At 68.6% G+C, this 57,522-nt stretch carries 47 protein-coding genes (1 of these 47 only partly in view); 21 read left to right on the top strand and 26 right to left on the bottom strand.

The window, feature by feature from the left end:
- The 9 genes from H162_RS0104385 to H162_RS0104345 form a co-directional block, all read right to left on the bottom strand.
- On the bottom strand, positions 1 to 120 hold the start of the coding sequence (locus H162_RS0104385) for a phytoene desaturase (RefSeq protein ID WP_026354211.1). 1,371 nt of this gene lie to the left of the window's left edge; only the first 120 of its 1,491 coding nucleotides appear in the window; it begins with the start codon at positions 118 to 120; the stop codon falls past the left edge of the window.
- Positions 117 to 1,307, bottom strand: coding sequence for a lycopene beta-cyclase CrtY (crtY, locus tag H162_RS0104380; protein ID WP_020652234.1), 1,191 nt, complete (start codon positions 1,305 to 1,307; stop codon positions 117 to 119). Before crtY ends, H162_RS0104385 begins: the two co-directional genes overlap by 4 nt.
- Positions 1,300 to 2,595, bottom strand: coding sequence for a glycosyltransferase (locus tag H162_RS0104375; protein WP_020652233.1), 1,296 nt, complete (start codon positions 2,593 to 2,595; stop codon positions 1,300 to 1,302). Before H162_RS0104375 ends, crtY begins: the two co-directional genes overlap by 8 nt.
- Positions 2,596 to 2,662: 67 nt before the next feature.
- Positions 2,663 to 3,673, bottom strand: a complete 1,011-nt coding sequence (locus tag H162_RS0104370; RefSeq protein ID WP_020652232.1) for a polyprenyl synthetase family protein — start codon at positions 3,671 to 3,673, stop codon at positions 2,663 to 2,665.
- 215 nt (positions 3,674 to 3,888) lie between these two features.
- Positions 3,889 to 4,296: a hypothetical protein gene (locus H162_RS0104365; protein WP_020652231.1), complete on the bottom strand. Its 408-nt coding sequence runs from the start codon at positions 4,294 to 4,296 to the stop codon at positions 3,889 to 3,891.
- Between the two features lie 90 nt (positions 4,297 to 4,386).
- Positions 4,387 to 4,845 (bottom strand): metallophosphoesterase family protein, encoded by a 459-nt coding sequence (locus H162_RS0104360; RefSeq protein WP_020652230.1) that lies wholly within the window; start codon positions 4,843 to 4,845, stop codon positions 4,387 to 4,389.
- Complete coding sequence (locus H162_RS0104355) at positions 4,845 to 5,135, bottom strand: DUF378 domain-containing protein (RefSeq protein ID WP_156885471.1); 291 nt, start codon at positions 5,133 to 5,135, stop codon at positions 4,845 to 4,847. The genes H162_RS0104360 and H162_RS0104355 overlap by 1 nt, the downstream gene beginning before the upstream one ends.
- 101 nt (positions 5,136 to 5,236) lie before the next feature.
- Complete coding sequence (locus H162_RS0104350; RefSeq protein ID WP_026354209.1) at positions 5,237 to 5,860, bottom strand: YcbK family protein; 624 nt, start codon at positions 5,858 to 5,860, stop codon at positions 5,237 to 5,239.
- Between the two features lie 71 nt (positions 5,861 to 5,931).
- On the bottom strand, positions 5,932 to 6,465 hold the full coding sequence (locus H162_RS0104345; RefSeq protein ID WP_020652227.1) for a GNAT family N-acetyltransferase: 534 nt from the start codon (positions 6,463 to 6,465) through the stop codon (positions 5,932 to 5,934).
- Positions 6,466 to 6,669: 204 nt separating this feature from the next.
- Between H162_RS0104345 and H162_RS0104340 the strand changes: the two genes are divergently transcribed.
- On the top strand, positions 6,670 to 7,683 hold the full coding sequence (locus tag H162_RS0104340) for a sulfate ABC transporter substrate-binding protein (protein ID WP_020652226.1): 1,014 nt from the start codon (positions 6,670 to 6,672) through the stop codon (positions 7,681 to 7,683).
- Between the two features lie 265 nt (positions 7,684 to 7,948).
- Positions 7,949 to 8,893, top strand: a complete 945-nt coding sequence (locus H162_RS0104335; RefSeq protein ID WP_020652225.1) for a serine hydrolase — start codon at positions 7,949 to 7,951, stop codon at positions 8,891 to 8,893.
- A 93-nt stretch (positions 8,894 to 8,986) separates the two neighbouring features.
- On the opposite strand, the gene H162_RS0104330 is transcribed toward H162_RS0104335, so the two are convergent.
- From H162_RS0104330 to recC, 5 genes are all read right to left on the bottom strand, one after another.
- On the bottom strand, positions 8,987 to 9,838 hold the full coding sequence (locus H162_RS0104330; protein WP_020652224.1) for a transposase: 852 nt from the start codon (positions 9,836 to 9,838) through the stop codon (positions 8,987 to 8,989).
- A gap of 142 nt (positions 9,839 to 9,980) precedes the next feature.
- Positions 9,981 to 10,781 carry a lipid II flippase Amj family protein gene (locus H162_RS0104325; protein WP_020652223.1) on the bottom strand — a complete coding sequence of 267 codons (801 nt, stop codon included), beginning with the start codon at positions 10,779 to 10,781 and terminating at the stop codon, positions 9,981 to 9,983.
- A gap of 115 nt (positions 10,782 to 10,896) precedes the next feature.
- Complete coding sequence (recD, locus tag H162_RS0104320; protein ID WP_020652222.1) at positions 10,897 to 12,858, bottom strand: exodeoxyribonuclease V subunit alpha; 1,962 nt, start codon at positions 12,856 to 12,858, stop codon at positions 10,897 to 10,899.
- Positions 12,855 to 16,490 (bottom strand): exodeoxyribonuclease V subunit beta, encoded by a 3,636-nt coding sequence (gene recB / locus H162_RS0104315; protein ID WP_020652221.1) that lies wholly within the window; start codon positions 16,488 to 16,490, stop codon positions 12,855 to 12,857. The genes recD and recB overlap by 4 nt, the downstream gene beginning before the upstream one ends.
- Complete coding sequence (gene recC / locus H162_RS0104310; RefSeq protein ID WP_026354208.1) at positions 16,487 to 19,867, bottom strand: exodeoxyribonuclease V subunit gamma; 3,381 nt, start codon at positions 19,865 to 19,867, stop codon at positions 16,487 to 16,489. Before recC ends, recB begins: the two co-directional genes overlap by 4 nt.
- Positions 19,868 to 20,026: 159 nt before the next feature.
- On the opposite strand from recC, the gene H162_RS0104305 reads away from it, so the two are divergent.
- Positions 20,027 to 22,090 (top strand): prolyl oligopeptidase family serine peptidase, encoded by a 2,064-nt coding sequence (locus H162_RS0104305; protein WP_020652219.1) that lies wholly within the window; start codon positions 20,027 to 20,029, stop codon positions 22,088 to 22,090.
- Between the two features lie 12 nt (positions 22,091 to 22,102).
- On the opposite strand, the gene H162_RS0104300 is transcribed toward H162_RS0104305, so the two are convergent.
- Positions 22,103 to 22,684 carry an acyl-homoserine-lactone synthase gene (locus H162_RS0104300; protein WP_020652218.1) on the bottom strand — a complete coding sequence of 194 codons (582 nt, stop codon included), beginning with the start codon at positions 22,682 to 22,684 and terminating at the stop codon, positions 22,103 to 22,105.
- Between the two features lie 156 nt (positions 22,685 to 22,840).
- On the opposite strand from H162_RS0104300, the gene H162_RS30100 reads away from it, so the two are divergent.
- Positions 22,841 to 23,113, top strand: coding sequence for a helix-turn-helix domain-containing protein (locus tag H162_RS30100; RefSeq protein WP_020652217.1), 273 nt, complete (start codon positions 22,841 to 22,843; stop codon positions 23,111 to 23,113).
- Here H162_RS30100 and H162_RS0104290 read toward each other — a convergent pair.
- On the bottom strand, positions 23,088 to 23,798 hold the full coding sequence (locus tag H162_RS0104290) for a helix-turn-helix transcriptional regulator (RefSeq protein ID WP_026354205.1): 711 nt from the start codon (positions 23,796 to 23,798) through the stop codon (positions 23,088 to 23,090). The two genes, H162_RS30100 and H162_RS0104290, sit on opposite strands and share 26 nt — an antisense overlap.
- Before the next feature lie 389 nt (positions 23,799 to 24,187).
- On the opposite strand from H162_RS0104290, the gene H162_RS0104285 reads away from it, so the two are divergent.
- A complete protein-coding gene (locus H162_RS0104285) occupies positions 24,188 to 29,086 on the top strand; it encodes a response regulator (protein WP_020652215.1) in 4,899 nt (1,632 codons plus the stop codon).
- Complete coding sequence (locus tag H162_RS0104280) at positions 29,074 to 29,925, top strand: CheR family methyltransferase (protein WP_229451933.1); 852 nt, start codon at positions 29,074 to 29,076, stop codon at positions 29,923 to 29,925. Before H162_RS0104285 ends, H162_RS0104280 begins: the two co-directional genes overlap by 13 nt.
- 39 nt (positions 29,926 to 29,964) lie before the next feature.
- Here H162_RS0104280 and H162_RS0104275 read toward each other — a convergent pair whose 3' ends face one another.
- Positions 29,965 to 30,591, bottom strand: coding sequence for a glutathione S-transferase family protein (locus H162_RS0104275; RefSeq protein WP_020652213.1), 627 nt, complete (start codon positions 30,589 to 30,591; stop codon positions 29,965 to 29,967).
- A gap of 140 nt (positions 30,592 to 30,731) precedes the next feature.
- A complete protein-coding gene (glpD, locus tag H162_RS0104270; RefSeq protein ID WP_026354204.1) occupies positions 30,732 to 32,297 on the bottom strand; it encodes a glycerol-3-phosphate dehydrogenase in 1,566 nt (521 codons plus the stop codon).
- A 121-nt stretch (positions 32,298 to 32,418) separates the two neighbouring features.
- Between glpD and H162_RS0104265 the strand changes: the two genes are divergently transcribed.
- Positions 32,419 to 33,078 carry a phosphohydrolase gene (locus tag H162_RS0104265; RefSeq protein WP_156885469.1) on the top strand — a complete coding sequence of 220 codons (660 nt, stop codon included), beginning with the start codon at positions 32,419 to 32,421 and terminating at the stop codon, positions 33,076 to 33,078.
- Positions 33,050 to 33,889, top strand: coding sequence for an SIR2 family NAD-dependent protein deacylase (locus tag H162_RS0104260; protein ID WP_020652210.1), 840 nt, complete (start codon positions 33,050 to 33,052; stop codon positions 33,887 to 33,889). The genes H162_RS0104265 and H162_RS0104260 overlap by 29 nt, the downstream gene beginning before the upstream one ends.
- 264 nt (positions 33,890 to 34,153) lie before the next feature.
- Here the strand turns inward: H162_RS0104260 and H162_RS0104255 are convergent, their stop codons facing one another.
- Together H162_RS0104255 and H162_RS0104250 are read right to left on the bottom strand one after the other, a co-directional pair.
- On the bottom strand, positions 34,154 to 36,238 hold the full coding sequence (locus H162_RS0104255; protein WP_020652209.1) for an ATP-dependent helicase: 2,085 nt from the start codon (positions 36,236 to 36,238) through the stop codon (positions 34,154 to 34,156).
- 394 nt (positions 36,239 to 36,632) lie between these two features.
- Entirely contained in the window at positions 36,633 to 36,848 is a 216-nt protein-coding gene (locus H162_RS0104250; protein ID WP_156885468.1) for a hypothetical protein, read from the bottom strand.
- A 270-nt stretch (positions 36,849 to 37,118) separates the two neighbouring features.
- On the opposite strand from H162_RS0104250, the gene H162_RS34685 reads away from it, so the two are divergent.
- The 8 genes from H162_RS34685 to H162_RS0104210 all read left to right on the top strand — a co-directional run bounded on the left by H162_RS34685 (position 37,119) and on the right by H162_RS0104210 (position 43,396).
- Positions 37,119 to 37,295, top strand: coding sequence for a hypothetical protein (locus H162_RS34685; RefSeq protein ID WP_020652207.1), 177 nt, complete (start codon positions 37,119 to 37,121; stop codon positions 37,293 to 37,295).
- 41 nt (positions 37,296 to 37,336) lie between these two features.
- Positions 37,337 to 37,939, top strand: coding sequence for a chromate transporter (locus tag H162_RS0104240; RefSeq protein WP_040786421.1), 603 nt, complete (start codon positions 37,337 to 37,339; stop codon positions 37,937 to 37,939).
- Positions 37,936 to 38,511: a chromate transporter gene (locus H162_RS0104235; RefSeq protein WP_020652205.1), complete on the top strand. Its 576-nt coding sequence runs from the start codon at positions 37,936 to 37,938 to the stop codon at positions 38,509 to 38,511. The genes H162_RS0104240 and H162_RS0104235 overlap by 4 nt, the downstream gene beginning before the upstream one ends.
- A 33-nt stretch (positions 38,512 to 38,544) precedes the next feature.
- Positions 38,545 to 39,387 (top strand): S-formylglutathione hydrolase, encoded by an 843-nt coding sequence (gene fghA / locus H162_RS0104230; RefSeq protein WP_020652204.1) that lies wholly within the window; start codon positions 38,545 to 38,547, stop codon positions 39,385 to 39,387.
- A 166-nt stretch (positions 39,388 to 39,553) separates the two neighbouring features.
- The gene (locus H162_RS0104225; protein ID WP_020652203.1) at positions 39,554 to 40,027 is read left to right on the top strand and encodes an Hsp20/alpha crystallin family protein; all 474 of its coding nucleotides are present in this window, start codon (positions 39,554 to 39,556) and stop codon (positions 40,025 to 40,027) included.
- Positions 40,028 to 40,130: 103 nt separating this feature from the next.
- Positions 40,131 to 40,835, top strand: coding sequence for a phosphoribosyltransferase (locus H162_RS0104220; protein ID WP_020652202.1), 705 nt, complete (start codon positions 40,131 to 40,133; stop codon positions 40,833 to 40,835).
- Positions 40,832 to 42,043, top strand: coding sequence for an SRPBCC family protein (locus H162_RS32515; protein WP_156885467.1), 1,212 nt, complete (start codon positions 40,832 to 40,834; stop codon positions 42,041 to 42,043). The genes H162_RS0104220 and H162_RS32515 overlap by 4 nt, the downstream gene beginning before the upstream one ends.
- Positions 42,044 to 42,058: 15 nt before the next feature.
- Complete coding sequence (locus H162_RS0104210) at positions 42,059 to 43,396, top strand: erythromycin esterase family protein (RefSeq protein ID WP_020652200.1); 1,338 nt, start codon at positions 42,059 to 42,061, stop codon at positions 43,394 to 43,396.
- Between the two features lie 48 nt (positions 43,397 to 43,444).
- Here H162_RS0104210 and H162_RS0104205 read toward each other — a convergent pair whose 3' ends face one another.
- Complete coding sequence (locus tag H162_RS0104205; protein ID WP_229451931.1) at positions 43,445 to 45,430, bottom strand: sensor domain-containing diguanylate cyclase; 1,986 nt, start codon at positions 45,428 to 45,430, stop codon at positions 43,445 to 43,447.
- Between the two features lie 160 nt (positions 45,431 to 45,590).
- Between H162_RS0104205 and H162_RS0104200 the strand changes: the two genes are divergently transcribed.
- Together H162_RS0104200 and H162_RS0104195 are read left to right on the top strand one after the other, a co-directional pair.
- Positions 45,591 to 46,070: a (2Fe-2S)-binding protein gene (locus tag H162_RS0104200; RefSeq protein WP_026354201.1), complete on the top strand. Its 480-nt coding sequence runs from the start codon at positions 45,591 to 45,593 to the stop codon at positions 46,068 to 46,070.
- Positions 46,067 to 48,304: a xanthine dehydrogenase family protein molybdopterin-binding subunit gene (locus H162_RS0104195; RefSeq protein WP_020652197.1), complete on the top strand. Its 2,238-nt coding sequence runs from the start codon at positions 46,067 to 46,069 to the stop codon at positions 48,302 to 48,304. Before H162_RS0104200 ends, H162_RS0104195 begins: the two co-directional genes overlap by 4 nt.
- 106 nt (positions 48,305 to 48,410) lie before the next feature.
- On the opposite strand, the gene H162_RS0104190 is transcribed toward H162_RS0104195, so the two are convergent.
- From H162_RS0104190 to H162_RS0104170, 5 genes are read right to left on the bottom strand one after another with little or no spacing between them, the layout of a single operon-like run.
- On the bottom strand, positions 48,411 to 48,734 hold the full coding sequence (locus tag H162_RS0104190; RefSeq protein WP_020652196.1) for a hypothetical protein: 324 nt from the start codon (positions 48,732 to 48,734) through the stop codon (positions 48,411 to 48,413).
- 57 nt (positions 48,735 to 48,791) lie between these two features.
- On the bottom strand, positions 48,792 to 49,184 hold the full coding sequence (locus H162_RS0104185; protein ID WP_020652195.1) for a RidA family protein: 393 nt from the start codon (positions 49,182 to 49,184) through the stop codon (positions 48,792 to 48,794).
- 11 nt (positions 49,185 to 49,195) lie between these two features.
- Positions 49,196 to 50,386 carry an acyl-CoA dehydrogenase family protein gene (locus H162_RS0104180; RefSeq protein WP_020652194.1) on the bottom strand — a complete coding sequence of 397 codons (1,191 nt, stop codon included), beginning with the start codon at positions 50,384 to 50,386 and terminating at the stop codon, positions 49,196 to 49,198.
- Complete coding sequence (locus H162_RS0104175) at positions 50,386 to 51,240, bottom strand: enoyl-CoA hydratase family protein (RefSeq protein WP_020652193.1); 855 nt, start codon at positions 51,238 to 51,240, stop codon at positions 50,386 to 50,388. Before H162_RS0104175 ends, H162_RS0104180 begins: the two co-directional genes overlap by 1 nt.
- Before the next feature lie 24 nt (positions 51,241 to 51,264).
- Positions 51,265 to 53,649, bottom strand: coding sequence for a bifunctional salicylyl-CoA 5-hydroxylase/oxidoreductase (locus tag H162_RS0104170; RefSeq protein WP_020652192.1), 2,385 nt, complete (start codon positions 53,647 to 53,649; stop codon positions 51,265 to 51,267).
- Positions 53,650 to 53,847: 198 nt separating this feature from the next.
- Between H162_RS0104170 and H162_RS0104165 the strand changes: the two genes are divergently transcribed.
- The 3 genes from H162_RS0104165 to H162_RS30090 form a co-directional block, all read left to right on the top strand.
- Positions 53,848 to 55,008 carry a pyridoxal phosphate-dependent aminotransferase gene (locus tag H162_RS0104165; RefSeq protein ID WP_020652191.1) on the top strand — a complete coding sequence of 387 codons (1,161 nt, stop codon included), beginning with the start codon at positions 53,848 to 53,850 and terminating at the stop codon, positions 55,006 to 55,008.
- A complete protein-coding gene (locus H162_RS0104160; RefSeq protein ID WP_020652190.1) occupies positions 55,005 to 57,239 on the top strand; it encodes an ATP-binding protein in 2,235 nt (744 codons plus the stop codon). Before H162_RS0104165 ends, H162_RS0104160 begins: the two co-directional genes overlap by 4 nt.
- A gap of 72 nt (positions 57,240 to 57,311) precedes the next feature.
- The coding region (locus tag H162_RS30090; RefSeq protein WP_020652189.1) for a transposase at positions 57,312 to 57,522 on the top strand (211 nt) is incomplete at its 3' end.

The following is a 57,522-nucleotide window of genomic DNA, read 5'->3' as shown; positions in this document are numbered from 1 at the left end:
GCCAGGCTTGTCGCGCTTCTCCAGCAAGGTAGTACGCACGCCGCGCGCCTGCAGCCGGATCGCGAGCGCCAGCCCGCCGAATCCGGCGCCCACGACGACTGCCCGTCTCGATGCCTTCATTCGAACCTCCTGATCTGGCGAGGGTGGATCTTGCATGCGGCGGACAGGGCCTGCCGCAGGGGGACGGGAGGCTTGCCGCTCAACAGCCGGGCCTTGTCGCCCAGGCTCAGGCTCCCGGCGTAGAAATGCGCGATCAGGGGCGCCGGCAGCCGGTAGAAGCGCAGCATCACGCGCCAGCGCTGGTCCGGGCTGCCGGCCAGGAACAGCATGCGATTGAGCAGCCTGAAGAAACGCTGCCGGCGCCAGGCCTGCGCCGCTTCCGCGCGGATCGCCGCAAACAGGGCCGGCGCATCGAACTCCGAGAGCGCAGCAACGCGCTCGCTCAGGCGCACCGCGTGCGGCAGCGAGTAGCCGGTGGTGGAATGAAACAGCCCCGCGCGCAGGCCGGCGCAGGGCTGGCCGGCCAGGTCGGCCCAGTAGCGTTCGAAGTCGCCGGCCAGCACGATCGGCAGCGAGCCCTGTTCTTCGCGCAGGACCTCGGCGATGCGCCAGTTGCGCGCCGCCGCATACGCCGCGATGTTGGCGCGCAGGCGCTCCGGATCGCGGGCGCTGGCGCCGACATAGTGGGTGTCCTCGATCAGCACGCGGTGCGGGTCGAACGGCAGCACGTAGACGAAGCGGTAGCCGCCCTGCTGCGCCACGCTGGCGTCCATGAGGATGGGCGCGTCCAGCCCGTGCGGCGCGGCGAGCCGCAGCTCCTGGCCGAGGAAAGTCTGGCAGCCCAGCGCCAGCCGCCCGCTGGGCTGCATGCCGCGCCCGTCGATGACCGCGCGGGCCTGCAGGGTTTCGCCATCGGCCAGGCGCACCGAGGTCGGACCGAGTTCGGCGATGCGCACCCCGAGGCGCAGGGCCGGGCCCAGCGCCGGCTCGACGACGCGCGCGAAATCGCTGGAAGCGATGCTCAGGTAGCCGCTGTCGAGCGTGCGCGCATAGCCCGGGAAGAGAACGGCGTGGCGCGGCCAGCGATGCGAGACCAGCGGCGCCAGCCACTGGCGCTGGGCCGCGTCGAGGTCGCCCTCGTGGAAGGACCAGGTATGGTTGCCGCCGATCCGCTCACCCTGCTCCAGCAGCAGGAGGCGCAGCGACGGGCGGCGCGCGCGCAGTCGCCAGGCGATCAGCCCGTTCGCCAGCCCTCCCCCGGCCAGGATCAGGTCATACGGGACGTCCCTGGATGCGCGCTTATCCAAGGCAGGCCACGCTGCCGGCCGGGCGCTCCAGGCGCAGCGCCGCTTCGATGATGGCGGCGGCGCGCGGCGCCCCGCCGGCCTGGCGGATGCTCTCGGCCATCGGCGCCATTCGGCGCGCGAACTCCGGCTCGTCGAGCAGGCGCCGCAGCTTGCCGGCCAGCTGGGCGGCAGTCGCGAAGCGCGCGGAGGCGCACAGCCCGATGCCGCGATGGGCGATCCGGGCCGCCGCGCCGGGCTGGTCGAAGGCAATCGGGAGCGCCAGCATCGGCGTGCACGCGGCGATGGCGTCCATCACCGTGTTCGACCCCGCATGCGACACCACCGCATCGGCGCGTTCGAGCGCCGCCAGCTGGGGCGCGAAAGCGCACACCCAGGTCGCGCCGAGGCGCTCCAGCGCCCGCGCATGCCGAGCGTCCAGGCCGCCGCAATGAGCAAGCAGGAGTTGCACGTCGAGCCGGCGGCAGGCCAGGGCGATCCGCTTGAACAGTCCGTAGCGGTGGCCCTGCATGGTACCGAGCGAAGCGAACACGAAGGGCCGGCCGGGGTCGACCTGCGGCATGGCCTGGTCCCGTGCGCCTGGCGCCGCCATGCGGCGCAGCGGGCCGACATGGTAAAAATGCGGCGGCAGCGCGCGGCGCGGGAATTCGAATTCGGCCACCGTCTGGCTCACCTGCGCCAGCGGCGACAGGCATTCGTGCAGCATGCCGCGCCGGCCGAGCCCGAAGCGGCGCGCATGGGCCTCGATCACGCGCCGGTGCGGCGCCATCATCCAGTCGTAGACCCGGGTGCTGCCCTCCACGATCCTGAGCGCGCGCGCGTCCTCGCCATGGGCGAAGGGCATCACCGGCAGCGGAATGCCCGGTTCGCGGTTCACCGGGAGCGAATTGGCGACCGACACGAAGGGCAGTCCCAGCGCCTCGGCCACCAGCCCGCCCGCCGCCTCCATCTGGTCGGCGATCACCGCGTCGACGCCCAGCCTGTGGAAGGCGCCGGGCAGTTCGCGGCACAGCATGTCGGTGCCGCTCGCCATGTCGGCGATGACCCGGCGCAGGCCGAGCGGGCCGCCGGGGTTCGCCGCGCGCCGCATCGCCCCGGCCAGCGTGCCGGGCGGATGACTGTCATGGCCGATCGCATGAAAGCCCATGCGCGGGTCGTCGAGGAAGGCGCCTGCGTCGGGCCGGTGCAGGAAGCTGATGCGGTGGCCGTGGTCGGCCAGTTCGGCCGCCAGCGCCGCCAGCGCGCTGTAGTGACTGGGAAATGCCGGTCCGACCACGGCAAAATGCGCCATCGGGTCTCTCCTGTGCCTTGTCGCGTTCGTCGATGCCGGCCGCCCGTGACGGGACAGGCCGGCGCCGTCAGTTGATGCGCGCCGCCCTGCGCTGCCTCGCGGCGCCGTCCGCGGCCACCAGGGCGCCGAGGTCAGGCGCAGGCCCGGACAAGGGAGCGTCGTGGGAGAACAGGCTGCCCACGAAGCGGCGCGTGCGCTGCCGGGCGCCGATCGCCTCGAACAGGTAGCGGTCGGCTTCGCGCAGGTGGGCGGCCAGGCGCCGCCGGGCCTCGTCGATGCCGAGGGTGGCGACCAGGGTCGCCTTGCCGATGTCCTTGCCGACATCCTTGCCGCTGACGGCGCTGTCGTTGCCCGGGATGTCCTGGAAGTCGTCGCGGATCTGGAACGCCTGGCCGGCGGAGAGCGCGAAGGCACGCAGGGATTGCGCCACGCGCTCGTCGGCCTGCGCGATGATGGCGGCCATGTCGACCGCCACGCCCAGCAGCACGCCGGTCTTGAGCTCGTTGGTGGTCGCGATCTCGGCGGCAGAGCGCTGGCGGCCGCCGCGCAGGTCTTCGAACTGTCCGCGCACCAGGCCCCGTGCACCGACGGTATCGGCCAGCTTGGCGACCAGCCGGGCGCGCACGGCGGGAGCGATGCCGGGCGCGCTGGCCAGGATGCCGAAGGCGCGACTGAGCAGGCCGACCGCGGCCAGGATCGCGACATCCTCGCCATACTGGACGTGGACCGCGGGCCGCCCGCGCCGCAGCATGGCGTTGTCCATGCAGGGCATATCGTCGAGCATGAGCGAGGCCGCGTGCACCATCTCGACCGCGCAGGCGACGTCGGTCACTGCAGGCGAAGTGCAGCCGAGGTCGCGCGCGACCAGGGTCAGGAGCAGTGGCCGCATCCGCTTGCCGGCGCCGAGGGCGCCGGCGCGCATGGCCAGGGCCAGCAGGTCGGTATGGCCGCCGCTGTCCGTGAGCAACTCATCGATACGGTCTTCGATATCCTGCCTGAGCGCTTCCAGCTCGTGCGCCAGGGGATCGTCCCGCTGCTGTCCATCGAGGCCGCCTGGGCGGAGGGTCTCTGTCGTCATGCGCAATCCTTTGCCGGGTCTGGATGAACAACTTGGTGAACTCGCGACTCATCATGCTGGAACCAATATAAAAGATCAATAATTTTAATATTGCGTCAACTCGGCGACACGCCGCCACCGCCATCATGAACGAATCGGACGGCGCATGTGGACGGACGGGCAATCGAAAGCGGGACGTTAGCGGGACAGGCGGCAGGGGCGTGGCGCGTAGAGGCTCAGCAGGACAGCGTGCGGCCGCGCGCGCCGAAGCGGTGGCCGGTCACGAGGATGCTGCTCTCGACCAGCATCGACAGGCCGAGGATCAGCTGGATCAGTTTGTCGTCCGGCAGCACCCAGGTCTGGCCGCGCGGCGCCTCGGCGCCGGTGGCGGCGCTGATCAGGGGCGCGATCCAGGCCGCGTCCGGCTCGACATCGAGGATGACGGCATCGGCCGTTGTCTGCATGTAGACGTGGCCGCCTTCGGCCAGGATGAAGCAGACGCCGACCCCGGTTTCCTGCGGCCCGATCAGCTCCTGCATGCAGCGGTTATGGTCGTCGATCCAGAGCTCGACGTCCTGCGGCGTCTCGAGCGGGGTCCAGGGACGGGGTTTGAAACGGGGCGCTTGTTCTGGCTGGGAGGTCATGTGCTGCAATAAAGAAGTGTCGACCTCTATTCTAGAAGATTTCGGGGGCGCCCTGAAGCGGCGCAGGCCGGCGCGCAGAAATAAGTCCCCTCAGGCGTCGAGCACGATCAGGCGCGCCTCGGCGCGGCCCGCTTCGAGCAGCAGTTCGCCGACCGAGATCGGCAGGCTGAAGCGGCGCCGGCCCGCGCTGCCCGGATTGACGTACAGGACGCCCTCCTTCCGCAGGCAGGCCGGCTTGTGCGAGTGCCCGGAGACGACGACATCGATGCCGGCGGCCGGCGGATCGAGATCGAGCTGCTGCAGGTCATGGATGACGTAGATGGTGACGCCGCCGAGCGTCACCCTTGCGGTCTCGGGCAAGCGGTCGGCCCAGGGACCGTGGTCGTTATTGCCGCGCACGGCGGTCAGCGGCGCCAGTTCGGCGAGCCGGTCGAGGATGGCGGGATCGACGATGTCGCCCGCATGGATGAGATGGGCGCTGCCCCGCAGCAGCGCGAGGGCCTCCGGGCGCAGCAGCCCGTGCGTGTCGGAGATCAGGCCGACGCGCATCAATACCGCTTGCTGCCGGCCATCTTGGCGATCGTGTAGACCGAGTACAGCGCGGACACGCCGACCAGGACATATACCACCCGGGTCAGCGAGCTGCCCGGGCCGAACAGGGTGGCGACCATGTCGACGTCGAACAGGCCGACCATGCCCCAGTTCAGGCCGCCGATGATCAGCAGCGCCATGGCCAGGTAGTCGAGGGCGGACATCGCGGCGCGCTGGTGCGCATGCAGGGAGACACGCCGTTCGGGCGTGGTCCGGCGATCCATGGTAGGTGCATTCATCGTTGCCATCACAGCCTCCTTGACAGGAAAGGACACAAGGGCCGGGGCGTCCTGCCCCGGCATGACAGCAAATACTAGCGCAACTTCAGCGAGCCGCTCGCACGGGTCGCTCAGCCCTTCCAGGTGCGCTGCAGGCCCGTATCGGCATGGATCCAGCCGCCTTTCGGCCCCGAGCGGTAGTAGTAGCCGACCCCGCCCTGGCGGAAGCTGCGGATCAGGCCGCCAAGCACCTCTTCGTTGAGGTTGGCGAGCCGGATGTCGGCCGCCTTGCCGACCATGTGCAGCGACTTGCGCGCGGCCGGCACGCCCTCCTCGACCAGGCGCTTGTTGGACGCCTCGGTGCGGTAGCCCGACAGGATCTCGAGCGGCTGGTGGAGCCCGTAGCGCGCGATGAAGGCCTGGGTGCCCCACAGCATCTCGAGCAGCTTGGGGTCGATCGGCGCGGTCGCGCGGCCATGCACGTCGCGCAGCAGGTGGCACAGTTCCTGGTAGGCGGAATCGATCATCTCGCCGTCCTTCCAGTACAGCAGCTTGGCGCGCTCGCCGCTGGCCGGGCGCACCACGGAGAGCGTGCGCGGCTTGACCCAGAAGTCGATGTCCAGCAGCTGGGCGTCGAACAGGTCGGGCGGCGGTTCCATGCTGGTGGTTTGCGCGGCGGCGCCCAGCGGCGCACCGAGGGCGCCCAACGCACACAGGCGGGCGCCCTGCTGAAGAAAGTCTCTACGTGAAGCCATAACGAACTCATCTTTGGGAGACGCACACTATAGCCTAATGCGCAACGGGAAAGAAGCCGCGCGCGCCTTACTTATTCGCTGCAGTTGCAGAAACGCCGGCGCGCGGCGCCCTGGGGCAGCACGCAGGCGCCGTCCAGGCGCTTCCAGAGCAGGTCGCATTCGAGGCCGAAGCAGGATTGTTCCTTGCCCGCATTGAGGTAGCCGTGGCGCTCAAAGAAGGCGCTCGCGCCGGCCGGGCTGTGCAGGTGCAGCTTGCTGATGTTCCAGGCGCGCGCCTGCTCTTCCACGGCGGCCAGCAGGGCGCGGCCGACGCCGCAGCGAAGCGCTTCGGGCAGGACATAGCACAGCGCCACCTTGCCGGCCTGGGTCAGCAGGCACAGGCCGACGAGCTGGCCTTCGCTTTGCGCAACCAGGGCGAAATTACTGGGGGAAGCAAACCAGGCGCTGACGTTGGCCGGCGTCTTGTTGCCGAGCCAAAGACCGAGGACCGCCGGCTGGTCGCGGTGGTCGTCGCGGCAGCCTTCCTCGATGCTTCGGCGCAGCAGGGCGCAGGCGGCCGGCGCGTCCTCAGGGACCGCCTTGCGAATGTCAATACGCGTGGACATCAGTTATCAATATCGAAAACGGTAATAAACCAGCGTCGCCGACGCGTCGTAAGGTCTCGACTATACACCGAAAGTGAGAGCCTCTGCTGTACCGTGCACAAGTGCTACTACCGCATAACGATATGCCGAAAATATTGTTCCGTTCCACCCTGAAATTAGGGAACATGCACACTGTCATCTTCTCTTTCAAAAAGCGAGAACAATATGCAGAAGTCTTCCCCGAGCGCACTGCGCCGCTGGATCCTGGCCCTGGCCGTGGGCGCCGCCCTGCCACTGCAGGCCAGCGCCGCCGATACCGAATTGCTGAACGTGTCCTACGACGTGGCACGCGAACTGTACAAGGACGTGAATCCGGCCTTCATCGCCGCCTACAAGCAGCAGGCCGGCGAGACCGTCACGATCAAGCAGTCGCATGGGGGTTCGAGCAAGCAGGCGCGCGCCGTCGCCGACGGCCTGGAAGCCTCGGTGGTGACGATGAACCAGGCCAACGACATCGACATGCTGGCCGACAAGGGCCTGGTGGCCAAGGACTGGGCCAAGAAATTCCCGAACAATGCGGCGCCCTACTATTCGACCATGGTGTTCCTGGTCCGCAAGGGCAACCCGAAGAAGGTCGCCAACTGGGACGACCTGGCGCGCCCGGGCGTGCAGGTGATCATCCCGAATCCCAAGACCGCCGGCAACGGCCGCTACACCTACCTGGCCGCCTGGGGCTCGGTGCTGAAGAAAGGCGGCAACGCGGGCCAGGCGCGCGACCTGGTCGGCCGCATCTTCAAGAACGTCCCGATCCTCGACGCCGGCGGCCGCGCCGCCACCACCACCTTCACCCAGCGCCAGATCGGCGACGTGCTGGTGACCTTCGAGAACGAAGTGAGCATGGTGCGCGCCGAGTTCGGCGACAACTTCGAGGTGGTGTACCCGACGGTGTCGATCCTGGCCGAATCGCCGGTCGCGGTGGTCGACAAGGTGGTGGACCGCCGCAACCAGCGCAAGCAGGCGACCGCCTACCTGAACTTCCTGTACACGTCGGCCGGCCAGGAAATCGGCGCCAAGCACTTCCTGCGCGTGCGTAACGAGGCCGTGATGAAGAAGCATGCGGCCAACTACAAGCCGATCGCGCTGTTCACCGTCGACGAGGTGTTCGGCGGCTGGCGCCAGGCGCAGAAGACCCACTTCGACGACGGCGGCGAATTCGACAAGATCTACCAGTCGAAATAAGCCTTCCGCAATATTTCGGACAAGCCCTGCGCGAGCAGGGCTTTTTCATTGCCGGACGCCCGATATCATTGCAATCCTGGCATTCTTTAATGCCTGTCCTACATGTTTCGTCGAAAAAATCCAACTCGCATGCGATTTTTCCGGTACTCCGTAGACATGCTGCCGGGATAAATGCTATCTTCCATACCGTAGTTGCCCTACAGATAGATGTTGCGCGCGCCGCCCGGCGCCTGATGCACAACTCCACCGGATTCCAGACCGCTAAATGATCAAGAAATTGTTCGCCACCGTCCTGATGTCGATCTCGGCCGCGGCATTCGCCGTACCGTTCGGCTCACAATCGGTCCTTGTGGTGGAAGACGATACCGGCAAGATCCTGCTCGAGAAAAACGCCGACGCAGTGGTGCCGATCGCTTCCCTGACCAAACTGATGACCGCCATGGTCGTCCTCGACGCCAAACAGGACATGGACGAGCTGATCGAGATCGATCGCAGCGACGTCGATACCTTCAAGCACAGCAGCTCGCGGGTGCCGGTCGGCGCCTCGATTTCGCGCCGCGACGTGCTGCGCCTGGCGCTGATGTCCTCCGACAACCGCGCCGCCGCCGCGCTGGCCCGTACCTTCCCGGGCGGCCCGGTCGGCTTCAAGGCTGCCGTGCGCCGCAAGACCGCCGCGCTGGGCATGACCCAGACCGTGATCGAAGAGCCGACCGGCCTGTCGCCGCACAACCGCTCGAACGCGGGCGACCTGATCAAGATGGCCGCTGCCGCCTCCAAGTATCCGGAGATCACCGACAGCACCACCGAATCGAAAGAATTCATCAACATCAACGGCCGCAACGTCGAGTACCGCAACACCAACCGCCTGGTCGGCGCCAAGGGCTGGGAGATCGGCCTGTCGAAGACCGGCTACACCTCGGAAGCCGGCCGCTGCCTGATCATGAACATCAAGGCCGCCGGCAAGAATGCGACCATGGTGCTGCTCAACGCCAGCGCCTCGTCGGCCCGGGTCCTGGACGCCCTGAACGTGCGCCGCTTCATCACCGGCGAACCGGCGTCGACGGTCGTGCGCGCCGCCCGCGGCGGCCCGCGCATCAAGGCGACCTCGGGCCGCGCCCGCCTCAAGGCGACCGCCGGCACCGGCAAGGTCAAGGTGGCCAAGAAGCGTGTCAAGGCCAAGGTCAAGGTGACCCGCAAGCGCCGCAACTAAGCTGCAGCAGTCGCTACAAGGGGCCGGAAGGCCCCTTTTTCATTCAGGGTCAGGTCTGTCATTCGGACACCGATCGGGCACTTTTAATCCATCTCAACATGCTGGCTTGTTTTTCCCGAACATGTTAATTGCTCGGCTCACAGTCTTCACCGAAACCTGTGCATAACGGGCAATCTCAGACATCGAATAGCCGAGAGAAAAATAAGCCTGCGCCATCGCTTCCTTGGGATCGCGATATTCCACGAAGTATTCATATAGCGGGCGCATCGTTGCGCGCCGCTGTACCCGCTTAATCTCTAGAAAATCTCCCTCAGGATGCATTCCGATAACTTCTGCGCAAAAGGCCTTGTCGCCCAATAGAAGTTGATTCGACACGGCGCTTAACGGGCTTGGCTTGCCAATGCCAGCTGCGACAAATTGCTCGTAGACCAGTCTCGCGTCTGAGCCCTGGCTACCAAAATGAGCGAGCACATCATCAGATCGAAGCCACTCCGGCGAATCGACCAAGCCCATCGTTGCAGCGTAGCTGCTCCAGGGCCACTTGAGCGGAAGATCCACCATCCCTGCTCGAACAGGATTCAGTTCTATGTAACGCGATAATTCCTGCAGGTATAGCTCGCGCTGACAAAGAATCGACTTGTAGCGGCCTTGGAATACATGGCCGATCAAGTTATGTGCTCGATTGAAATACTGGGAATACGTTCCGTTGAGGTGACGCATACCACGTGACAACTCGCCATCGACGGTTTCAAGCAGCAGGTGATAGTGATTGGTCATCTGGCAATAGGCGCGGACCGCAAAATTGAAGCGTTTGCAGGTCTCGCCTACTAAAGAAAGCCACACCAGGCGATCGCGATCAGATCGGTAAATATCGCTTTGACGATCGCCCCGGGCAGTGATGTGGTAGAGGGCGCCGTTGATTTCAACTCGAAGTGGTCTGTTCATGGGGCGAGCATATTGCTCTTTTCCTGTGGCCCGGTTGCGATGCCATAGACCGGAAAACAAATCTCAGTGTATTCAGAACCGTTCTGAGATTTCGCAAAGGTCGTGCGTCCATGTCCGAATGACAGATCTGACCCTGAATTGTTTAGAGCGCGCGGGCCACGAAGGCGATCAGGAGGGCTCCCGGCAGCAGCAGCGCCTGCGCCAGCACCGTGCCCGCCAGGTGGCTGCCGACCAGCCATACGACCGCCTTCCTGAACTGCCCTTCGCTGACCTTGCCCTCGACCGCGTCGTCGGTCATGCCCGACATGTGCGGATCGATGAAGATCGCCATCATGATCGTGGCGCCGCCGTTGATGATCGAGGACAGGGTGCTGGAGGTGACCCGCAGCGCGGGATCGAGCGCGCCCGCGTACAGGGCCGCGAACACGCCGACCGTCCACAGGGCGGTGGCGGCGACGTTGAGCGCCGTGATGCGCATCGACATGCCATGGCCGCGCATGTCCGCCACGTTGCGGGGCGCCGGCAGGCTGGCGGCGTCCTTCACATACGACAGCCCTCCCTTGAACAGTCCCTGGAACAGCAGCTTGGGCACCGAGCGGTGCACCTGGAAGTGCAGCACGGCGCGGCAGAACACGCGCTGGAAGGTCGGGATCAGGAAGGCGCCGGCGATCGTCGCCAGGCTCGCGGACACCAGCAGCCAGCGGAAGTCGGCCAGCAGCGCGCCTTCCGCCAGGGTGTCGAGGTTCATCTCGACGCGCTTGGCCAGGAACGGGCCGAGGAAGGAGTTCGAGGTGCGCGACACCAGCATCAGGAGGCTGAACAGCGCGAACGAGACCGCGATGCGCCGGGTCCGCACCCCGACGATCCGCACCGAGTAGGCGAGCGTGCCGATCAGGTGAATGACGAAGGTCAGGAAGCAGATCAGGAGTAGTTGGGTATCCACGTGTCGGACGGCGCTCGGGGCGGGTAGGCAAACGGTTGGTCGGGGATTGCCATCCTAGCATCGCCCGGGCCCGGCGTCGCCTCCCGCAGGCCCGGGGCAGGCCTCCGGAAGCGCTTCAGCGCCCGATCATGTCGCGCAGGCCGCTGCTGCGGTGGGTGCGGCGCCCGATGGCGTCGAGCAGCACCTCGCCCGCCGGCGTGACCAGGGTGAACACCTCGCTGGCGCGGGTGATGCCGGTGTAGACCAGCTCGCGCGTCAGGATCGCGCTGCGCTCGCGCGGCAGCGCCAGCGCCGTGTGGCGGAATTCCGAACCCTGCGACTTGTGGACCGTCATCGCGAACGCGGTCTCGACGTTGCGCAGGCGGGTCGCCAGCACGCTGCGCACCGCGTCGCCCTCGAGGAAGTAGACGCGCAGCGCGCCGGGACGCGCCGGATCGGCCAGCGTCAGCCCGATGTCGCCGTTGAACACGCCGGTGCCGTAGTCATTGCGGGTCACCATCACCGGCCGGCCGACATACCACTCGCCGCGCCGCAGCAGGCCCGCCTTTTCCAGGCGCCCCTCGATCGCCTCGTTCAGCCCCGTCACGCCCCACTCCCCTTCGCGCACCGCGCACAGGATGCGGAAGGCCTCGAAGCGCTGCAGCACCTGGCGCACCCAGTCCTCGTGCGCGCCAGGCGGGCCGGCGCGCAGCAGTTCCAGGCAGGGGCTGTAGCCGCCCAGCGCCAGCTGCAGGACATGCTGCTGCTGGGCGTGCTCGATCCAGCGCACGGCCTCGTTCCCCGCGCGCAGCACGCTTTCCGCCTTCGGCGCGTCGCCGGCGTTCACCGCCAGCGCCAGCTGGCCGATCGGGCCGCTGAAGCGGCGGCTGTGGCGCAGCATCACGGTCTGCTGGGCCAGCGGACCGCCCTGGCCCAGGAAGCCGTCCGGCACCTCTTCGCCGCTGGCCGTGCGCACGTAGGCCAGCGTGTCGGGCGCATAGGCGCCGGCCTGGGCGTCGTGGCACAGGTCGCCCAGCACGGCGCCCGCCTCGACCGAGGCCAGCTGGTCCTTGTCGCCCAGCAGGACCAGGGTCGCCGTCGGCGGCAGCGCGTCCAGCAGGCAGGCCATCATCTCCAGGTGCACCATCGAGGCCTCGTCGACGATCAGGACGTCGACATCGAGCGGATTGCCGCGATGGTGGGCGAAGCTGCGGCTGTCCGGGCGCGCGCCCAGCAGGCTGTGCAGGGTGCGGGCGGCGCCCATGCGCGCGGTCAGCTCGCGCAGCGGCAGGCGCGGGCCGACCCGGTCCGCCAGTTCCGACAGCGCCTTGTCGATCGACTGCTTCAGGCGCGCCGCCGCCTTGCCGGTCGGCGCGGCCAGCGCGATGCGCTGGCTGCCGGCCTCCGGGGCCACCGCGAACAGCAGCGCCAGCAGGCGCGCGACGGTATAGGTCTTGCCGGTGCCCGGGCCGCCGGTGATGATCGCGACCGAACCGCGCAGCGCGATCGCGCAGGCCAGCTTCTGCCAGTCCGGCTTCTCCGCGGCACGCTGCGACGCGAACAGGGTGTCGAGCCAGCCGCGCACGGCGGGCCCGTCGACCGGACGCAGCCTGCGCGCGCGCTCGCGCACCGCCTGCGCCACCAGGGTCTCGTCGCGCCAGTAGCGGCGCAGGTACAGGCGTTCGCCGTCCAGCACCAGCGGCTGGTCGTAATCCAGCTCGCCCACCTGCCAGACCTGCTCGCAGGCGGCCAGCTGGGCGCCCCAGGCCTTCACGCCGCGCGGCAGCGGCGCCGCGGCGGCGGCCAGCTGCTTCCACTGCTCGTCGCTCCAGCCCAGCAGCGCGGCCGGGCCGTCGGCCAGGTCGGACAGTTGCAGGCAGCTGTGGCCATGGCCTTCGAGCTCGGACAGCACGGTGGCCGCCAGCACCAGCGCCGCCGGCGCGGTGTCGGGCAGCGCGCCGCCGCCCGGTCCGCCGAGCGAGGCGACGAAGCGGGCGAAGGCGCCCGACAGGCGGCGCAGTTCGCCCGCCTCGGTCAGCTGCGAGATTTCGGCCCACAGGGCCGCCAGGCCGGCGCCGGTTTTCGTCCTTGCCATCATCGTGCTTGCCCCAGCAGTCGTTCCAGCCCGCCCAGCAGTTCCAGGTCGGGCTCCAGCACGCAGCAGCCGCGCGTGGCCGGGTTGGCGATCCCGCGCAGGAACAGGAAGATCGCGCCGCCCAGCTGGCGCTGCGGCTGGTAGTCGTCGCCCAGGCGCGCCCGCAGCAGCCGGTGCAGCGCCAGCATGTAGATCGTGCCCTGGATGTCGTAGCGGTGCTCCGCCATCCCTGCCTCCATCGCGGCCCGGGTGTAGGCGGCGTCGCCCGGTCCCAGCGCATTGGTCTTGTAGTCGAGCACCCAGAAGCGGCCCTCGTGCTCGAACACCAGGTCGGCGAAGCCCTTGAGCATGCCGTGCAGCGCGCGTTCCGGCAGGACCGGGCGCTCGATAGCGCCCAGCAGGCGCGCGCGGCACAGGCGGTCCAGGCGCGGCAGGTCCAGACGCTCGCTCGGGAACCAGAACTCCATCTCGGGCACGGGATCGCGCAGGTCGGCCAGCGCGGCGTTCAGGGGCGGCAGCGGGGTGCTCACCACCGCCTGCAGCCAGGCCAGCGCGTCGTCCTTGCGATGGGCCCAGCCGGCGCGCTCGATGCGCTGCCCGAGACGCTCCACGCAGGCCGGATCGTGGACGCAGCCGAAGCCTTCCTGGGCCGCCATCCATTCGAGCTGTTCGTGCATGAAGTTGCCGGGCACCGAACCGCGCGGAAAGCGGTGCCAGGGCGCATCCTCGATGCGCGGCGGCGTGAGCGCCTGCGGCTCTTCCTCGAGCAGGGTCTGTTCCTGGGCGCGCATCGGCGGCGCCACCGCGTGCCGGGTCAGCGAGGTGAACGAGCCGATCGCCCAGTCGCGCTCGAAGCTGGCCTGGTAGCGCGGCGCCTCGAGCAATTCGGGGCGGTTGTCGCTGCGCGCGTACAGGCTCACGCCGCCCGGGGGCGGCAGGTCGATCAGCTCGATCCCGCCCACGCCGCCGCGCAGCCGCTCCCAGCTGGCGCGCAGCGCGCTGGCGGCGATCGGCTCGCCGCCGCCCAGCAGGTAGCCGAGCGCCGAATCGTGCAGGCGGTTCTCGCCCTTGCGCGCCGCCGCCACCGCGGCCGCGCCCAGCCACAGGAAGTGGCGCGCGCGGGTCAGCGCTACGTACAGCAGGCGCAGGTCTTCTTCCAGGCGTGCGCGGTCGACCGCCTTCAAGGCCTCGTCGCTCAGGTTCAGGTCGAGGCGGCGGCCGCCGTCCTCGCCCACGTATTCGAAGAAGGCGCGGTCGCGGCGGTCGGTGCGGCGCGCCGTCACCGCGAACGGCAGGTAGACCAGCGGGTATTCCAGGCCCTTCGACTTGTGCACCGTGACCACCTTCACCAGCTCGGCGTCGCTTTCCAGGCGCAGCACGCGCTCGTCGCCGCCCTCGCCCAGGCCCTCGACCTGCTCGGCGAACCAGCGGATCAGCGCCTGCTCGCCTTCCAGCTGGCTGCTGGCTTCCTGCAGCAGCTCGGCCAGGTGCAGCAGGTTGGTCAGGCGCCGCTCGCCGCCCGGCTCGCGCAGCAGGCGCGCCGGCAGGCCCAGCTCGTGGATGAAGCGGCGCAGCATGGCCAGCACGCCCTGGCGCTGCCAGGCGCCGTGCAGGGCCTTGAGCTGTTCGACCCGCTCTTCCCAGGCCGCTTCGTCGCTGGAGAGGCGCGCCAGCTCGGACAGCGGCAGGCCGGCGGTGCGGGTCGCGAACGCGGCGCGCGCGAAGGCGCCGTCGAGCGGATTGGCGACCGCGTACAGCCAGCGCAGCACATCGCCCGCCTCTTCGCTTTCGACCACCGAGTCCTTGTCGGACAGGTAGACGCTGGCGACCTTGCGCCGCATCAGCGCCTGCCGCACCGCCGTGGCTTCGCGCCGGTCGCGCACCAGGATCGCGATGTCGGCCGGCACCAGGCGCTTGAAGCGCTCGCCGTCGGTGAAGCCGACCCGCTCGTCGTTCAGCAGCTGCACGATGTGCTCGGCGCAGTGGTGGGCGAAGAATTCGCGGTACTCGTCGGCCTTCATGTCCTCGCGGTCGAAGCAGGCCACGGCCAGCGCCTGGTAGGGACCGTCGACCCCGACCAGCTTCTGGCGGTGGCCCTTGGCGTCCACCGCATCGAAGGGCAGCGGGTTTTCGCCCCCGCGCCGGAAGCGGAAGGCGCCGGCCGCGTAGCCCGGGTGCTCGCCGTGGCCCTCGGCATGGCGGAACAGCTGGTTGACCGCCTCCACCAGCGCGGTGGTCGAACGGTAGTTGGTGCCCAGCTTGTAGTGCCGGCCCGCGGTCGCCTTGCGCGCCGACAGGTAGCTGTGGATGTCGGCGCCGCGGAAGCCGTAGATCGACTGCTTCGGGTCGCCGATCAGGAACAGGCCCTGCCGCGGCTCGTTATCCGCCACCTGGTACAGCAGGTCGAAGATGCGGTACTGGTCGGGCGAGGTGTCCTGGAATTCGTCGACCATCGCCACCGGGTACTGCTCGACGATGCGGCGGCGCAGCGCCTCGCCGTTCTCGCCTTCGAGGGCGTCCTTGAGGCGTTCGAGCATGTCGGCGAAGCCGAACTGGCGGTTGCGGCGCTTCAGTTCGCGCATGCGCCCGGCGATATGGGCGCTGGCGTGGCGCAGCAGGGAATGCGCCATCGGCTCGATCGCGAGCAGCGCCTCGCGCAAGGGGGCCGTGTAGTCGAAGCAGGCCGGCACTTCGGTGCTGAAATCCTTGCTGAAGGCGCCGGCGATGCCTTCCCCGGTCAGGCGCCCCCAGGCGGTCTCGTTCAGGTCCGGCTGGTGCTGCAGCGGATTGGCCGCCCAGCTGCGCAGGGCCTCGAACCATTTCACCAGCGAGTCGGGGCGCATCTTGGTGCCGTTGAAGCACTTCGGGTGGCGCTCGCGCTGGGCCGCGATCCATTGCTCCATCTCGTCGGCGCGCGCCTGCCAGCCTTCCTTCAGGCGCGCGAGTTCAGTGCGCTGCTCCGCCACCTGGCGCGCGACCAGCTGCCCCAGCGGCTCGGCCGGCACTTCCCCCAGCAGCGCGGTGCGCTGCACCAGCTGGCGCACGCTGCGCTTCAGGGCCTCGACATCGTTCCAGCAATCCAGCACCGCCGCCAGTCCCTCGGCGCCGAGCGGATAGACGTGCTGGCGCCAGTAGTCGTGGGCGGCGTCCTCGAACAGGGCGCGCTCGTCGCTGACCAGCTCTTCGTCGAACAGGCAGCCGCTGTCGAAGGCGTGCTCGCGCAGCATGCGCTGGCACCAGGCGTCGATGGTGAAGATCGCCGCCTCGTCCATCGTCTCGGCCGCCAGCATCAGGCGGTGCGCGGCCCGGCTCCGCGCACTCTCGTCCGGATAGCTTTCCGCCAGCTCGCGCAGGTAGGGGTCGATCAGGTCCAGTTCTCCGCGGAAGAAGGCGGCCGCCTGCACCAGGCGCTCGCGCACCCGGTTGGCCAGCTCGCGGGTGGCGGCGCGGGTAAAGGTCATCACCAGGATCTCGGACGGCATCAAGGGACGCGCGAACGCGTGCTCGCCGCCGTGGCCGAGCACCAGGCGCAGGTAGAGGGCGGCGATGGTCCAGGTCTTGCCGGTGCCGGCCGAGGCCTCGATCAGGCGCGAGCCGTGCAGCGGGAATGCCAGCGGATCGAGCAGTTCGCTCATGCGCCCTCCTCCAGTTCGGTGACCACCAGCGCATGCGCGATCCAGTGCGCCAGCGGACCGTACAGGTCGACCGCCGTGGCGGGCCAGTCGCCGGCCGCGCGCAGCGCGTCGAAGTCGGGCCACAGGCGCGCCAGGCAGGGGTCGTCGACCTCGCCCTTCAGCTCGAAGCCGCCGTCGTAGGCCAGGCGCGCGTCGCCCTGCGCCAGGTGGGCGAGCGCGGTGCGGCAGGCCACCGCCAGCGGACGGTCCAGGTTGATCCGCCACAGCGCGCCCAGGGCCGCCAGCGCGGCCCGGGCCTCGCCCGGCTCGAGCGGCGCCATTTCGATCATGGCGTCGCGCGCCACCAGGCAGCCCGCCACCGGCGCGCCGCTGGCGGCGCTGGCCAGCTGGCGCAGCCACGGGCCGATCAGCTTGTCGCCGCGCGGCGCGCCGGCCTTGTCCAGCACCTTGGACGAGATCTGCATCAGCCAGGCGGTCCGTTCGCCGTTGCTGCGCAGGCGGTCGATCCAGTCTTCCAGCAGCAGGCCTTCGCCCAGGTCGAGGCTGACCGCCAGCTTGGGCGCCGGCTGCGGGAAGCGCGCGCCCTGGCGCAGCCAGGCGCTGCGCACCGGCACCAGCCCCTTCACCAGCTGTTCCTGCCACTGGCGCCCCAGCAGGCCGATCGGCAGCACGCCTTCGCGCGCCAGCCGCCCGGCGCGCTCGGTCAGGGTGGCGCGGACTTCGTCGATGGCCTCGGCCGGGCCGCTGTCGTCCAGCAGGTGGTCCTCGATGAAGAAGCGCTCCAGTGCGTCGAGCGAGAACGGTTCCTCGTCCTCGCCCACCACCGCGGCGTCGGCGAAGATGACGCCCAGGCGGCGCCGGAAGAAGTAGCGCGCCGGCTGGCGCAGGAAGCTCGCCAGCTCGCCCAGCTTCAGGGTGAAGCCCGGTTCCAGCTCGAAGGCCGGCAGCGCGTCGGGCGCATCCGCCTCGCCGGCGCCGTGGGCCGAGCGCCATTCGCCGGCATAGGTCAGCAGGCCGCCGCGCTCGAAGTAGCGGCGGCTGAACGGCTGCAGCGCGTGTTCGACGGTGCGCTCGGACAGGTCGAGGTCCCAGCCCGCGGCGAGGTAGTCGCGCAGCTGCGCCACCAGCACCGAGGCCGGCTGCTCGCTGTTGTCGCGCACGTTGCGCCCGACCCAGCTGACATACAGCTTGTCGCGCGCCGCCAGCAGCGCCTCCAGCATCAGGTAGCGGTCGTCGTCGCGGCGCGAGCGGTCGCCCGGGCGCGCCATGCCCGGCAGCGCCAGCAGGTCGAAGTCGCTGTGGTGGGTGCGGCGCGGGAAGTCGCCGTCGTTCATGCCGAGCAGGCAGACGACCCGGAACGGCACCGCGCGCATCGGCATCAGGGTGCAGAAGGTGACGCCGCCCGAGACGAACTGGTGGTTCAGGGTCGGCTGGTCGAGCTCGCTGAGCCAGGCTTCGCGCAGCACCGCCAGCGATACCGGTTCGTCGAAGCCGGCGGCGTCGGCCGTCTCGAGCCAGCACTGCAGGCCCTCGTTCAGCTGGGCCAGGGTCAGGCGGTCGCCCTCGTCGTGGGCGCTGAAGAACGCCGCCATGAGGCCGCGCGCGGCCTCGCCCCACTCGGACGGGCGGCGCGCCGTGGCCAGCACGGCGCGCCATTCGAGCAGGGTTTCGACCAGCTGGGCCAGCGACCCGGCCAGCGCCGCGTCCAGCCCGCCCACCTCGGCATACGGCTCGATCTCGCCGAAGCTGGCGCCCTGGCCGCTGGCGTAGCCGAGCAGCATGCGGCGGACGCCGAAGATCCAGGCATTCTGCTCGCCCACCGAGGCCAGTCCCAGTCCGCTGCGGTGCTCGCGGTCCAGGCCCCAGCGCACCCCGGCGCCTTCGATCCAGCGTCCCAGGATGTCGAGGTCGTCGTCGCGCAGGCCGAAGCGCCTGGCCACCGCCGGCACGTCGAGCAGGTCGCGCACCTCGCTCTGGCGGCAGCGCTGCTGCGGCAGGCGCAGCAGCCATTCGAGCGCCACCAGCAGCGGATTCACGCTGCGGTCGCGCACGTCGCCGATCTCGAACGGGATGTGGCGCGGGTCGCTGCGCCGGTGCTGCTCGAACACCGCGTGGATGGCGGCCGAGAAGGTGTCGATGTCGGGCACCATCACCACCACGTCGCGCGGGCGCAGGGTGGGATCGCGGGCGAACCAGGACAGCAGCTGGTCGTGCAGCACCTCGACCTCGCGCTGCACGCTGTGGGTGATGTGGAACTCGATCGAGCGGTCATCCCGCGCCGGCGGCACGTGCGGGTGATCCGACAGCGGCAGCAGGTCGCGCACCGCGGCCTGGGCCTGGGACAGCAGGGTCTCGCCCTCCTCCTCCGAGAACAGGTCGACGCGCAGGTTGCCGAACTTCGCGCCATCGGCGCCGTCGAATTCGTCGAGCATGCGCACGAAGTCCCGGCCCTGGCGGCCCCAGCTCGCCAGCAGCGGGTGGCTGTGCGCGTGCAGCTCCTCGATCGGCACCGAGGCCAGGTCGACGCCCTCGCGCGCCTGCTGGCGGCGGCGCGCCGCGCGCAGCAGCTCGCGCCCTTCGATGATGTCGCCCCAGTAGAAGCGGCACGGGTTCGGCACCGCCACCAGCACCTGGGTGTGGCGCGACAGCGCGGCGATCGCCTGCAGGGTCTGGTAAGGCAGGGTCGACATGCCGAACAGGATCACCCGGCGCGGCAGGCGCGTGGCCGGCTCGCGGTCTTCCTCGACCGCCGACAGGAACTGGTGGTGGATGGACGCGCGCCCGCCGAAGCGCACTTCGAGCGGCACGCTGGCATGCACTTCGCGCCACAAACAGGCCTGCCAGCGCTGGTCCTCGGCCAGCGCCACCGTGTCGCCGCTGGCGCGGCGCAGCTGGTCGCGGCCGGCGGCCCAGTCGGCCAGCCAGTCGGCGCGGTATACCTGGTACTGGTCGTACAGGTCGGCCAGGCGCTCGGCCAGCTGCAGGCGCCGTTCGGCGTCGCCGTCGGCCAGGAAGCGCGCCAGCGGCTCGTAGCCCGGCTCCTGCAGCAGCGAGGGCAGCATGCGCATCAGGCGCCAGGTGAGCGGATCCTTGTCGAAGGGAGAGCGGGTCGGCACCCGTTCGCGCCCCAGCATGCCGCGGTAGGCTTCCCACATGAAGCGCGCCGGCAGCGCCACGCGGGTCGCCGCGCACACGCCCAGCTCCTCGGCCAGCGAGATCTTCAGCCACTCCGAGATGCCGTTCGATTGCACCAGGATGACTTCTTCTTCGAGCGGGCCGAGCGGGTTGGAGCGCATCCAGTCGAACACGGCGCTGCGCAGCAACTCCATCTGGTTGCCGTGCAAGATCAACAGGCCGGGGGTAATAACGGATGACATTCGGATAGGCTCGGAAACTCAGGCGGGAAGGATACCCTGTTTGGACGCGCGGCGGTAGGGTGGGCGGCACGGCGCACTCCCCCTGATGGGCGCTACCGGCCTTGTACAATCGATAGTATAAGTCGAGGATCCCACCGAGACAGCAAAGGAGGTGCAGTAATGCAACAATCGACCGACGCCATGCCGGACGCGCCGACGCCCGCCCACACTCCGGACGATCCCTATTTGTGGCTCGAAGAGGTCGACGGCGAACCCGCCCGCGCCTGGGTCGACGCCAGGAACGCGGTCTCCGAGGCCGAACTGGAAGCCCGGCCAAGCTTCGCGCCCCTGCGCGGACGCCTGAAGGCGATCCTCGACTCGAAGGAAAAGATTCCCTATATCGGCGTGCACGGCGGGCAGTGCTACAACTTCTGGCGCGACGCCGACCACGCGCGCGGCATCTGGCGCCGCACCAGCCTGGACGAATACCGCAAGCCGGAGCCGGCCTGGGAACTGGTGCTCGACCTCGATCGGCTGGCGCAGCAGGAAGGCGAGAACTGGGTCTGGGCCGGCGTGTCCTGGCTCGAGCCGCACGGCGACCGGGTGCTGGTGTCGCTGTCGCGCGGCGGCGGCGACGCCCATGTGGTGCGCGAGTTCGACCTCAAGGCATGCGCCTTCGTGGCCGGCGGCTTCCACCTGCCGGAGGCCAAGAGCGACGTCACCTGGCTCGACCGCGACACCCTGTTCGTCGGCACCGACTTCGGGCCCGGCAGCCTGACCGAATCGGGCTACCCGCGCATCGTCAAGGAGTGGAAGCGCGACACCCCGCTGGACCAGGCGCCCACCGTCTACGAGGCCGGCGTGGAAGACCTGGCAGCCTCCGGCTACAAGGACACCACGCCGGGATTCGAGCGCGAGTTCATCCAGCGCCAGATCGATTTCTATACCAGCGAACTGTTCCTGCGGCGCGACGGCGTCCTGCTCAAGGTGCCCAAGCCGATCGACGCGAACGCGTTCACGGTGCGCGACCAGGTCGTGATCGAGCTGCGCTCCGACTGGGAAGTGGACGGACGGGTGTATCCGCAGGGGGCGCTGCTGGCGATGGATTTCGAGCGCTTCCTGGCGGGCGAGCGCGGATTCGCGGTGCTGTTCGCGCCGTCCCCCTCCACCTCGCTCGACGGCGCCACGGTGACGCGCGGCGCCATGCTGCTGACGGTGCTGGACAACGTCAAGAACCGGGTGGTCGAACTGCGCCATGCCCAGGACGGCTGGCAGGCGCGCGACGTCGACGTGCCCGAACTGGGCGCGCTCGGCGTCTCGGCCCTGGATCCGGACGAATCCGACCATTACTTCCTGACCGTCACCGACTTCCTGCACCCGACCACCCTGTACCTGATGCAGGCCGGCAGCGACCAGCGCGAGCCGCTGAAGGCGATGCCGGCCTTCTTCGAAGCCCACCCCTACACGGTCAGCCAGCACGCCGCGCGCTCGCAGGACGGCACCATGGTGCCCTACTTCGTGGTGATGGGCCGCGAGACCCGGGCCGACGGCGCCAATCCGACCCTGCTGTACGGCTACGGCGGCTTCGAGGTCGCGCTCAAGCCCTTCTACAGCGGCCTGACCGGGGCCGCCTGGCTGGACGCGGGCGGGATCTACGTGCTCGCCAACATCCGCGGCGGCGGCGAGTTCGGCCCGCGCTGGCACCAGGCCGCGCTGCGCCAGCACCGCCAGCGCGCCTTCGACGACTTCATCGCGGTGGCCGAAGACCTGGTGCGGCGCGGCCTGTCCAGCCCGCGCCACCTGGGCATCATGGGCGGTAGCAATGGCGGGCTGCTGGTGGGCGCCGCGCTCACCCAGCGCCCCGACCTGTTCGGCGCCGTGGTATGCCAGGTGCCGCTGCTGGACATGCGCCGCTACCACGAACTGCTGGCGGGCGCGTCCTGGATGGGCGAATACGGCGATCCCGACGATCCGGCCGACTGGGAGTACCTGGCGCGCTACTCGCCCTATCACAACGTGTTCCCGGAGCAGCGCTACCCGCGGGTGCTGTTCACCACCTCGACGCGCGACGACCGGGTCCACCCCGGCCATGCGCGCAAGATGGCGGCGCGCATGCTGGAACAGGGGCACGACGTGCTGTACTGGGAAAACACCGAGGGCGGCCACGCCGGCGCGGCCGACAACGAGCAGACCGCCCGCATGTATGCGCTGACCTATACCTTCCTGCTCGAGCAGCTCAGGTAGGCCGGGCGCCCCTCACGAGGCCAGCCGGGAGGGGAACAGCGCCTCGTAGGTCGGGCCGATCTCGACGTACAGGGCGACCGCGGTCTCGACGCCCACGGTCCGGGGCGCGCCGAGCCGGGTCGTCACCACGCCGGCGCGCCGCAGCATGCGCTCGATGGCGACGGTGGTGACGGTGACGTAGCGGGTCAGGTGCTGCGCCTGGCCGTGGCGGATGACGGCGGCGATCGATTCCATCGTCATCTCCGAGAAGCCGTAGCCGGCCGCGCCCTCGGTCTCCAGCGCGAAGCGCGACAGCTCCCAGATGCGCGCGTCGCAGGGAGCTTCCTGGCCGTCGAGCAGCTGCGGGAACGAATCCTTCAGCATGTACGGCCCCTCGGTCGGCAGCAGGCGCCAGCAGCCGCGCAGCGTCTCCTCGTCGCGCATCAGCATGTAGCGCGGCTCGAGCGCGTCGTAGCCATCGAACTCCATGCCGTACAGGACCGGCACTTCCCACCCCAGCCGCCCGCGAAACACCTTCGCGCGCAGCATATGCATTTCCCACAGCTCCTTCGACTTGAACGCGCGGCGCGCCGCGATGGTGATCTGCATCGTCATGACCTGGCCTCTCGTGTGAGTGAAAAAATGCACAACGCATATGACAGCTTCATGCAAAGCGGGTAAGGCGGTAACTATCAGGACTGCTAGGTGGCTTCCGTCACTGACAGTGGAATACTTTTAGTCCTGAAACGTTTAATAACGAAAGGAAGCACCATGGCAAACGATCTGATGTGCGATGCAATGGCCGCCGAACTGCAAGCCCAACAGGTAGTGCAGGCCGTCGGCACACTGCGCATGGCCCCGCACGAACTGCGACGCCTTCGCATCAGCAAGCGCGAGAGCCAGGAAAAGTTCTGGGGCCGCTTCGGCGTCACCCAGTCCAGCGGCAGCCGATTCGAGACCGGCCTGGCGATCCCGGCCCCGGTATCGATCCTGCTGCGCCTGTACATCCACGGCAAGCTCAGCGATGGTGATCTTCAGGGCTGATCAGGCCCAGGCCGATCGCCTTCACCACCGCCTGCTGGCGGGTGTTGACGCCAAACTTCTGGCGCACATTCGCCAGGTGGAAGTTGACGGTCGCCTCGGAGCAGTTGGTAATCCGGGCAATCTCCCAGGATGATTTCCCCACCGTGACCCACTGCAGCACTTCCAGTTCGCGCCGCGTCAGCCGCGGCGCACTGCTCTCCTGCCGCGCGCCCTGCTCGCGGAACTGTCCCGACGAAGCGAACGCATAATCCCGGATCAGCGACAGGCCCGCCAGGGCATGGCCGACCTCGCGCCGGAACGCCGCACCGGCCTGCACGTCGCAGGCGAAACTGAGCACCCCGAATTCCCCCTGCGGCCCGTGGACCGGCAAGGTCACGCCGCTGCGGATGCCGTGCGCACTGGCCTCTTCGTACAGCGCCTGCTGGGCGGGCTCGGCGAAGGTGCCGGGCTCCCAGACGATCGGCAGCGTGCTCGCCAGGCAATGACCCACCGTCGGGTCGACATAGGCAAACCCGTTGCGGTCATAGCGCTCGCGCCACTCCGGCGAATAATTGCTTCGCAAGAAGGCCGATTCGAAGCGTGTATGGCGCGAGCCGACCACGCCATACAGCACGCGGTCGAAGCCCTGCCCCCGGGCGAGCTTGAAGAGCAACTCGCTCCAGTCTGACGCATCCTTACAATGCATCAAATCAAGTAATAATCCGGTATCAATCATGGGGGCAATGAAGTATGCAACGCCGGTATGCTAAGTGAGTTTTGGCCGTGGAAGAGTCACACAAATTAACAAATACAAATAAATACAAGAAATTGCTGCATGTCATTTATTTATACCGGTGGCAAAAACACAACGATGGACCAATCGTGCGCCACCGTCTTGGCTCTTGCGTTACCCTCCGCCGAATTGGCCAATAAAAATTTCACATTTGCAACCTTTCTGAAAAATATTGCATATCTGCCCAGCAGTAGTGCTTGACTTGCATATACACAAGAGTATCTTTTTATAATTTTCGTTGTCACAGTCTGCGGGACGCCTTTCGGCCGCCCGACCCCTCTTTTGAAACAAGGATCTCCTCGATGAACAACATGACCGACATGGGCGAACAGCTGGACGTCAAGCTGTTGCTGAACACCCTGATGGCGCTGAAAAAAGGCGATTTCTCGGTGCGCATGCCATCGGATTGGACGGGCGTGTCCGGCAAGATCGCCGACACCCTGAACGACATCATCGAAACCAAGCAGAAGATGGTCGAGACCGTGACCGAGGTGTCGCGCGTGGTCGGCCGCGAAGGCCACCTGACCCAGCGCGCCGACCTGCCGGGCGTGGTCGGCGGCTGGAGCACCATCATCAGTTCGGTCAACACCCTGATCGACGACCTGGTGCGCCCGACCACCGAGATGGCGCGCGTGATCGGCGCGGTGGCCAAGGGCGACCTGTCGCAGACCATGGCGCTCGAGGTCGACGGCCACCCGCTGAAGGGCCAGTACCTGCGCGCGGCGATGACCGCGAACACCATGGTGGAACAGCTGTCCTCGTTCTCGTCCGAAGTGACGCGCGTGGCGCGCGAGGTCGGCACCGAGGGCAAGCTCGGCGGCCAGGCCCAGGTGAAGGGCGTGGCGGGCACCTGGAAGGACTTGACCGACTCGGTGAACTCGATGGCGGGCAACCTGACTTCGCAGGTGCGCAACATCGCCGAGGTGACCACCGCGGTGGCGAACGGCGACCTGTCGAAGAAGATCACGGTGGACGTGCGCGGCGAGATCCTGCAGCTGAAGGACACCATCAACGTCATGGTGGACCAGCTGCGCTCCTTCGCCTCCGAAGTGACGCGCGTGGCGCGCGAGGTGGGCACCGAGGGCCGCCTGGGCGGCCAGGCCTACGTGCCGGGCGTGGCGGGCACCTGGAAGGACTTGACCGACAACGTGAACTTCATGGCCTCGAACCTGACCGGCCAGGTGCGCAACATCGCGGCGGTGACGACCGCGGTGGCGAACGGCGACCTGTCGAAGAAGATCACCGTGGACGTGAAGGGCGAGATCCTGGAGCTGAAGAACACCATCAACGTGATGGTCGACCAGCTGTCCTCGTTCGCCTCGGAAGTGACCCGGGTGGCGCGCGAGGTGGGTACCGAGGGCAAGCTCGGCGGCCAGGCGGTGGTGAAAGGCGTGGCCGGCACCTGGAAGGACTTGACCGACTCGGTGAACTCGATGGCCGGCAACCTGACCGGCCAGGTGCGCAACATCGCGGACGTCACCACCGCGGTGGCGAACGGCGACCTGTCCAAGAAGATCACCGTGGACGTGAAGGGCGAGATCCTGGAGCTGAAGAACACCATCAACGTGATGGTCGACCAGCTGAACTCCTTCGCCTCGGAAGTGACCCGGGTGGCGCGCGAGGTGGGTACCGAAGGCAAGCTCGGCGGCCAGGCGAACGTGCCGGGCGTGGCCGGCACCTGGAAGGACCTGACCGACGGCGTGAACTCGATGGCGGGCAACCTGACCGGCCAGGTGCGCAACATCGCGGACGTGACCACCGCGGTGGCCAACGGCGACCTGTCCAAGAAGATCACGGTGGACGTGAAGGGCGAGATCCTGGAACTGAAGAACACCATCAACGTGATGGTCGACCAGCTGTCCTCGTTCGCCTCCGAAGTGACCCGGGTGGCGCGCGAGGTGGGTACCGAAGGCAAGCTCGGCGGCCAGGCCTACGTGCCCGGCGTCGGCGGCACCTGGAAGGACCTGACCGACAACGTGAACTTCATGGCCTCGAACCTGACCGGCCAGGTGCGCAACATCGCGGCGGTGACGACCGCGGTGGCGCGCGGCGACCTGTCCAAGAAGATCACCGTGGACGTGAAGGGCGAGATCCTGGAACTGAAGGACACCATCAACGTGATGGTGGACCAGCTGTCCTCGTTCGCCTCCGAAGTGACCCGGGTGGCGCGCGAGGTGGGTACCGAGGGTAAACTCGGCGGCCAGGCGAACGTGTCGGGCGTGGCCGGCACCTGGAAGGACTTGACCGAGAACGTGAACCAGCTGGCGGCGAACCTGACCAACCAGATGCGCGCGATCGGTGAAGTGGCGACCGCGGTGACCCGCGGCGACCTCTCGCGCTCGATCCAGGTGGAAGCGCGCGGCGAGGTGTCCTACCTGAAGGACAACATCAACGAGATGATCCGCAACCTGAAGGAAACCACGCAGAAGAACGCGCAGCAGGACTGGCTGAAGACCAACCTGGCGCGCTTCACCCGCCTGCTGCAGGGCCAGCGCGACCTCCAGGCGGTGACCAAGCTGATCCTGTCGGAACTGGCGCCGCTGGTCTCGGCCCACCACGGCGTGTTCTACATGATGGACTCGCAGGAAAGCGACGCGCGCCTGCGCATGATCGCCAGCTACGGCTACCGTTCCAGCCGCAAGCTGCCGACCTCCTTCCTGCCGGGCGAAGGCCTGGTGGGCCAGTGCGCGCTGGAGAAGACCCGCATCTGGCTGACCGACGTGCCGCGCGACTACATCGTGGTGTCCTCGGGCCTGGGCTCGGCCCCGCCGAACAACATCGTGGTGCTGCCGATCCTGTTCGAGCAGCAGGTCAAGGCGGTGATCGAGATCGCTTCGCTCGACCGCTTCACCGAGACCCACCTGTCCTTCCTCGACCAGCTGATGGAATCGATCGGCGTGGTCCTGAACACCATCGAGGCGAACAGCCGTACCGAATCGCTGCTGACCCAGTCGCAGTCGCTGGCGCAGGAACTGCAGCAGACCAACCAGGAACTGGCGGAAAAGGCGCGCCTGCTGTCCGAGCAGAACATCGAGGTGGAGCGCAAGAACCGCGAGGTGGAACAGGCCAAGCTGGCGCTGGAAGAAAAGGCGACCCAGCTGGCGCTGTCCTCCAAGTACAAGTCCGAGTTCCTGGCGAATATGTCGCACGAACTGCGTACGCCCCTGAACTCGCTCCTGATCCTGGCCCAGCAGCTGTCCGATAACCCGGAGGGCAACCTGTCGGCCAAGCAGGTCGAGTTCGCGAAGACCATCCACGGTTCCGGCTCCGACCTGCTGACCCTGATCAATGACATCCTGGACCTGTCGAAGATCGAGTCGGGCACCGTCACCCTGGACGTCTCGGAATACCGCTTCTCGAACCTGCGCAACTACGTGGACCGCACCTTCCGCCACATGGCGGAAGCCAAGCACCTGGGCTTCCAGGTCGACCTGGCGGACAACCTGCCGACCGCCCTGATGACCGACACCACGCGCCTACAGCAGGTCCTGAAGAACCTGCTGTCGAACGCGTTCAAGTTCACCAGCCACGGCAACGTGTCGCTGACCATCAGCCTGGTGGCCAGCGGCTGGACCGCCGACCACCCGAACCTGGTGCACGCCGACGCCGTGCTGGCGTTCTCGGTGCGCGACACCGGCGTGGGCATCCCGTCCGACAAGCTGCAGCTGATCTTCGAGGCCTTCCAGCAGGCCGACGGCTCGACCGCGCGCAAGTACGGCGGCACCGGCCTGGGGCTGTCGATCTCGCGCGAACTGGCGCGCCTGCTGGGCGGCGAGATCCGCGTCGAATCCACGGTCAGCGTCGGTTCGACCTTCACGCTCTACCTGCCGTACAACCGCGCCGGCTTCATCAACTACGAGCAGACGCGCCAGCCGCAGCCGGCCCGCTTCGCTCCGCCGCAGCAGCCGATGGCGCAGCTGCCGGCGCTGCGCGAAAAGGCCGACGTGACCACGGTCGAGGCGATCGATGCGGGCGGCGGCCTGGTCGAATACGCCAGCATGCTCGACGACCGCGGCCTCTCCACCCCGGGCGATCCGTCGGTGCTGATCGTCGAGGATGACGAGCGCTTCGCCAAGGTGCTGCTCGACTTCGCGCGCGAAAAGAACTTCAAGGGCATCGTCACCCATCGCGGCGACTCGGCCCTGTCGCTGGCGCGCGACTACCTGCCGTCGGCGATCCTGCTCGACATCGACCTGCCGGACATCGACGGCTTCACGGTGCTCGACCGCCTCAAGCGCGACCCGAGCACCCGCCACATCCCGGTGCACGTGATGTCCTCGCTGCGCGAGCGCGAGCGCGCGCTGCGCCAGGGCGCGATCTCGTACATCAACAAGCCGGTCGGCCGCGAGCAGCTGCAGGAGGAATTCAAGCGCATCCAGAAGTTCCTGATGGGCGGCAAGCGCAGCCTGCTGGTGGTCGAGGACGACATGGCGCAGCGCCAGTCCATCGTGTCCCTGATCGGCAACACCGACATCCATATCGTGACCGCCGAAAACGGCAAGGATGCGCTGGAAGCGCTGCAAAGCGCGCACTTCGACTGCATGGTGCTGGACCTGACGCTGCCGGACATCTCGGGCTACGACCTGCTCGACCAGATCGGCGGCAACGAGCGCCTGCGCGACCTGCCGGTCGTGATCTACACGGCCCAGGACCTGTCGCGCAAGGAAGTCACGAAGCTCAAGCGCTACGCGAAGACCATCGTGATGAAGGATGCGCGCTCGCCGGAGCGCCTGCTGGACGAGACGGCGCTGTTCCTGCACCGTTCGCAGGCCAGCCTGCCGGAGACCCAGCGCCGCATGCTGGAAGAGATCCATGCCGCCGACGGCGGCCTGGCCGGCCGCAAGGTGCTGATCGTCGACGACGACCTGCGCAATATCTTCGCGCTGTCGACCCTGCTGGAGCGCCAGCAGATGCAGGTGCTGTTCGCCGAGAACGGCCGCGACGGCATCGAGGTGCTGGAGAAGGACCCGACCATCGAGATCGTCCTGATGGACATCATGATGCCGGAGATGGACGGCTACGACACGATGCGCGCGATCCGCCGCATTCCGAAGTTCCGTTCGCTGCCGATCATCACCCTCACCGCGAAGGCGATGAAGGGCGACCGCGACAAGTGCATCGCCGCCGGCGCCTCGGACTACATCACCAAGCCGGTCGATGTGGCCCAGCTGCTGTCGATGATGCGGGTGTGGCTGCATTGAACGGCTTGACCGGGTTCGCCGTCCACCAGGCGATCGAGGATCTCGAGATCGAGCTGCTGCTGGAAGCCATGTTCCAGCGCTTCGGCATCGACTTCCGCGGCTATGACCGGACCCTGCTGCGGCGCAAGCTGCTGGGGCTGATGCGCCGGCGCGAGCTGGCCACGGTCTCGCGCCTGCAGGAAGCGGTGCTGCACCAGGCCGGGGCCGCGCTCGACCTGGTGCGCGCGCTGGCGGTGCCGAACGCGCCGCTGTTCGACCGTCCCGACTGGGTGCGGCGCCAGCGCGCCGCGCTGGCCGACAGCCTGCGTCCGACCGCCCTGCCCAAGGTCTGGCTGGCCGAGCCGGCCGGCGTGGGCGAGGCGTGGACCATCGCGATCCTGCTGGCCGAGGAAAAGCTGTATGGGCGCACCGAGGTATTCGCCACCCTGGCCAGCGACGAGCTGCTGGCCGAGCTGCGCGACGCCACCGTCCCGGCGGCGCAGCTGGCGGAATTCCAGCCGCAGTACCTGGAAAGCGGGGGTAGCGGGCGCCTGCTCGACTACTTCGAGGTCAGCGACGGCGAGGCGCGCCTGCTGCCGCGCCTGCGCGAGCGCATCACCTGGGCGCAGTACAGCCTGGTGACCGATGCCTCGTTCAACGAGTTCAATGCGATCGTGTGCTGCCGCGCGCTGCCCGACTTCGGGCCGGTGCTGAGGCAGCGTGTGCTGCGGCTGTTCCATGACAGCCTGGCCTTGTTCGGGGTGATGGGGATCGACCGGGAGCTGTCGGCGTCGGATGCGTTTGCGGAGGATTACCAGCAGGTGGTCGAGGGGACGGGGTGGTACAAGCGGGTGAGGTGATCGGCTTGCGCCCGGCGGCGCAAGCCGATCCGGCCGCCGCTACGCGCTCCTGTCCGCCGACGCCCTCCCGGCAATCCGGTCGCGCCACGCCTGCAGCTTATCGAACCCCTCCGCACCCGGTCTGAACTTCATCAGCCCGCGCGCGAACTCGATCGCGCAGAACGCCGTGATGTCGGCGATCGTGAAACGTTCTCCCGCCACATACGGCATGCGTCCCAGTTCTTCATCCAGCCAGCGCGCCGTCGCGCGCATCTTGCTGCCCTGCGCCTGCCCGAATTCGGCGAACTGCGGCTGCTCCAGCACCGCCAGTCCCGGATGGGTATGGCGCACGCACTGCGCGATCTCGAGCATCAGGCGCAGTTCCATGCGCCGGTCCGCCATCTCGATGAAGGCGCGCTCCTCGAAGTCGCGCCCCATCAGGTTCGGTTCCGGATAACGCCCCTCGAGCCAGGTGCAGATCGCGCGCGTCTCGCTCAGGCTGCGGCCGTCGTCCAGTTCCAGCACCGGCACCCGCGCCATCGGATTGCGCAGTAAGAAATCCGGGCTGCGCTGCTCGCCCGCGTTCAGGTCGACCGCTACCCGCTCGATCCCCGTGATCCCCTTCTCCGCCATGAACATGGTCACGCGCCGGGGATTCGGCGCATAGGCGCTGACAAAGAGCCGCATCGCTCAGGCTCCCGGCGCTGCCGATATGGTGCGGCCACGCGCGCTCGCGGCCGGATACAGGTCGATCATGACGCTCCTTAATCTCGGGGGAATCCCGACAGGAAACCATCATAGCCGCAAACGCCCGCGCTGCGCACGGCTCATGCGGGCAGGGGCGTGCGCGCCGCGGCCGGCGACGGGACCCCGCCCTGCGCCACCATCCAGGCCTCGACCCGCTGCGCATGAAGCGGCCCAAGGTGCAGGCCCAGCTTGGTGCGGCGCCACAGCACGTCGGCCGCGCTGGACGCCCATTCGTGGCGCATCAGGTAGCGCAACTCGGCCTCGTACAGGCCGGGCGCCACTTCGGCGCCGAGGTCGGGGAGCCGGGCGCAGCCCGCCAGCAGGCACTCGCTGCGGGTGCCGTAGGCGCGCGCATAGCGCAGGGCGAGCGCCGGCGGCAGCCAGTCGTGGCGCCGCTGCAGCGCCGCCACCCAGCGGTCGAATTCCAGCACGCCGCGCCGGTCCGGCGTCGGCCCGAACAGGTCGCCGCCGGGCAGCAGCGCAGCGGCCGTCCAGGCGGCCGCCGGGCGGCCCAGCGCGGGCGCCAGCCAGTCGACGGCCTGCTCGGCCAGCTTGCGGTAGGTGGTGATCTTGCCCCCGAAGACAGACAGCAGCGGCGCGCCATGGGCGTCGTGCTCGAGGCAGTAGTCGCGCGTGATGGCGGCGGCGCTCGACGCCGCATCCTCGAGCAGCGGCCGCACCCCGGAATAACTCCACACCACGTCGTCCGGCGTCACCTGGCGCCGGAAATAATGGTTCGCGACCTGGCACAGGTAGCGCGTCTCGTCCGCGCCGATCGCCACCTCGTCCGGATCGCCCAGGTACTCGACGTCGGTGGTGCCGATCAGGGTGAAGGCGCCCTCGTAGGGAAGCGCGAACACCACCCGCCCGTCCGGATGCTGGAACAGGTAGGCGCAGGCGTGCTCGAACAGGCGCGGCACGACGATGTGGCTGCCCTTGACCAGGCGCAGCGTGCGGCGCGGCGCGGCGCCCAGGGCCTGGCGCGCCAGGGACGCCGCCCAGGGACCCGCGGCGTTGACCAGTCCGCGCGCCCGCACGCTCAGCACCTCGCCCGCGCGCACCAGGCCCGCTTCCCAGTGGTCCGCATGGCGCACCAGGTCGCGGCACAGGGTGTGCGGCAGCACCAGGGCGCCGCGCTCGTGCGCGTCGAGGGCGTTCAGGACGACCAGGCGCGCGTCGTCCACCCAGCCGTCCGAATACACGAAGGCGCGCGTGAATTCGGGTTTCAGGGGCTGCCCCGCGCGGTGGCCAGCGAGCCGGATGGCCTCGGACGCGGGCAGGAATTCGCGCCGCGCCAGGCGGTCGTACAGGAACAGGCCGGCCCGGATCAGCCAGGCGGGCCGCTGGCCGGCGTCGTGCGGCATCACGAAGCGCAGCGGGCGCATGATGTGCGGCGCGCTGCGCAGCAGTACTTCGCGTTCGGCCAGCGCCTTGCGCACCAGCCCGAACTCGCGGTGCTCCAGGTAGCGCAGGCCACCATGGATCAGCTTGCTCGAGGACGAGGAGGTGTGGGCACCGAGATCGTCCTTGTCGCACAACAGCACCCGCAAGCCCCGCCCCGCCGCATCGCGCGCGATGCCCGCGCCGTTGATGCCGCCGCCCACGACCAGCAGGTCGCATTCGATCGCCTTGCCCGACTCGCTCATCCAGGCCTCCGTCACGGCATCCATGCCGCCCAGCCTTTCCAGTGTAGGCAACTGGCGGGCATCAAGTTGTGCCTGCATCAATTATGCGGAGAATGCGCCCGCCCGTGTGTAAAATCGCCACATGCACAACGCTTCCAACCCGGCCGGCACCCCAGGCACACGGGCATGGGTCCGGATGCCGTCCGGCCGCCGGCTCGACCTGCTCGATCCGACCCCGTTCGACTGGGACGACGCCGACCTCGCACTCGGCCTGGCCCGCACCTACCGCTGGGGCGGACATTCGGCCTGGCCGCTGCCGCTGTCGGTGGCCCAGCATTCGATCACGGTCATGCTGCTGCGCCGCGCCGCCGCGCCTTCCCTGTCTCCGCTGGAGGAAATGCGCGAACTGCTGCACGACGCCGAGGAAGGCCTGCTCGGTTTCGACGCCATCTCGGTGATCAAGCCTTTCCTGGGCGACGCCTTCCGGGCGCTGACGCGCCGGCTCGAGCACGTGGTGTTCCTGCGCTACGGCCTGCCGGCCTGGGAGGCGCGCGCCCACCTCGCGCACAAGCGCGCCGACCGCCTGGCCGCCGCCACCGAGGCGGTGCACGTGGCCGGCTGGTCGCGCGAGGAAGTGCGGCGCACCCTGAAGATCCGCGCCGCGGTGCTGGCCGAGGATCCGCTCGCCGCCCGCTATGGCTGCCGCCCCTGGGAGCCATGGCCGCCGGCGCTGGCGAGCGAGCGCTTTCTCACTGAGCTGGAGCGACTCAAGCATGCCGTCCAACAGCAAGTCGCCGCCTGACATCCTGCGCGCCGCGCAGCTGCTGCGCGCAGCCGACGGCCTGCTGGTCGCCGCCGGCGCCGGCATGGGCGTCGATTCCGGCCTGCCCGACTTCCGCGGCAACGAAGGCTTCTGGCGCGCCTACCCGGCGATCGGGCGGCGCGACCTGGCCTTCCACGAGATCGCCTGCCCCGCCACCTTCGACAGCGATCCGCGCCTGGCCTGGGGCTTCTACGGCCACCGGCTCGACCTGTACCGGCGCACCACGCCGCATGCGGGCTTCGCGATCCTGCGCGCGCTGGGCGAGCGGATGGCGCAGGGCAGCTTCGTCTTCACCAGCAACGTCGACGGGCAGTTCCAGAGAGCCGGTTTTCCCGAGGACCGGGTGGCGGAATGCCACGGCTCGATCCACCACCTGCAATGCACGCGGCCATGCTGCGACGCCATCTGGCCGGTCGGCGGCTTCGCGCCCGAGGTCGACCTCGACCACTGTTCCCTGCGCTCCCCGCTGCCGCGCTGCCCGCACTGCGGTGCGCTGGCCCGGCCCAACATCCTGATGTTCTACGACGGCGCATGGATCGAGCGCCGTACCGAACAGCAGTTCGCGCGGCTGGCGGCCTGGCGCAGGGGAATCCGGCAACTTGCCGTGATCGAGCTCGGCGCGGGAACGGACATTCCTTCGGTGCGCCATTTCGCGGAATCGCAGGCCGTTCCGGTCATCCGCATCAACCCGCGCGAACCCGAGGTGCGCCATGGACTTGCACTGCCCATGGGCGCTCTGGCGGCCCTCCGGCAGATCGCTGCCGCAACAGATCTTGATGCAGGACAATAAATTGCGATAAGTGGCTGATTTTATTCAGGCTTTTGGCCTATCCACAAGAAATGTGGATAACTTTGTGGACAAGCCCCTCTTGACAAGCCGCAAGTGCAGTAAGGATGCGGGTTTCAATAAAATGCCCGTTCTACAGGCAAAATAATTCTTCAATAAAATCAAGGACATGCACGTGCACACCTTCTGGGCAGACAGATAAGTTGCGGCTGAGTCCTACATAAGAGTGAAACAGGGGATAAGTCGTCTACGTGCAGCCATCTGCCGTCATTTCCATGCGTTCCTGGCCCGCTCGCGCACCAGCATGCGCACGCTCTCGGGTACCGGCCTGCGAATCTCGCGCTGCTCGGCGCTGAGCCAGACGCATTCCTCGAAATGCTTCAGCATGGCCGGGGTGATGAAGCGGGTGCGCGCCGCGTACACATGGCGGTCGCCCATCTGGGATTGCTGCTTGATGAAGAAGCGGTTCGGCACCACCAGCTGCAGGTGCTCGCGCGCCCGCGTCATGGCCACGTAGAGCAGGCGCCGCTCTTCCTCGATGTCTTCCTGGCTGCCGGTGCTCATGTCCGACGGGATGCAGCCGTCGACCACGTTCAGCACGTGCACCGATTTCCATTCCTGCCCCTTGGCCGAGTGGATGGTCGACAGGATCACGTAATCCTCGTCCAGCAGCGGCGGTCCGGCGCGGTCGCTGGTGGCCTCGGGCGGATCGAGCGTGATCTCGGCCAGGAAGCTCTCGCGGCTGCCGTAGCCGCCGGCGAGAAGCGCCAGCTGCTCGATGTCGGCGGCGCGCACCTGGGCGTCGTCGTGCATGCGCTCCAGCTGCGGCGCATACCATTCCTTGACCAGTTCGAGGTCTTCCGGCCAGCGCAGCCCGGGAGTGCGCAGGCGCCGGTACAGCGCGCGGAACGCTTCCCAGTCGGCGCTGCTGCGCGCCGGCGCGGCGAAGGCCTCGATCGCGCTCACCGGATCGGCGCTCGCGCCGACCGCGTCCAGCAGGCGGGTCGCGGTGGCCGGACCGATTCCCGGGATCATCTGGGCCACGCGGAAGCCGGCCACGCGCCCGCTCGGGTTCTGCGCGAACCGCAGCACCGCCAGCACGTCCTTGATGTGCGAGGCTTCCAGGAACTTCAGGCCACCGAACTTCACGAAGGGAATGTTGCGGCGCATGAGTTCGAGTTCGAGGGCGGCGCTGTGGCTGGCGGCGCGGAACAGCACCGCCTGGCTGGTGAGGGCGATGCCCGCCTCGCGGTGTTCAAGGATGCGGTTGCAGACCCAGCGCGCCTGCTCGGCCTCGTCGGGAATCAGCACCAGCTGCGGGCGGGCGCTGGATGCGCGCTCGGTCCACAGCGTTTTTGCATGGCGTTCGAGCGCCCCGGCGATCAGGGCGTTCGAGGCGTCCAGGATGGGCTGGGTGGAGCGGTAGTTGCGCTCCAGGGTGACCAGGTGCGCCGGCTGCGAGAACTGGCCCGGGAAGTCCAGGATGTTGCGCACCGTCGCGCCGCGGAAGCCGTAGATCGACTGCGCGTCGTCGCCGACCACCATCACGCCCTCCCCGCCCGGCTTCATGCCGGTGAGGATGGCCGCCTGCAGGCGGTTGGTGTCCTGGTATTCGTCGACCAGCACGTGATCGAACAATCCGCCCAGCTCAGGGCCGAGCTCGGGATCCTGCGCCATCTCGCACCAGAACAGCAGCAGGTCGTCGTAGTCGAGCACGTTCTGCTCCTGCTTGGCGTCGACATAGGCGCCGAACAGGGTCTTGAGCTGGGCTTCCCATTCGCTGCACCAGGGGAAGCAGGCCTGCAGCACCTTGTCGAGCGGATCGCGGCTGTTGACCACGCGCGAGTAGATCGCCAGGCAGGTGCCTTTCAGCGGGAAGCGCTTCTCGGTCTGCGACAGGCCGTTCTCGTGGCGCACCAGGCCCATCAGGTCTTCGGAATCGCCGCGGTCGTGGATGGTGAAGGATTCGTCCAGGCCGATGCGGCCCGCATAGTCGCGCAGCAGGCGCGCGCCGATGCCGTGGAAGGTGCCGGCCCAGGGCAGCGCGACGGGCGACCGGTTGCCGGCCTGGCCGAGCAGGCGGTGCAGCACGCCGCTGGCGCGCCGGGTCATTTCGCTGGCGGCGCGGCGCGAGAAGGTCAGCAGCAGGATGCGCTGGGGATCGGCGCCCGACTGGATCAGCCGCGCCACGCGGTGGGCCAGGGTGCTGGTCTTGCCCGAGCCGGCGCCGGCCACCACCAGCAGCGGCCGCGGCGGCGCCACGCCGATGTCATGCTCGACCGCGGCGCGCTGCTCGGGGTTGAGGCTGGCGAACGGATCGTCGGTGGCGGCTGGTATGAGAACGGCGGACATGGATGGGCGACAGAAGGAAATGCCATACTGTACATTTATCCAGTCCTGGGCTGCAAGTGAATTTGCATGAGGAAAATCAAGACCTTGCGGCGGCTTCGTGCATGTCTTGAACGATTACATGCGAAATCAATGCTAAGTTCCGGAAAAATAAAAAGTTTTCCGGATATCCACAAAGTCTGTGAATAACTATGTGGAAAAGCGGGGGCTTGACACGCTGCACGCGGCCACGGATGCGGGTTTCAACAATTTGCCTATTGGGAAGGCAGTGTGGATAGCCCCGGAAATCAAGGGTTTACGAGAAGCTGTTGCTAGCCTGGCACGGCGCCCGGGAAAATTCCTTGGACTAAGCCGCTATGTGCATAACCGGAAACGTCCGGCGGGCGAAAAAACCGGCTCAGGCTGCCCGGCGCTGGCCCGGTTCGAGCAGGACGCGCTCGATCACGTGCGGCTGGATCGCATGTATCTTGAGAAATTCCACGGCGGAGCGGATACCGCAGACATGCAGCATGGCAACGGCACGCGCGATGATGTCGCGCTGGCGCATGTCGCGCCTCGGGTCTGGGAACGCGGCGGTGCGCGCCTCGTTCAGAGACGCAGGGTTCAGGCTCATGGTCGTCGACTCCATGGGTTAGAGGACAGGTTTCACAGGGGCCCCCATCACGGAGTGCCGCATCACGGTAGGCGCAGCAAGAATCAGCGCATCAGGATTATTGATGATGGCTCAGCGAAGTCAATGTCAAACATGTATGTATAGGCATTTTTCGTTCATGTTGAGGCATCTATTCCGGCCCGCAGCGGCCGTATCCAGCGCTGCGCCGCGTTTCGCGCCGCCTGCCTACAATCGGCCTGGAACCCATTCCATCCACCACCGAGGAACGCCATGAGCACGCATCCCGATCCCGACCTGAACCCCGGCGACGAAGCCGAGCCCGGCACGCCCGGCGCCGGCGAAGACTTGTGCGAGTCCTGCGGCGGCAGCGGCAAGGCGGCCGACGGCAAGCCCTGCCCCGAGTGCGGCGGCAGCGGGCGCGTCATGCGCGGCATCGGCGGCGGCTGAGTGCATGGACAGCGGGGACGGTGAGCGGCGATAATGCCTGGATGACCGTTTCGCCGCCCGCCCCAGCGCAGGCCGACGGGTCGGGCGCAAGCCGGCCGCGTCCCGCCTCGCTCACCGACCTGTTCGTTTCCTTCACCCTCCTCGCCCTGCAGGGCTTCGGCGGCGTGCTCGCCGTCGTCCAGCGCGAACTGGTCGAGCGCAAGCGCTGGCTGACCAACGAGGAATTCATCGAGGACTGGGCGGTCGCGCAGATCATGCCCGGGCCGAACGTGGTCAACCTGAGCATGATGGTCGGGGCGCGCTACTTCGGCCTGGCCGGCGCGATGGCCGCGCTGGCCGGCCTGCTGGCGGTGCCGCTGGTGCTGGTCCTGCTGCTGGCGATGCTGCATGCGCAGTATGCGAGCCATCCGGCGGTGGCCGGCGCCCTGCGCGGCATGGCGGCGGTCTCGGCCGGCCTGATCGCCGCCGCCGGCCTGCGCATGTCGACCGCGCTGGCGAAGAGTCCCATCCCGCTGGCCTGGTGCGTGGCGATCGCGGCCGGCGCCTTCGCGCTGCTGGCCTGGGTGCGGGCGCCGCTGGCCCTGGTCCTGTTCCCGGTCGGCGGCCTCGGCTGCGTGCTCGCCTGGCGCAGGCTGGCTGCATGAGCACCCACCAGATCGTGCTCGGCTGGCAGGACTGGTTCGACCTGTTCGCCCACTACCTGATGCTGTCGCTGATGTCGCTCGGCGGCGCGATCTCGACCACGGCCGAGATGCACCGCTACCTGGTCGAGCAGCAGGGCTGGCTGACCCAGGCCCAGTTCAACGAATCGATCGCCATCGCCCAGGCCGCGCCCGGTCCGAACGTGCTGTTCGTGGCCCTGATGGGCTGGCACGTCGGGCTGAACGCGGGCAGCACCACGGCCGCCGCGCTGGGCGTACTCACCACCATGGTCGGCATCCTGCTGCCCTCGACGGTATTTACCTACCAGGTGTCGCAGTGGGGCCACCGCAACCGCGAGCTGCGCGCGGTGCGCGCCTTCAAGCAGGGCATGGCGCCGCTGGTGATCGGCATGCTGCTGTCCACCGCCTGGCTGCTGGCCACGGCCGGCGGCGGCACCCGCTGGCCCGCGTGGCTGCTGGCGGTGGCGAGCTGCCTGCTGATCTGGCGTACCCGCATCCACCTGCTCTGGCTGCTGGCGGCCGGCGCCCTGCTCGGCGCATTCGGACTGGTATAGTGTCCGGAATGCGACCACACCAGACTGCGACCCATGCTTGAACTCCTGAATGAGCACGCCTGCTTCGGCGGCGTGCAGCGCTTCTACCGCCACGCCTCCAGCGCCATCGGCCTGCCGATGCGCTTCTCGGTCTACCTTCCGCCCGGCGCCGGCGAGCGGCCGCTGCCGGTGCTGTTCTACCTGGCCGGCCTGACCTGCACCGAGGAGACCTTCATGACCAAGGCCGGCGCCCAGCGCGTGGCGGCGCGGGAAGGCCTGATCCTGGTCGCGCCCGACACCAGCCCGCGCGGCGCGGGCGTGGCGGGCGAGACCGACAGCTGGGACTTCGGCGTCGGCGCGGGCTTCTACGTCGACGCCACCCAGGAACCGTGGTCGGCGCACTACCGCATGTACAGCTACATCCTGGAGCTGCGCGAACTGGTGCTGTCGAGCCTGCCGGCCGATCCGGAGCGGGTCGGCATCTTCGGCCACTCGATGGGCGGGCATGGCGCGCTCGTGATGGCGCTGCGCAATCCTTCGCTGTTCCGCTCGGTCTCGGCCTTCGCGCCGATCGCTGCGCCCAGCCGCTGCCCCTGGGGCCGGAAGGCCTTCGGCGGCTACCTCGGCGCCGACGCGTCGCACTGGCGCGACTACGACGCCAGCCTGCTGATGGCGGGCATGCGGGAGGCGCCTTTCCCCGGGGGCATCCTGATCGACCAGGGACTGGCGGACAAGTTCCTGGCCGAGCAGCTGTACCCGGAAGCCTTCGAGCAGGCCTGCGCCCAGGCGGGGCAGCACCTGATGCTGAGGCGGCATGAGGGCTATGACCACGGGTATTACTTCATTTCGACCTTCGTCGAGGAGCATCTGCGCTTTCACCGGGGACAGTTGGGCTGAGTGCGATCGCCCGGCGCCCTGGCGGCCCGGGCTGAACGGTTGCGCCCGTCGCCGTCGGCTTCAAAAACCTTTTCGCCGGCCTCTTGAAACCTTCCTTTTCCTGCCCTATAACGAAAGTGCCGGCACTCGTACCGGCCATGTTCACTTTCACCAAACGGAGGCCATCATGAATCTCGTCAGGAGAGGCAGCCCGCCGCTGCCGGCCTACCGTCCGGGCTCGGTCGAGGACCAGTTCGGCCGGATGGTCGAGAGCATGTTCCAGGACTTCTTTGCACCCTTCGCGCAGGCCGGGGGTTCCTGGCCGGGAGAGGACACCGCACCGCCGCGGATGAATCTCCACGAAACCGAGAAGAGCTATGAAGTCCAGGCCGATCTGCCGGGCGTCGACAAGGATGACGTAAAAGTCACCATCGACGGCTCGCGCGTGCAGATCGAAGCCGAATGCCGACGGGCAAACGAACGCCGGGAGGGAGAGACCGTGGTGTATGCTGAACGCACCGCACGCAAATTCATGCGCAGCTTCACCCTGCCCTCCGAGGTCGACGAAACGGCGGCGCAGGCCAGGCTGGAAAGCGGTGTCCTCATGTTGTCCCTGCCTAAAAAACAGGGCAGCGAGGCGCACCGCCTGACCATCCAGTAAGCGTCTGGCCCCTCGCGGACCACGCTCGGTGGTCCGCTGAAAGACCGCGTTGCGGCAGTGCCGCGTGCAACGCGGTCTTCTGTTTTCCGGAGGGTCGCAGCCCATGCAGGAAACCGACGTCTTCATCGACCGCGCCCATGCGGGCAAGCAGCTGGCGCGCGCGTTGCGCCATCTCGCCGGCCACGAAGGCGGCGTGCTGGTGCTGGCGCTGCCCCGCGGCGGCGTACCCGTCGCCTTTCCGGTCGCGCAGGCCCTGCACGCCGAACTCGATCTCATCATCGTGCGCAAGCTGGGCATGCCCGGCCAGGAAGAGTACGCGATGGGCGCGGTCGGCAGCGGCGGCGTGCGCGTCCTGCAACCCGGCGTGCCGGGATTCATGGGCGTGACGCAGGAACAGGTCGACGAGGTCACGCAGCGCGAACTGGCCGAGCTGGCCCGGCGCGACCGCCGCTACCGGGGGGCGCGTCCCCAGCCCGCGCTGCGCGGACGCTGCGTGATCCTGGTCGACGACGGCATCGCCACCGGCGCCAGCATGGAGGCGGCGGTCGAGGTGGCGCGCCGGCAGCAACCGGGCCACCTGGTGGTCGCCGCGCCGGTGGGCGCGCCGGACACGCTCGAGACCCTGAGAAACCTGGTCGACGAAGTGGTGTGCCTCGAAGCCCCGCTGCGCTTTCGCGCCGTCGGGCAGTGGTACCGCCGCTTCGACCAGACCACCGACGAGGAAGTACAGGACCTGCTGGCGCAGGCCTGGGCGACATGGCCCGGCAACGGAGGCCACAGCCAACCCAACCGAGAGGAGCGGACATGAAATACGCAACGACCGACACTGGAATGGACCTGGGCAAACTGATCGGCGCAGTCGCGGCCGGCGCCCTGCTGATGTATGCACTGGATCCGGAGCGCGGGCGCGCGCGCCGGGCACGCGCGATGGGTGCGCTGCGCGACGCGGGCGCCCACACCGGCGACGCCCTCGGCAGCGCCTGGCACGGGGCGGGAGCGCGCCTGGGCGTGGCGCGCGACCGGGCGGCGGCGGCCTATGCGCGCGCCGACGCCATGGCGACGCAGGCCGGCGACCGCCTGGCCGGGATCGCCAGCGACATGCGCGACCGCATGGGCCACGCCGCGCACGACACGCGCGAGCGCATGGCCGACAGCGCCTACGAGACGCGGGAACGCATGGACGAGGCCGCGCGTGAAGCCCGCACCCGCGCCTGGGACAGCGCCCGCTCGACGCGCTCCTACCTGGACGAAGCCGGCGACGGGGCGCGCTCGCGCGCACGCTATGCCGCGACCCAGGCGCGCGACTGGCTCGACCAGCTGGTGCACGCCTTCGACAACCGCAGCCCGACCCTGACCAATTCCGCCCTGCTCGGCGGCGGCGTGCTCGGCGTGGCCGGGCTGCTGCGCCGCTCGCCGCTGGGCCTGGTCGCCGGCCTGGCAGCGCTGGCCCTGCTCACCAAGAGCGGCGGCGCACGCCGGCTGGCCGAACTGGTGGGTGGACGCGGCGCCGGCGCCGGCGCCGTGGGCGGCGGACGCTGGATCGACGTCGAGAAGTCGATCCACATCGACGCCTCGCCCGACGACGTCTACGACGCCTGGAGCAGGTACGACAACTTCCCGCGCTTCATGTCGCACGTGAGCGAAGTGCGCGACCTCGGCCACCGCCGCTCGCACTGGGTGGTGAAGGGACCGGGCGGCCTCGACTATTCCTGGAACGCGGTCATGACCGAACAGTCGCGCCCCGAACGCATGGCCTGGCGCAGCGAGCCCGGTTCCGACATCGAGCAGGAAGGTTCGGTGAGCTTCGAGCCGGTGCGCGGCGGCACCCGGGTGACGGTGCGCATGGCCTACCTGCCGCCGGCCGGCGCGCTCGGCCACGGCATCGCGCGCATGCTGGGCGCCGATCCGAAGCGCCAGATGGACGACGACCTGGCGCGCATGAAGTCCTTCGTCGAGCGTGGCGTGACGCCCTATACGTCCTACCACTCGCCGGCGAGCGACCGCACCCTGCACTGAGCGTGCCGCAGCGTCATGAGCGCCATCACCGACGCGTCCCTGGCCGCGATCCGCGCGGCCGCGCATCCGCTCAGCGGGGCGGCGGGCGACTATGACGCCCTGCTCGACCTGGTCGGCGACGCCCGCTTCGTGCTGCTCGGCGAAGCGACCCACGGCACCCACGAGTTCTATGCCGAGCGCGCCCGCATCACCCGGCGCCTGATCGAGGAAAAGGGTTTCGCGGCGGTCGCGGTGGAAGCCGACTGGCCGGACGCCTACCGGGTCAACCGCTACGTGCGCGGCGAAGGCCAGGATCCCGACGGCCGCGCCGCCCTGTCCGGCTTCGAGCGCTTCCCGGCCTGGATGTGGCGCAACACGGCGGTGCTCGACTTCGTCGAATGGCTGCGCCAGCGCAACGACGGGGCCGGCGCCGCCAAGGCCGGCTTGTATGGCCTCGACCTGTACAGCCTGTTCACCTCGATCCACGAGGTGCTGAACTACCTGGACCAGGTCGATCCCAACGCCGCGCGCGAGGCGCGCCGCCGCTACGCCTGCTTCGACCACTACGACCGCGACAGCCAGCAGTACGGCTATGCCGCCAGCATCGGCATGTCCGACTCCTGCGAACAGGGCGTGCTGGCGGCCCTGCACGACCTCCAGCAGCGCGCCTTCGACTACATGCAGGCCGACGGCGCCGGGGCCGAGGACGCCTTCTTCTACGCCCAGCAGAACGCGCGCCTGGTCAAGAACGCCGAGGAGTACTACCGCACCATGTTCCGCGGCCGGGTCTCGTCCTGGAACCTGCGCGACAGCCACATGGCCGAAACCCTGGACGCGCTGGCGCGCCACCTGTCGCGCGACGGCAAGCCGGCCCGGATCGTCATCTGGGAACACAACTCCCACATCGGCGACGCGCGCGCCACCGAGATCGGGCGCCAGGGCGAGTGGAACGTGGGCGAACTGGCGCGCAAGGCCTACGGGTCCGACGCCTGCCTGATCGGCTTCACCACCTATGACGGGCGGGTCACCGCCGCCTCGGAATGGGACGGCCCGGCCGAGCACAAGCGTGTGCGGCCCGGCCTGCCGGGCAGCTACGAGCACCTGCTGCACAGCACCGGCATGCAGGATTTCTACCTGGCGCTGCGCGATCCCGGACCGGTGCGCGACGCCCTGATGGAAGGCCGGCTGGAGCGCGCGATCGGGGTGCTGTACCTGCCGCGCACCGAGCGCCACAGCCACTACTTCATGGCCCAGCTCCCGCGCCAGTTCGACGCCGTGATCCACATCGACCGCACCAGCGCGGTCGAGCCGCTCGATCCGACCAGCGGCTGGCATTCGGGCGAGCCGCCGGAGACCTATCCGGAAGGCCTGTGACAGGCCGGGAAGCCGAGGCTGAAACGGCGCCGATCGCGCTTCCCCCCTTCACTCTTCATACACCGCATAGCCGTCGCGCCCCTTGCCCTTGGCGGCATACAGGGCGCTGTCGGCCGCCGCCAGCAGCTGCTCCTGCGAATGGCGCGGCTGCGACAGCGGGATGCCGACGCTGGTGGAGAGCGCCACGCCGATGCTGGTCGAGGCCTGCACCGCACCCTTGCTGGTCGCGAACGGGGCGCGCATCGCGGCCACGATCTTGGCCACGATATGCTCGGCCTCCTCGCGCGAACCGAGGTCTTCCAGGATCACCACGAACTCGTCGCCCGACAGGCGCGCCGGCGTGTCGGTCGCGCGCACGCCCCTGGTGAGCCGGCGCGCGAACTCCTTCAGCACCTCGTCGCCGATGCCGTGGCCATAGCTGTCGTTGATGCTCTTGAAGTGGTCGATGTCGAGGTAGGCCAGCGCCAGCAGCTTGCCGTGGCGGCGCGCCCGGTCCAGCGCATGCGGGAGGATCTCGCCGAACATGAGGCGGTTGGCGATGCCCGTCAGGCTATCGATGCGGGCCAGCTGCTGCAGCTGTTCCTCGACTTCCTTCACATGCGTCATGTCGTGCTTGAGGGCGTAGACCCCGGCGACCCGTCCGTCCGGCTGCACGTCCGGAATGTAGGTGCCCTGCAGGTAGCGCAGGGTGCCCCGGATCTCGATGCGCATGTCGCAGGTCGCGCTGTTGCCGGCGAAGGCCCGCTCCAGCGTCTCGTGGATCTGGCGCGCGGCCTCCTCGCCCATCACCTCGGACACCGTCATGCCGACCAGGCGCTGGGGCGAGATGCCGAACCATTTTTCGAAGGTCGCGTTGCCGAAGCGAAAGCGCCGCTCGCTGTCCAGGTAGGCGATCAGCACCGGCAGGTTGTCGGCGATCGTGCGCAGGCGCTTCTCGCTGGCCGAGCGCAGCTTTTCCGCCAGCTCGCGCTCGGCCATCAGCTCGTAGAAGGCGCGGCCGAGTTCCCCGATCTCGTCCTTGCGGCCGTGGCGCAGCACCCCGATGCCGGCCTGGTCGCTGCGGATCGCCCAGACCTGGTCGCGCAGCACCTGCAGCGGGGCCAGCAGCCGGTAGACCAGCACCCAGGCCAGCAGCCCGGAGGCCAGCGCCAGGCCGAGCGCGCCGAAGAAGGCGTTGCGGCGCATCTCCTGGAGCGGCGCGAAGGCTTCGTCGGTCGGGTAGCGCGCCGCCAGGATCCAGCCGGTCGAGCGCAGCCGGCGATAGGCGTAGATGCTGGCGCGCCCGTCCTTGCTGTGCGCCTCGATCCAGCCTTCGAAACCCTGCAGCGCGCGCAGCGTGCCGCGGTTGACGCCCGGCGTGGCGCTGATGTGCTTCATCACGCGGTTCCGGTCGGGATGCTCGATGACGATGCCGTCGGCCGTCATCAGGAACAGGTAGCCGGTGGTGCCGGGCTTGAGCACGTTGATCGGACGCAGGAAGCCCGAGCCCTGCAGGTGCACGCTCGCCACCAGCACCTGCGCCACCTCGCCGGCCGCATCGAAGACCGGCGCGCTGAACACGACGATGTTCTGCTTCGACAGCCGGCTTTGCAGCGGTTTCGAAATGACGCTCTTGCGGGTGGCGATGGCCTGGTCGAAATAGTCGCGGCCCCTGGCATTGAACTGCCTGCCTGCCGCGATCGGCTTCACCGTGACCACGATCTCGCCCTTGCGGTCGACCACCAGCAGGTTCATGTAGTCGTCACCCCACAGGCTGGCCTGGATGCCCAGGTGGCGCTGCAGGGCGGCGCCGTCGGCGCGCAGCTCCTCCGTGAGGTTGGCCGCCAGGGTCTCCACCTGGCGCCGGCGCGCTTCCATCCGGTCGTCCATGAAGCTGGCCGCACCCGACAGCATGGTGTATTCCTGGTCGCCGATCACCGATTTCATGCCGCGCTCGACCACGGCCAGGGTCGACAGGGTGACGACCAGGGTCGCGGCGAAGACGAGCACTGCCGCAACGAAAGCCAGGCGCACTTTCAGGTTAGCTGATTTCAAGCGTGGACCAGGCACTGGCATAGAAAGCTTTAGTTAACTGGACGACAACTAAGTATTACATACTCTGCCACGACAAACCAAGAAGCCTTTCCCCCTTACTGTCGAGCTGCAACATTTTCCGCTACGATGCTGGATTGTTCTGTTTTTCAGAAGGATCGCCATGAGTAAATATACGCTGCACATAAACGGCAAGGCGCATGCCATGGAAGTCGAGCCCGATACCCCCCTGCTCTGGGCGCTGCGCGACAGCCTGGGGATGGTCGGCACCAAGTATGGCTGCGGCCTGGGCCAGTGCGGCGCCTGCACCGTCCACCTCGACGGCACGCCCACGCGTTCCTGCCTGGTGCCGGTCTCGGCGGTCGGCAAGCAGAAAGTCACCACCATCGAGGGCCTGGATGCGCACGCCCGCCATCCGCTGCAGCAAGCCTGGCAGGAGCTGGACGTGCCGCAATGCGGCTACTGCCAGGCCGGCCAGATCATGACCGCCTGCGCCCTGCTCAAGCAGCACCCGAAGCCGACCGACGCCCAGATCGACGAAGCCATGGCCGGCAACCTGTGCCGCTGCGCCACCTATATGCGGATCCGCAAGGGCATCCACCGCGCCGCCGCCATCGCCGCCAACGGAAAGGACAAGAAATGACGCACGCGCCCCAGTCCCCATCGCGCCGCAGCTTCCTGCGCCACGGCGCCGCCGGCGGCGCCTTCCTGCTGGCCATGTCGGCCGACGGCGCGCTGGCCGCGGCCGCGCGCGCCTCGAGCCCCGCGTCCGACTTCGTGCCCAACGCCTTCATCCGCATCGGCCGCGACGGCAGCGTCACCCTGGTCTCGAAACAGCCCGAGATCGGCCAGGGCATCAAGACCTCGCTGCCGATGGTGATCGCCGAGGAACTCGACGTCGACTGGAAGGACGTGCGCGTCAATCAGGGCGACCTGGATCCCGCCTATGGCGGACAGGGAGCGGGCGGCTCGACCTCGACCCCGAACAACTACAACGACTTCCGCCGCCTGGGCGCCACCGTGCGCGCCATGCTGGTCCAGGCCGCGAGCCAGGCCTGGGGCGTGCCGGCCAGCGAATGCAGCACCGACAAGGGCGCGGTCCTGCATGCCGCCGGCAAGCGCCGCCTCGGCTACGGCGCGCTGGTGGAAGCCGCGGCGAAACTGCCGGTGCCGGATCCGGCCCAGGTCGTCCTGAAGGATCCGGCCAGCTTCAGGCTGCTCGGCACCCGCATCGGCGGCGTCGACAACGCCGCCATCGTCGCTGGCCGTCCCCTGTTCGGCATCGACGTCCAGCTGCCCGGCATGCTGCACGCCGTGTATGCGAAGTGCCCGGTGTTCGGCGGCAAGCCGCTGCGCGCCAACCTGGACGCGGTGCGCGCCTTGCCCGGCGTCAAGGATGCGTTCCTCATCGACGGCACCGCCAACCTGAACGGCCTGCGTCCCGGCGTGGCGATCGTGGCCACCTCGACCTGGGCCGCCATGCGCGCGCGCCGCGAGCTGAAGGTCGAGTGGGACGAAGGCGTGGGCGCGGACCACAGCTGGGCCGGTTTCACTGCCCAGGCCCGGGCCGCGGCCAGGCAGCCGGGCGCGGCGACCATGCGCAAGGATGGCGACGTGGCGGCCGCGCTGGCCGGCGCCGCGAAGACGGTCGAGGCGGCCTACAGCTATCCCTTCATCTCGCACGCGAGCATGGAGCCGCAGAACTGCACCGCCTGGTTCAAGCCGGCCGACGCTTCGCTGGAGCTGTGGGCCCCGACCCAGAATCCGGGATCCGGACAGGCGCTGGTGAGCACGACCTTCGGCATCCCGAAGGAAAAGATCGTGCTGCACATCATCCGCAGCGGCGGCGGCTTCGGCCGGCGCCTGAGCTCGGACTTCATCGTCGAGGCGACCGCGATCGCGCAAAAAGTGAACGCCCCGGTCAAGCTGACCTGGACCCGCGAAGACGACTTGCAGCACGACCATTTCCGCCCGGGCGGCTTCCACTTCCTGCGCGGCGGCGTCGACGCCGCCGGACGCGCGGTGGCCTGGCAGAACCATTTCGTGACCTTCGCCAACCGCGTCGAGCGCGACGGCCAGAGCGTGCTGCAGCCTGGCAGCGGCGGCAACCTGTCCGGCGACGAGTTCCCGGGACGCTGGATCGGCAACTGCCAGCTCGAGCAGACCGCCCTCGAATGCCGCGTGCCGATGGGTCCGTGGCGCGCGCCGGGCAGCTGCGTGTTCGCCTGGGTCTTCCACAGCTTCATCGACGAACTGGCCCATGCCGGCGGACGCGATCCGCTCGAGTTCCGCATGGAACTACTGGGCAACAAGGACATCGTGGCGGGCACGGGCGAGCGCGGCCAGCCCTACAGCGTGGCGCGCATGAAGTCGGTGCTGCAGACCGCGGCCGACAAGGCCGGCTGGGGCAAGAAGACCTTCCCGCGCGGCCAGGGCCAGGGCATCGCCTTCCACTTCAGCCACCGCGGCTATGTGGCCCAGGTGGCCGAGGTCACGGTCTCGCGCGACGGCAAGCTGAAGGTCGACCGGGTGGTGGTGGCGACCGACATCGGCGCCCAGATCATCAACCTGTCGGGCGCCGAGAACCAGGTCGAGGGTTCGGTGATCGACGGCATGTCGACCATGATGTTCCCGGAACTGGACATCGACAAGGGTCGTGTGGTGCAGAGCAACTTCCACGAGTACCAGCTGCTGCGCATGCCGGATGCGCCCGGAAAGATCGAGGTGCACTTCGTGAAGTCGGATTATCCGGTCACCGGGCTGGGCGAACCGGCCCTGCCGCCGCTGGCGCCGGCGGTCTGCAACGCGATCTTCGCCGCGACGGGCAAGCGCGTGCGCGAGCTGCCGCTCAGCAAGACCGACCTGAGCTGGAGTTAGTAGGGTAGGCAGCTGTGCTGCCTACGCGTTCAACGGGCGTTTGATCGGCGCGACCGTGACCTGCCGACGTCAACAATCACCGCGTGGGCGGAATCCGCCCACCCTACTAATGTCGTACCGAGCTCCAGTCCTTGGCGCCGTAGCGTTCTAGGATCGCCAGCACCTGGTCACGCTGGCGGTCATCGCTGGTATCGACCGTGACCAGGCAAGGGCTATGCTGCTGGCCCGAGGGCCGGTAGACGTCGTTGTAATCGGTGCCGCCCTTCACCTTGGGATCGTCGCCCACCGTGAAGTTGGCCTGCACCGGGCCGGCCTCGTCGTCCGGCGCGCACATCTCGATATGGTCGCGTTCGACCCCTACCGACAGCAGGTCGGTGCGCAACTGGTCGACAATGGCGAAGTCGACGACACGTACAATCTGTTCGCTCATGGGGTCCTCCTTCGGATCGGATGTCACCAGCCTACCAGAAAACACCGGATCCGGCGCTCAGTCGGGCAGCACCGCCGTGACCTCGATTTCCACCCGCGCGCGCTCTTCCATCAGGGCCGACACCTGGACCGCGCTCATGGCCGGGTAATGGCGCCCGATCAGCTCGCGGTAGGCCGCGCCCAGGGCTGCGCCGGCCTCCAGGTATTCGCGCCGGTCGAGCACATACCAGGTCATGCGCACGATGTGCTCGGGACCGGCCCCGGCTTCACGCAGCACCGCCACGATGTTGGCCAGCGCCTGGCGCGCCTGGTCGACGAAATCGTCGCTGCGGAACTGGCCGTCGGCGTCCCAGCCGACCATGCCGCTGACGTAGACCTGGCGGCCGCGCGCGGCGACGCCGTTCGAATAGCCCTTCGGACGCGGCCAGCCGGGCGGTTGCAGGAATTCCATGCCGTCCTCCCTCATGCCGCCCCCGGGCGCGCGTCCGCCAGCAGTTCGCGCGCGATGATCAGGAGCTGCACTTCGCTCGCCCCCTCGTAGATGCGCAGCGCGCGGATTTCGCGGTACAGGGACTCGACCACCTGGCCGCTGGCCACGCCGAGACCGCCGAACAGCTGGACCGCGCCGTCGATCACGCGCTGGGCCGACTCGGTCGCCGCCAGCTTGGCCATCGCCGCTTCCTTGGTCACGCGCCGTCCCTGGTCGCGCATCCACGCGGCCCGGTAGGTCAGCAGCGCCGCGGCGTCGATGTCGGTCGCCATCTGGGCCAGCCGGGCCTGGGTCAGCTGGAAGTCGGCCAGGGTCTTGCCGAACATCGGGCGCGCCTGGGCATGCGCCAGCGCCTCGTCCAGCGCGCGCCGCGCGAATCCCAGCGCGGCCGCCGCCACCGAGGTGCGGAACACGTCGAGCGTGGCCATCGCCACCTTGAAACCCTGCCCTTCCTCGCCGATCATGCGCTCCGCGCCCACGCGGCACCCGGTGAAGCGCAGGCGCGCCAGCGGATGCGGCGCGATCACCTCGATGCGCTCGGCGATCTCGAAGCCCGGCGTGCCGGCGTCGACGATGAAGGCCGAGATGCCGCGCGCACCGCGCCCGCCCTCGCCGCCGCCGTCGCCGGTGCGCGCGAACACCACGTAGAAGTCGGCGATGCCGCCGTTCGAGATCCAGGTCTTCTCGCCGTCCAGCACCCAGCCGTCGCCGTCGCGCCGCGCCGCGCACTGCAGCGCCGCCACGTCGGAACCGGCCTGCGGCTCGGACAGCGCGAAGGCCGCGATCGCGGCCCCTTGCGCCACCCGCGCCAGGTAGCGCCCCTTCTGCTCGCGCGTGCCGAACAGCGAGATCGCGCCGCTGCCCAGCCCCTGCATCGCGAACGCGAAGTCGGCCAGGCCGGCGTGGCGCGCCAGCATCTCGCGCGCCAGGCAGATCGCGCGGGTGTCGATGGTGTCGGCGGCGCCGCCGTATTCGCTGCCGCCGACCGCGTGGCGCAGCCAGCCGGCCTCGCCCAGTTGCGCCACCAGCGCACGGCAGGCGGCGTCGACGTCCTTGCCGTGCGGGTCATGCAGGTGGATCGCCGCCCAGCAGTCGAGCTCGCGCGCCAGCGCGACGTGGCGTTCCTCGAAAAAAGGCCAGTCCAGGTATGCGTGCCGGTTCATCAATCCCCCTCGAACTGTGGCCGCTCCTTGGCCACGAAAGCGTGATAGGCGCGGTGGAAGTCATTGGTCGCCATGCAGATCGCCTGCGCCTGGGCCTCGGCCTCGATCGCCTCGTCCACCCCCATGTTCCACTCCTGCTGCAGCATCTTCTTGGTCATGCCGTGGGCGAAGGTCGGACCGCCCGCCAGGGTCGCCGCCAGGGCCTGGGCATCGGCCAGCACCCGGTCCGGCTCGCACAGCCGGTTGAAGAAGCCCCAGCGCTCGCCCTCCTCGCCGCCGAAGGCGCGCCCGGTGTAGAGCAGCTCGGCGGCCCGGCCCTGGCCGATCACGCGCGGCAGCAGCGCGCACGCGCCCATGTCGCAGCCGGCCAGGCCGACCCGGGTGAACAGGAAGGCGGTGCGGCTGCGCGCGGTGCCGTAGCGCAGGTCGGAGGCCAGCGCCAGGATCGCGCCGGCGCCGGCGCACACGCCGTCCACCGCCGCCACGATCGGCTGCGGGCAGGCGCGCATGGCCTTGACCAGGTCGCCCGTCATGCGGGTGAAGGCCAGCAGGCCGGGCATGTCGAGCTTCGTCAGCGGGCCGATGATCTCGTGCACGTCGCCGCCGGAACAGAAGTTGTCGCCGGCGCCGGTGAGCACGATCGCATTGACGTCGCCGGCATCGGCCAGCGCACGGAACAGGTCGCGCAGTTCGGCATAGGAGTCGAAGGTGAGCGGGTTCTTGCGCTCGGGGCGGTCCAGGGTCAGGGTGGCGACACCGTTCGCCAGCGCGAAACCGAAGTGGCGCGCCTCATGGGCGGCAAGGGTGGCGCGGCTGCCCGGCAGCCGGTGCGCTTCTCCCGGTAGATAGTGCATGGATGGCTCCTGTCAGTGTTGGTGTCAGCCCTCGAGCAGGCGCGCCGCCGCCTGCTGCGGCGACAGGCCGGCGCTGGCGGCCTGCAGGGCGCGTTCGCGCTCGAGGTTGCGTTCGAGTTGCAGCTTGCCGGCGCGGTACTGGGGCGGCCAGGCGATGGCGGTGTAGCCGATGCGCGCGGCTTCGAGCAGGGTCCAGGCCGGGTTCGCGAGGTGCGGACGCGCCACCGCGCACAGGTCGGCGCGCCCGGCGGCGATGATGCCGTTCACGTGGTCGGCCTCGTAGATCGAGCCGACCGCGATGGTCGCGATGCCGGCTTCGTTGCGGATGCGGTCGGAAAACGGGGTCTGGAACATGCGCCCGAACACCGGCTTTTCCAGCTTGCTGACCTGGCCCGAAGAACAGTCGATCATGTCGGCGCCGGCCGCGCGGAACAGGCGCGCCACCTCGACCGCGTCGGCCGGCGTCAGGCCGCCCTCGACCCAGTCGTGGCTGGATACCCGCACGCTGATCGGACGTTCCGGGGGCCACGCCGCGCGCACCGCCGCGAACACCTCGAGCGGGTAGCGGCAGCGGTTTTCCAGGCTGCCGCCGTAGGCGTCGCGACGCCGGTTGGTCAGCGGCGAGATGAAGCTGGAGAGCAGGTAGCCGTGGGCGCAGTGCAGTTCCAGCCAGTCGAAGCCGGCGTCGCCCGCGGCGCGGGCGGCGCGCACGAAGTCCTGCCTGATGCGCTCCAGGTCGTCCAGGCTGGCCTCGCGCGCGACCTGCGATACGCCCTCGATGTACTGCTGGCTGGACGCCGCCAGCAGCGGCCAGTTATCCTTCTGGAGCGGCAGGTCGATGCCTTCCCAGGCCACGCGCGTGGAACCCTTGGCGCCGGCATGGCCGAGCTGGATGCCGATCTTCGCGTCGCTCGCACCGTGCACGAAATCGACGATGCGCTTCCACGCCGCGGTATGCGCCGCCGTGTACAGGCCCGGGCAGCCGGGCGTGATGCGGGCGTCGGCCGAGACGCAGGTCATCTCGGCCATCACCAGCGCCGCCCCGCCCAGGGCGCGCGCGCCCAGGTGCGCCAGGTGGAAGTCGCCGACTTCGCCGTCCACCGCCGAATACTGGGCCATGGGCGAGACCACCACCCGGTTCTTCAGCAGCACGCCGCGCACCCGGTAGGGCGTAAACATCGGCGGCACGGCCTGCCCCGGGTCGGGCAGCCCGGCCTGGCCGGCCGCGCGCGCGGCGAACCAGCGCTCGAAGCCCTCGACATAGCCGGGATCGCGCAGGCGCAGGTTCTCGTGCGACAGGCGCTGGCTGCGGGTCAGCAGCGAATAGGCGAACTGCTCGGCCTCCAGCGCGCTGTAGCGGGCCACGTTCTCGAACCATTCCATCGAGTTGCGCGCGGCGCTCTGCAGCTTGAGCACCTCGACCATGCGGAGGTCCTGGTAGCGCGCCAGCGCGGCGCCCAGGTCCGCATCGCCCTCGCCCACCACGCGCGCCAGTTCGATCGCGTCTTCCAGCGCCAGCTTGGTGCCGGACCCGATCGAGAAATGCGCGCTATGGGCGGCGTCGCCCATCAGCACCACGGGCACCCGGCGCTCCTCCACATCGACCCAGTGGACCCATTCGCGGCAGGCCAGGCGCGGGAAGCGGATCCACATCGCCGAGCCGCGCAGGTGGGCGGTATTCGCCATCAGCGGCTGGCCGTCCAGCCAGGGCGCGAACAGGCGCTCGCACCAGGCCAGCGCCTGCTGCTGGTCCATCTCTTCCAGTCCGGCGGCGCGCCAGGTCTGTTCCGGGGTCTCGATGATGAAGGTCGAGGTGTCGCCGTCGTACTGGTAGGCGTGGGCCTGGAACCAGCCGTGTTCCGTCTCCACGAAGGCGAAGGTGAAGGCCTCGAAGCGCTTGCGCGTGCCCAGCCACACGAAGCGGCAATGGCGCGGCTCGACTTCGGGCTGGAACACCTGGGCGTGGCGGTTGCGGATGGCGCTGTTGACGCCGTCGCAGGCGACCACCAGGTCGGCGTTGTAGCGGCGCGCGAGTTCCCCGACGTCGCGCACCTCGGTCTCGAACACCAGTTCCACGCCGAGCTCGCGGCCACGCTCCTGCAGGATGTTCAGCAGGCGCTTGCGCGCGATCCCGCAGAAGCCGTGGCCGTTCGAGGTGACGGTGCGGCCCTTGAAGTGCACGTCGATCGCGTCCCAGTGATTGAACGACTGCAAGATCGCGCGCGCGCTCGGCTCGTCCGCCAGCGCCAGGTGGCCCAGGGTTTGATCCGAAAAAACCACACCCCAGCCGAAAGTATCGCTGGCGCGGTTGCGCTCGATCACGGTCACGGCGCAGCCCGGATGGCGTTTTTTCATCAGCAGTCCGAAGTACAGGCCGGCCGGGCCGCCGCCCACGCACACGATGTTCATTTCCGCTCCCATGACCGCTGTCGCGTATTGATGTTGCGCGTATATTACATGCGCAGATAGTTGAGGTGTCAACTATTGGCGCACACGGTTGGCGGTCCGGCCTTCTGCATGGTGAATATTTAGTACAATCGGGAAATCAGTTTGCACAGGACCGGTCCCGTGCAGTGGCTAACCATCCTGCATATATCGCCAACCTTGATGAAAATCTCAGACCGGATCGCGAATGCCCGCCCGCTGGCCACCACGGCCATGCATGCGCGCGCCGAAGCGCTGCGCCATGCCGGTGAATGCGTCATCGATTTTTCGATCGCCATCTCCCATTTCCCCGCCCCGCCCGCCGTGCTCGACGCCGTCGCCGGCGCCATCGAGCGCGAACGCACCATGCCCTACACCGACATCGGCGGCGCCCTGCAGGTGCGCGAGGCGCTGTGCGCCAAGCTGCGCAGCCAGAACGGGATCGAGGCCGGCGCCGACGACATCGTCGTGACGAATGGCGCCAAGCAGGCGTATTTCCAGGCGCTGTACGCGATGACCGACCCGGGCGACAGGATCGCCGTGTTCCGTCCCACCTGGCCCGCCTACCTGGCCAGCGCCGAACTGCTCGGGCTGGAGGTGGTCCTGGCCGACCTGCCGGACACCCTCACCCCGGCCGCGCTGGATGCGCTCGGTCCGGTCAAGGTCCTGGTCCTCAACAATCCGCACAACCCGACCGGCAAGGTCTACACCCGCACGGAACTCGAACACGTGCGCGACTGGGCGGAGCGGCGCGGCAGCCATGTGATCGTCGACGAAAGCTACGAACACCTGATCTTCGAAGGCTTCCACACCAGCCTGGCGGCGCTGTGCGACTGGCGCTCGGTGGGCGTGGTCACGCTGTTCTCCGCCTCGCAGAGCTATGCGATGATGGGCTGGCGGGTGGGGTTCGCGCTGGCCCCCGCGCCGCTCTCGCAGGCGATGCAGACCCTGCAGGGCCCGATCACGGCGGCCGCGCCGCACCTGTCGCAGGTGGCGGCGGTGGCCGCCTTCGCCGCCGGCGCGCCGGCCGGGATGCTGGACGATTACCGCGCGCGCCGCGACCTGGTCGTGCGCAGCTTCGCCGGCGTGCCCTGGATCGCCATCCCGGCGCCGCATTCCGGCCCTTACCTGTGGGCCGACGTGCGCGCGCTCACCCATGACACGCTGGCCTTCGCGGAAGCGCTGCTGGAGCAGGAGAAGGTGGCGCTGATGCCGGGCGAGGCGCTCGGCATGCCGGGCTTCATCCGGCTCGGCTACATCTCCGGCGACAACGCGACCCTGCTCGAGGGAGCGCGCCGCATCGTCGCCTTCGGCGACCGCTACCAGCGTCTGGTGCGACAATGAGCGAAATACTCGGACGCTTCCGCCTGAACAGCCTGCGCAGCCGCCTGATGCTGCTGGTGGCGCTGGCGATCACGCCGATCGCCGTGGTCACCGTGCTGGGCGGGCTGCGCGAGCGCGAGGCCGCGATCCGCGCCTCCGAGGCGAACCTGAAACGCCTGACCAGCCTGGCCGCGGCCAACGAGGCGCAGTCGATCGAGCGCGCGCGCCAGATCCTGGTCGACCTGGTCAGCGTGCCCGACCTGATGGGCGACAGCGCGCGCTGCAACGCCCTGCTGGCCGATGTACTCGACCGCAACGAAGGCTATGTCAACTTCGGCCTGATCCAGATGAACGGCGACGTCACCTGCAGCGCGGTGCCGATGCTGCATCCGGTGAACCTGGGCGACCGTCGCCATTTCAAGCGCGCCGTCTCCGAGCGCCGCTTCATCGCCGGCGACTACATCTTCGGCCGCGTGATCCGCAAGCACACCATCAACCTGACCTACCCCGTCATCGACCGTAGCGGCAAGGTAGTGGCCGTGGTGTTCGCGGCGATGGACCTGGCCGGGCTCGACACCTTCGTCAACGACATCAGCCTGCCGCCCGGTTCGATCCTCGAGACCGCCGACGCCTCCGGCGCCCTGATCTCGCGCCGGCCGGATCCGGAGCGCTGGTTCGGGCACAAGATCCCTCCGGTGCTGCGCGAAGCGATGCGCGGCTCGCACCAGCGCGCCGTGGTGATCCGCGGCGAGGACGGCGTCGACCGCCTGCACGCCTTCGCGCGCGTCGGTCCGCCCTCGCTGTCCGAATACACGGTCACGATCGGGGTGCCGACCGAGACCATCACGGAAGTCGCGCGCGAAGCCCAGCTGATGTCGCTGATGGGCCTGGCCGCGACCACCCTGCTGGCGCTGCTGGCCGCCTGGCTGGCCGGCGACAAGCTGATCGTGCAGCGCGTGCGCAAGCTGATGACCACGGCGCGCCGCATCGCCGCCGGCGAACTGGACGCCCGCAGCGGCATCGAGTATGGCAACGAGGAGATCGGGCGCCTGGCGGCCGCGCTCGACGAAATGGCCGAGACCCTGCAGACGAAGGAAGCGGCGCGCAGCCTGGCCGAGCGCGAGCTGCGCGCGGCCGACCAGCGCAAGGACGAATTCCTGGCGATGCTGGCACATGAACTGCGCAATCCGCTGGCGCCGATCAGCACCGGCGCCCACCTGCTCAAGCTCCTGCACTCGGACAACGCCCAGATCACCCAGACCTGCGCCATCATCGCGCGCCAGGTCGAGCACATGACCAGCCTGGTGGACGACCTGCTCGACGTCTCGCGCGTCACCCGCGGGCTGGTCTCGCTGTCGACCCAGGTACTCGACCTGCGCAACGTGGTCGACGACGCGGCCGAGCAGATCCGTCCCCTGATCACGGCGCGCCGCCACAAGGTGGTGCTGGACCTGCCGAGCACCCCGGCCAACGTCAAGGGCGACCACAAGCGCCTGGTGCAGGTGGTCGCCAACCTGCTCAACAACGCCACCAAGTACACGCCCGAAGGCGGTCATATCGGCCTGCAGCTGAAGGACGAGGGCGGCGAGTTCCTGCTCAGCGTGAGCGACGACGGGATCGGCATGGACCCGGGCCTGGTGGCGCGGGTGTTCGACCTGTTCACGCAGGCCGAGCGCACGCCGGACCGTTCGCAGGGCGGACTCGGCCTGGGACTGGCGCTGGCCAAGAGCCTGGTCGAGCTGCACGGCGGCAGCGTCGGCGCGTGCAGCGCGGGCCTCGGCAAGGGCAGCACCTTCACGGTGCGCCTGCCGCGCTACACCCACGACGCCGTACCGCCGCCGCCGGCGCCGGTGGCCAGCAGCAGCCCGACCGGCGCCCCGCTGCGGGTGCTGGTGGTCGACGACAACCTAGATGCGGCCCATACCCTGAACCTGTTCCTGAGCGCGGCCGGCCACAAGGTCGAAATCGCCTACTGCGCGACCGATGCGCTCGAGGTGGCCAGGGTGTTCTCGCCCCAGGTCTGCCTGCTCGACATCGGCCTGCCCGACATGGACGGCAACGAACTGGCGCGCCGCCTGCGCCGCCTGCCGCAGACCGCGTCGGCGGTGCTGGTCGCCGCCACCGGCTACGGGCGCCAGCAGGACCGCGACGCGGCCCAGGAAGCCGGCTTCGATCACTACATGGTCAAGCCGGTCAATACGATGCAGCTCAGCGACCTGATGGGGCAGGTCGCCGCCGGCGCCGCCACTTAGGGAAGTACTGATTTAATCGTCTGCCAATCTGCTGAGCTGTCACAATAGCGCATCCAATTTCCGAGTAAATCGATGACGCAGATGAGCTTTTCCGATGTTGAGTACGCCAGCAAGAAGAAGCTGACTCGACGCGACCGTTTCCTTGCAGAGATCGAGGCTGCAACGCCGTGGCCAACTCTGGTTGCGGCGCTGCTGCCGTACTATCCGAAAGGCGATGGTCGTGGCCGGCCGCCGGTCGGTCTTGAGCGCATGCTGCGCATGTACATTGCCCAGCAATGCTTCG

The sequence above is a fragment of the Massilia niastensis DSM 21313 genome, from assembly GCF_000382345.1.
GTDB classification, from domain to species: Bacteria; Pseudomonadota; Gammaproteobacteria; order Burkholderiales; family Burkholderiaceae_D; genus Telluria; species Telluria niastensis.
The sequence above is the reverse complement of the archived record's forward strand: the minus strand, read 5'-3'. Positions and strand labels throughout refer to the sequence as shown.

Bases quoted from the DNA above. Each gene is read 5' to 3' on its own strand.
- H162_RS0104185 (WP_020652195.1), bottom strand. From the start codon at position 49,184: ATGGAATTCCTGCAACCGCCCGGCTGGCCGCGTCCGAAGGGCTATTCG.
- H162_RS0104365 (WP_020652231.1), bottom strand. From the start codon at position 4,296: ATGACCTCCCAGCCAGAACAAGCGCCCCGTTTCAAACCCCGTCCCTGG.
- H162_RS0104375 (WP_020652233.1), bottom strand. From the start codon at position 2,595: ATGGCGCATTTTGCCGTGGTCGGACCGGCATTTCCCAGTCACTACAGC.
- recB (WP_020652221.1), bottom strand. From the start codon at position 16,490: ATGAGCGAACTGCTCGATCCGCTGGCATTCCCGCTGCACGGCTCGCGC.
- H162_RS0104255 (WP_020652209.1), bottom strand. From the start codon at position 36,238: ATGTCCGCCGTTCTCATACCAGCCGCCACCGACGATCCGTTCGCCAGC.
- H162_RS0104275 (WP_020652213.1), bottom strand. From the start codon at position 30,591: ATGCGGCTCTTTGTCAGCGCCTATGCGCCGAATCCCCGGCGCGTGACC.
- H162_RS0104305 (WP_020652219.1), top strand. From the start codon at position 20,027: ATGCAACAATCGACCGACGCCATGCCGGACGCGCCGACGCCCGCCCAC.
- H162_RS0104350 (WP_026354209.1), bottom strand. From the start codon at position 5,860: ATGGCTTCACGTAGAGACTTTCTTCAGCAGGGCGCCCGCCTGTGTGCG.
- H162_RS0104360 (WP_020652230.1), bottom strand. From the start codon at position 4,845: ATGCGCGTCGGCCTGATCTCCGACACGCACGGGCTGCTGCGCCCGGAG.
- H162_RS0104190 (WP_020652196.1), bottom strand. From the start codon at position 48,734: ATGAGCGAACAGATTGTACGTGTCGTCGACTTCGCCATTGTCGACCAG.
- H162_RS0104220 (WP_020652202.1), top strand. From the start codon at position 40,131: ATGCAGGAAACCGACGTCTTCATCGACCGCGCCCATGCGGGCAAGCAG.
- H162_RS0104210 (WP_020652200.1), top strand. From the start codon at position 42,059: ATGAGCGCCATCACCGACGCGTCCCTGGCCGCGATCCGCGCGGCCGCG.
- H162_RS0104260 (WP_020652210.1), top strand. From the start codon at position 33,050: ATGCCGTCCAACAGCAAGTCGCCGCCTGACATCCTGCGCGCCGCGCAG.
- glpD (WP_026354204.1), bottom strand. From the start codon at position 32,297: ATGAGCGAGTCGGGCAAGGCGATCGAATGCGACCTGCTGGTCGTGGGC.
- H162_RS0104340 (WP_020652226.1), top strand. From the start codon at position 6,670: ATGCAGAAGTCTTCCCCGAGCGCACTGCGCCGCTGGATCCTGGCCCTG.
- H162_RS0104345 (WP_020652227.1), bottom strand. From the start codon at position 6,465: ATGTCCACGCGTATTGACATTCGCAAGGCGGTCCCTGAGGACGCGCCG.
- H162_RS0104285 (WP_020652215.1), top strand. From the start codon at position 24,188: ATGAACAACATGACCGACATGGGCGAACAGCTGGACGTCAAGCTGTTG.
- recD (WP_020652222.1), bottom strand. From the start codon at position 12,858: ATGATGGCAAGGACGAAAACCGGCGCCGGCCTGGCGGCCCTGTGGGCC.
- H162_RS0104265 (WP_156885469.1), top strand. From the start codon at position 32,419: ATGCACAACGCTTCCAACCCGGCCGGCACCCCAGGCACACGGGCATGG.
- H162_RS0104290 (WP_026354205.1), bottom strand. From the start codon at position 23,798: ATGCATTGTAAGGATGCGTCAGACTGGAGCGAGTTGCTCTTCAAGCTC.
- H162_RS0104170 (WP_020652192.1), bottom strand. From the start codon at position 53,649: ATGAACATCGTGTGCGTGGGCGGCGGCCCGGCCGGCCTGTACTTCGGA.
- H162_RS0104200 (WP_026354201.1), top strand. From the start codon at position 45,591: ATGAGTAAATATACGCTGCACATAAACGGCAAGGCGCATGCCATGGAA.
- H162_RS0104165 (WP_020652191.1), top strand. From the start codon at position 53,848: ATGAAAATCTCAGACCGGATCGCGAATGCCCGCCCGCTGGCCACCACG.
- H162_RS0104250 (WP_156885468.1), bottom strand. From the start codon at position 36,848: ATGAGCCTGAACCCTGCGTCTCTGAACGAGGCGCGCACCGCCGCGTTC.
- H162_RS32515 (WP_156885467.1), top strand. From the start codon at position 40,832: ATGAAATACGCAACGACCGACACTGGAATGGACCTGGGCAAACTGATC.
- H162_RS0104370 (WP_020652232.1), bottom strand. From the start codon at position 3,673: ATGACGACAGAGACCCTCCGCCCAGGCGGCCTCGATGGACAGCAGCGG.
- H162_RS0104355 (WP_156885471.1), bottom strand. From the start codon at position 5,135: ATGGCAACGATGAATGCACCTACCATGGATCGCCGGACCACGCCCGAA.
- H162_RS34685 (WP_020652207.1), top strand. From the start codon at position 37,119: ATGAGCACGCATCCCGATCCCGACCTGAACCCCGGCGACGAAGCCGAG.
- H162_RS0104225 (WP_020652203.1), top strand. From the start codon at position 39,554: ATGAATCTCGTCAGGAGAGGCAGCCCGCCGCTGCCGGCCTACCGTCCG.
- H162_RS0104195 (WP_020652197.1), top strand. From the start codon at position 46,067: ATGACGCACGCGCCCCAGTCCCCATCGCGCCGCAGCTTCCTGCGCCAC.
- H162_RS0104235 (WP_020652205.1), top strand. From the start codon at position 37,936: ATGAGCACCCACCAGATCGTGCTCGGCTGGCAGGACTGGTTCGACCTG.
- H162_RS0104330 (WP_020652224.1), bottom strand. From the start codon at position 9,838: ATGAACAGACCACTTCGAGTTGAAATCAACGGCGCCCTCTACCACATC.
- H162_RS0104175 (WP_020652193.1), bottom strand. From the start codon at position 51,240: ATGCACTATCTACCGGGAGAAGCGCACCGGCTGCCGGGCAGCCGCGCC.
- H162_RS30100 (WP_020652217.1), top strand. From the start codon at position 22,841: ATGGCAAACGATCTGATGTGCGATGCAATGGCCGCCGAACTGCAAGCC.
- H162_RS0104180 (WP_020652194.1), bottom strand. From the start codon at position 50,386: ATGAACCGGCACGCATACCTGGACTGGCCTTTTTTCGAGGAACGCCAC.
- H162_RS0104335 (WP_020652225.1), top strand. From the start codon at position 7,949: ATGATCAAGAAATTGTTCGCCACCGTCCTGATGTCGATCTCGGCCGCG.
- H162_RS0104300 (WP_020652218.1), bottom strand. From the start codon at position 22,684: ATGACGATGCAGATCACCATCGCGGCGCGCCGCGCGTTCAAGTCGAAG.
- recC (WP_026354208.1), bottom strand. From the start codon at position 19,867: ATGTCATCCGTTATTACCCCCGGCCTGTTGATCTTGCACGGCAACCAG.
- fghA (WP_020652204.1), top strand. From the start codon at position 38,545: ATGCTTGAACTCCTGAATGAGCACGCCTGCTTCGGCGGCGTGCAGCGC.
- H162_RS0104240 (WP_040786421.1), top strand. From the start codon at position 37,337: ATGACCGTTTCGCCGCCCGCCCCAGCGCAGGCCGACGGGTCGGGCGCA.
- H162_RS0104160 (WP_020652190.1), top strand. From the start codon at position 55,005: ATGAGCGAAATACTCGGACGCTTCCGCCTGAACAGCCTGCGCAGCCGC.